Genomic DNA, 54,834 nt, shown 5'->3' with positions numbered 1-54,834 from the left:
AAGCCAGGCCAGGCAGGGCAGGAGCACGAGCGGTGGCACAAGGATAATATAGGTGAGTAGATCGATGCCGAACAGTTGCAGGAGTATCGGGCGTAACGGCTCGTCCTTGGGCATGGCCAGCACGGCGCGCACGGCGGCCCCGGGCAGCAGGCCGTACAGGCCGGTGTCGGGCCAGGCGTCGCAGACGAACCAATAGACGGCCTTGTAGAACGTCGCGCCGCAGGCCCCGCCGATCCAGCCGACGGCCAGGAGGCCGCACAGGAAGGCGACGGTTTTTTCCAGGGGGTGGCGGCTGCGCATGGGCTATCCTTGCCCCCCGTCCGGCGGGGGTGGCGCAAGGCTCATGCAAAAAAGGTGCAAAACCGGAGGGAGGGTCAGTCGGCGGGGTCCGCCGGGTCGGCCGGCGGCACGGCGCCCGGGAGCTTGCCGGCGGCGTTGACCAGGACCCGGTCGAGTTCGCGCTGGACCACCGGTTTGGACAGGTAGTCGTCCAGGCCGGCCGTGAGGAACCGCTCCCGGTCGCCGGCCATGGCGTGGGCGGTGACGGCGGCGATGGTGGTCGCGGCCCGGTCGGGGTGGGGCAGGGCGCGGATGGCCTTGGCCGCCTCCAGGCCGCCCATGTCCGGCATCTGGATGTCCATGAGCACCAGGTCGAAGGGGGCGCGGACCACGGCGTCCACGGCTTCCTGGCCGTTGGCGGCGGTGACGACGATGTGGCCGCGCCGCAGGAGCCATTTTTCGATGATGTCGCGGTGGACGCGGTTGTCGTCGGCCAAAAGCACGCGCAACGGCGGCAGGGTGGGAATCACGGGCGCGGCCTCGACGGCCGGTTCCGGCGGATAGGCTTCCAGGGCGAAGCGGGCCGTGAAGTTGAAGACCGAGCCTTGGCCGGGAACGCTTTCCAGGTCGATGGCGCCGCCCATGAGCGCCACCAGGCGCTTGGTGATGGCCAGGCCGAGGCCCGTGCCGCCGAAACGGCGGGTGTAGGACCCGTCGGCCTGGGTGAAGGGTTCGAAAATGCGGGCGGCGTCCTCGGCCTGGATGCCGATGCCGGTGTCGCTGACGGAGAAAAGCAGTTCCTGGCTGGCGTTGTCATGCGCCGCCTCGGGCGGCAGGCAGGTCTCGACGCACTGGACGCCGATGACGATGCCGCCGTGCTCCGTGAACTTGACGGCGTTGCCGACCAAGTTGACCAGCACCTGGCGCAGCCGGTCGGCGTCGCCCAGCAGCAAGTCCGGCACGTCCGCGGCCACGTCCACGGACAGCCCCAGGCCCTTTTCCTTGGCCAGCACGGCAAGCCCGGCCTCCACCGAGGCCAGGATGCCGCGCAGCCCGAAGGGTTCCCGGGAAAGCTCCAGCCGGTCGGCCTCGATCTTGGAAAAGTCCAGGATGTCGTTGATGATCCCCAAAAGCGAGGCGGCCGAATCCTCGATGTCCTTGAGAAAACCCTGCTGGGTGTCGTCGAGGGCCGTGGCGGCCAGGATCTGGGCCATGCCGAGGATGCCGTTTAGGGGGGTGTGGATCTCGTGGCTCATGTTGGCCAGAAAGGCCGATTTGGCCTGGCTGGCTGCCTCGGCCGCCTCCTTGGCCAGGGCCATGGCCGCTTCGGCATCGCGCCGTTCGGTCACTTCCCGGATGAGCTCCTGGTTCATGCGGTTGAGCGTCCTGGTGCGCTCGCGCACCATGTCCTCCAGGCGCTCGTTGACGCGGGCCAACTGCTCGTGGGCGGCGTGCCGGTCGGTGACGTCCTCGATGATGCCCGCCACCCGGTAGACCACACCCGAATCGTCGGCGACCGGAAAATAGCGGGCCTGGACCCAGCGCAGCGACCCGTCGGGCCGGACCACGCGGTATTCCGGGAAGAACCCGGCGAGGAGGGGCCGGCCGATCAGGCCGGTCATATAATCCAGGATGCGGCCGCGGTCCTCGGTGTGGACGGCGTCGAGCCAGGACTGGGGGGCTTCGTACAGGGTCTTGGTGGACCGGCCCCAGAGGCGTTCGTAGGCGGGGCTGATGTAGAAGATGCGCTTCCAGTCCGGGGAGCCGAGCCAGAACACCTCGTCGATGGCTTCGGCCAGTTGACGGAATTTCTTTTCGCTTTCCCGGATCGCCCGTTCGGCCATCTTGCGTTCGGTGATGTCGCGCACCACGGCGATGATCCGCTCCTGGCCGGCCAGCAGGCCGCGGCGCAGGTTGATCTCGGTCCAGAACAGCCGGCCGGCCTTGTCCCGGCACAGCCATTCGAACAGTTGCGGCTGGCCGGCCTGGGCCAGGCGGACCTTTTGCCGGGCCTCCTCGGGCCCGTAGGGCGGGTAGCCGGCGCTGAGGTCCCCGGGCGTGAGAGCGTGTAGTTGGGGGAGGCTGTAGCCGAAAAGGGCTACGGCCTGTTCGTTGGCTTCGAGATAGGCGCCCGTTTCGGTGTCGTAGAGGAAAATGGCGTCGCTGGCGGCGTTGAAGATCGAGCGATAGGCGGCCTCGTTGGCGCGCAGGGTTTGCATGGCCGCGGCCATGTCCGTGACGTCGTGGCCACAGGCGACGACCAGGGCCGGCTCGGTGTCCCCGCCCGGCAGGGCGGCCGCCTGCCAGGTCAGGCGGCGAAGGCCGTTTGGCGTGACGAGGTCGTGCGCGCCAAGGCCCGCCCCGGCGCCGTCCGACAGGGCTTGCAGTTCCTGGCGCACCTTGGGCCGGGCCTCGGGGGAGACGGCCAGTTCGAGCCAGTCCCGGCCCAGGCACAGATCCCGGGTTTGGCCGAGCAGGGCCAGGCCGCGGTCGCTTATGGCCACAAGCCGCCCGTCGCGCCCCAGGACAACGGCGACCTCGCCGGCCGTCTCCCAGAAAACGCCGAACAGGAGCCCGACGTGGTCGGCCAGGGCCGGGGGAAGGGGCACGGGGGCATGGGATGGCATATGCATGGGGATGGCTCGGATAGGGAGGGTTACTCCTGTATGGCCTTTTTCCCAGGCCGGGGCAAGGGGGGCGGGCGGTTGCCGGCCGGGCCGGCCGTGACTATGTTGGGGGGGCAAACGCATGGCGTTTGAGGAGGTTTACCCATGGATCGAAGGCATTTTCTGCTGGCCGCCGGCATGGTTGCCGCCGGCCTGGCCGTGCCGGCGGCCGGCCTGGCCCAAGGCGCCGCCGCGCTTCCCGCACCGGCCCTGCCCGGGGCCAAGACGCTGGAGGAGGCGTTGCGGTTGCGCCAGACCCGGCGGGACATCGATCCCCGCCCCTTGCCCGGCGACGTCCTGTCCGGGCTTTTGTGGGCGGCAGGCGGCGTCAACCGGCCCGAGGCGGGCAAGCACACCGCGCCCACGGCGCAAAATCGCCAGGAGATCGCCATCTATGTGGCCAAGGCCGACGGCCTGTTCCTGTACGAGCCCAAGGACCATGCCCTGACCAGGCTCGCCGACGCCGACATCCGGGCGGCCACGGGCAAGCAGGCCCTGGCGGCGACGGTGCCGGTCAACCTCGTCTACGTGGCCGACATGGGCAAGGTGGCCGGCTCCACGGCCGAGGAGAAGCTCTTCTACGCCGGGGCCGACACCGGTTTCGTCAGCCAGAACGTCTACCTCTACTGCGCCGCCATGGGGCTGGCCACGGTGGTGCGGGCCAGCATCGACACGGCCGCCTTGGCCAAGGCCATGGGCCTGCCGGAGGGCAAGCGCGTCACCCTGGCCCAGAGCGTGGGCTATCCCAAGGCCTAACATCACGATTGTCTTGTGCATGGTGTTCGTGAACGTCGCATGGCCATAAAATGCCTGTTGTTGTGTGTCGTTTGATCCCATGAAAAAAGCGGCAGATTCGTGAAAAAAATCACAAATCTGCCGCGACAAGTAATCCCCCCGGCCGAACCCGGCGTGATAAATCAGGCAAAAGCCCTTTCTTGTTGACAGTGCCTGGTCAAAATCGATACCCACCGGCTAAGCCAGAGCCACAACGATCGTCCGCAGGCGCTTCGCCCGGGCGCAAAGGCCGCTGTGCGGGTTAATACCCGGGCAACGGCCAAAAGGAGCCACCATGGAAACCCTGTCGTACCAGGACATGCAGCGCGTCCTCATGGACGAACTGCGGCTGATGCACTACCCCATCGCGGTCAAATACTTCTTCGACCAGGCCGAACTCGACGCCTTCAAGGCCAAGGGCGGCTACTACCTGCCGGCCAAGGCCCTGACCTTCTGCCAGGGCGAACTCGGTGCCCGCATGGAAGGCCTGACGGTGCTGATGGGCAAGGAACAGCTCGGCTGCGGCAACGCCAAATGCGTGTTCGGCTGGAAGGACATCGACGAGGCCGAGATCAAGGGCCACCTCAAGTACGTGCGCGACCTGGCCCAGGCCGAGCGGTTCGTGCGCAGCAAGCCGCGCCTGACAAAGGAACTGCTGGCCGTGGTGGTCTCGCCCCTGGCCGACGCCCCCTTCGCCCCGGACGTGGTGCATTTCTACTGCGACAACATGCAGGCCTACCACCTGGTGGTGGACTGGATGGCCGCCCGGGACATCCACCCCTTGCGGCCCAACATGACCATGAACTCGGCCGCCTGCGCCGGCAACGTCCAGGCTTTCAACACCGGCGAGGCCAATGTTTTCCTGGCCTGCAGCGGCAGCTACAACGCCGGCAAGACCGAGCGCGGCGAAATCAACGTGGCCATCCCCGGCCCGGACATGCCCCTGGTCGTGGCGCGCCTGCTGGAGCGCAAGGAGGCCACGGGCGGCGCGTCGGTGACCCGGGCCGGCCATCCCTTCCCGGGCGCGGACATCTGCAAGAACTGCCCGCTGATCGTGTTCAAGAAGGTCGAGGCGCCGGCGGCCGCCGACTGAGCGCAGAAGGCCCCGGTCGGCGGCCGCCGGCGTGTTAAAAGCACTGGTGGTCACCGACTGGGCGCAACAGGCGACGCCTATGACGGGCGGCCCTTCGGGGCCGCCTTTTGCGTGGCCCCGGTCAGATGCGGGCGCGCACGATGGCGCCGAGGCCCGTGTCCAGCATGTGGGTGGTGATGGCCCGGGGCGTGTCGTCCGGGACGTTGCTGCCCATGCTCGGCCCCAGGCGCGCCGCCGCGAAATGCCGCACGGCCAGGGAGGCCAGCATGGCGTCGGTGGAACTGTGGCCAGTGGCGGCCATGGCGGCGGTCCGCTCCCATATCCGATCCGAAAAGATCATGGCGCCCCCCGGGTGTCTGTACGGAAATAACGCCGCCCGTGCCGGCGGGCAAGGACTTTGCCGAGATGTCGGCGGTGTGGGCAACTTCCGTAACCGACGCTCGCGGCAGGAGCAATCCGTGTAACCGACGGGGGGCCGAAGGCCGGCCCTGGCGGCGAAACGGCGCCTGGTCGGCAGGGCCGGCCCGCTTGCCATCAGCCCATTTGCCACAGGCCGTACGCGGCCAGGCCGGCAAGCGAGGCGTGGCACGCTTCTGGCAAAACCCTCGGCGTTGGCTCGACGCGACACCGGGAGGTGTACCATGAAACGTCTGCTTGTCCTCATGACCCTGTGCCTGGCCGTGCTGGTCACGGCCGGGTCGGCCCAGGCGCTCACCGTGGCCGGGCCGGGCTTCGCCGTGAGCCTGCCCGTCTACGCCACGGTGGGGCCGCCGCCCGTGTACGTGGAACCGGCCTACGTGCCACCGCCGGTGATCTATGCGCCGCCGCCGGTCTACGTGGGCCCGGCCTACGTGCCGCCGCCGGTGTGGGTCGGCCCTCGGGTGTATGGCCCGCCGGTGCGGCCCGTGGCCGTGGGGCCTATGGTGGCCCCGCGCCCGCCGCTGGCGCCCATGCCCATGGGGCCGATGCCGGGGGTTGGCCCGGTCCCCATGGGGCCGCGCCCCCGGTAGGGGCGAACCGGCATCCGTAGCCGGCCGGAGCCGACCGACCGGAGGGGCCGGGGGCGAGGTCGGGGAACCGGCCGGACGGAAAGGCCGCGCCTGGACAGTGTCCGGGCGCGGCCTGTTTGTCGTGGCGGGCGGTCGCCACCGTCCGGCGGCGTGTGGGCCGGCAACGGGGCGCCCGGGCGCGGCCTGTTTGACCTGGCGATGGGGCAGGTCAGGGGATGAGCCAGGTGTTGATGAAATCCCGGGCCTTGTCCGGGTCCACCGCCGTGTCGCCAAGGGCCAGGCGGGAGGCGTTGGCCACGAGCACGTCGCGGTAGGGCTGGGGGTTGCCGAGCAGCGGGGCCAGGCCGGCGGTGCGCAGCAGTTCGCGGGCCAGGAAGGCTTCGCCCCAGACATTGGGGTGGATGCCCTCCGGCGTCAGGGCCGACACCCCGAAGGCGTCGGCCAGGGCGGCCCGGAAGGCGTCCATGCGCCGGCGCATGTCGAGGAAGACGAGCGTCCCCTTGTTGTCCTTGTCGGCGGCCAATTGGGCGGCCGCATCGCGCAGGGCCTGGTTGTGGCTACGCCTGCCGCCCGTGGTCGGGCTGGGGAAGGCTGCCTCGAAGCGGAAGCCGTCGGGCGGGATGCCCATGACCGGCTCCTCGGGGATGTCGTCGAACATGTCGAACAAGATGAGCGTCACGGCCGCCCCATGCAGCGCGGCCCGGCCCAGGGCCAGCCAGTTGGCCTCGTAGGCGTCGGGGTTTTGCCCGTTGTAGCCCGCGTCCTCCATGATCACCACGTCGCCGTCGCGGATGACGCCGGTATCGAACAGCTTGGCGATTTCGTTGACCCGTGCGGTCACGTCCTTGGGAAAGGGCAGGCCGAGCCCCCCGGCGTAGGCGGCCACCAGCTTGGCCGACGGGATGGTCAGGCCGTGGTTTACGGCCGTCTGCAGACCCGAAGCGGCGAACAGGCTGTTCATGGCCGTGCCCAGGGAGTGCATGCACCACAGGGGGTCGTTGACCTTGTCCCCGGGGACGTTGGCCTGGCGCATCTTCTCGGCCATGGCCGAGACCATGTACTGGGTGTCGTCCTTTTTGGCCCGAAGCTTGGAGAAATCCACCTGTTCCAGGGAGCACATCATGGCCACGGAATCGCCGAAGATGAACACCACCCGATCGTAGGCGGCCCGGTTGGCCGCGATTTGCTCGAAGGCCAGGTCCGGCAGGAATTCCGGGGGCAGCGCCTGGGCCCGGGCGGGCAGGGCGCTCCAGAGCAGGCAGCCCAGGGCACAGGCGCAAAGCAGGAACAGGCCGTTCCAGCCGTGTCCCGGCTTGGTCTGAAAGCAGGAAGCCATCGTTACCGCAACCTTTTTTTGAAGAAGTTGTGCAGGGTCATGTCCAGCCGGCCGAAGCCGTAGCCGAGCACGAGGACGAGGGCCAGGCCGCCGAGGGCCGTGGCGTTGTCCAGGCGCCAGCCGAAGGTGTAGACGGCGATGGAAAAAAAGGCCGACAGGATGGTGGCGTGGATAAGGTAGTAGGCATAGGCGTAGTCGCCGAAGTCGGAGATGGTTTCGAGGAGGGGATGGCGCCATTTGTCCTCGAGTTTGACCACGCAGTAGAGGCTGACCGCCGTGCACAGGCTCCAGGGCAGGATCTCGCCCATGTCCTTGATCAGCCCGGGGGGCCTGTTCCAGGAGGTGGCCAGGCAGATGGCGGCGCTGAGGCAAATCAGCGCGACGGAGATGCTCCAATGCCAGGTCGGCGTTTTCTTTTGCAGATGGTAGACCAGGGCGCCGGTGATGAAGTAGAGGCCGAAGTTGGACAGCAACACGGTGCGCCAAGTTGTGAAGATATAGGCGCCCCGCATGTCGAGGGCGTAATAGGCGAAAAAGATGGCCGCCGCCCACACGAACAGGAACGGCACGAAATAGCGCCGCAACCTGGGCAGGGCGAAAGGCGCGATGACGATGTAGTAGGCGATTTCGTAAATGAGCGTCCATTCGACGCGCAGCGGCAGGTCGGCCGGGCCCAGGGGCAGCAGCGAGGCGGCGGCGAACAGGTGGGTGGAGGGCGCCTTGTGCCACAAGAACCAGTTGACGGCCACGGCGATGGCCACGCCGCAAAAATAGGTGGGATAGACGCGCAGCAGGCGCCTGGGCAGGAAGTTGCGGTAGCCGATGTCGATGAGAAAGGCCATGATGAAGCCGGAGATGGTGAAAAAGGGCAGGGCGGCGGCCATGAAGGCGGAAGGGATGGTATGAAAGACCGTGCCCCCCTGCTGGCCGTAGATGCTGAGGTAGGCCTGGACATGGAGGTAGAGCACCTCGGCCATGAAGAGCAGGCGAAGAAACTGGATGGAATAATAGCGCATCGGCGTCCGTATGCTCCTGGTTTGAAGGTACAGGGGAGGGCATGACGCCGGGAATGCTTGGCCGACGTGGGTTATCTTGCTTTCTAAAAGACTTTGCCCGGCAGGTCCACACGATTATACCGCGTCCCGGTGACCGTCAGACGCCGTCCGCCCGGGCCCGGGCCTCGCGGGCCGCCTCGGCCTTGCCCTGGGCGTCACAGGCCCTGGCCAGCTCCCGCCAGAATTCGGCCCGTTCCGGGCGCAGCGCCGCCGCCTGCCGGGCCATGGCCTCGGCGATGGCCGGGTCCTGGCCCTCCTCCAGGTACAGGCGGGCCATGAGGTGCAGCGAAAAGGCGTCCCGGTGATCGTGGAGCAGGGCCTGGTGCAGGTGTTCCCGGGCCTCGTCCAGGCGGCCCCGGGCAAAGGCCAGCCGGGCCAGGTGGCGCAGGGTGAGCCTGGGGCCGTCCTGGCAGTCCATGGCCCGGCGGTAGTACTTGCGGGCCGTTTCGAAGCGCCGGTCCTCCTCGGCCATGCGCCCCAGGCGCAACAGGCTGTAGACGTGGCCCGGGTCGGCCCGCAGGCATTTCTGGAAGGCGCCCCGGGCGTCCTTGGTTTCCGACAGGCGGCGGCAGACGCAACCCAGGTTGTACAGGGCCATGGTGTTTTTGGGGTCGCCCCCGATGACCCGGACGAATTCCGACCGGGCCGCCTCCAGCCGGCCCAGCCGGGCCAGGCAGATGCCCAGCGAATTGCGGGCCAGGCTGTTGGCGTCGTCGAGGAGCAGGGCCTGCTTGTATTCCTCCATGGCGGCGTAGACGTCGCCCATGGCGAAGAGCCGGTCGCCGCTGACGGTCAGGGACAGGGAATCGAACACGGCCAGTTTGGGGCCCTTGGGCAGAAGCAGGGCGTGGTCCAGGGCCTTGCGGCAGTTTTCCGGCACATCGGCCCGGGAGTAGTCCAGGCAGGGGTAGCCGGCCAGGCCGATGGCCGGCGGCGCGCCCAGGCGGTCGGTCAGCGCGGCCAGGGCGCCCTCGGCCGCCTGGCGCAGGCTTTCGGCCTGGCGCCCGGGCTGGTAGAAGACGAGCTTGGTGGCGCTGAAGCGCCCGCCCAGGGCGTCCTGGCCGAAATGGGCCCGGCAGGCGGCGGCCGCCTCGGCCATGTCCGCCTCGGCCGGCCGGCCCTGGCGGCGTTCGGCGGTGCCGTCGGGCAGCAGCACGAGCACCAGGGCATGGGCGGGGTGCTTTTCCCGGTCGGCCGCGACCAGGCGCAGGAAATCGCGGTGTTCGTAGAGCCCGGACACCTTGTCGCGCCGGGGCGGGGCGGCGGCCGCGCCGTCCGGGGCCGTTTCGTCCCCGGACTGGCTGGCCAGCAGCAGCCGGTCGCCGGGCTCAATGGGCATGTGCGGGTCGGAGAGCTGGAGCAGTTCGGCGAAGGCCATGTCCTCGGCCACATCCATGAGCACGATCTCGCCCTTGATGACGGTTGGCGAGCGGCCCGACAGCCGTTCGCCGTCGGACTTGCGGATGTCGCGGGGGCGTTCGTTGCGCGGCGACCAGACCAGGAAGCGCTGGCCGGGCTCGGCGTCGGCGAAACGGCCCAGGCTCACCGACAGCCGCGACAGGGGCAGCCGTTCCAGGACCACGCCGCCCTCGGCCAGGATGCGGTGGTAGGCCATGGCCTGGTCGCGGCCCAGGTCCTTGGCCACGGCCAGGGCCTTTTTGGCCTTGCGCAGCAGGATGCGGGCCTGCTCGGCCGGCGGGGCCACGAACTGGCCGCCGCGCATGTCCTGGGGATAGGCGGCGCAGCCGGCGCTGGCCGTTAGGCGAAAGGATTCGCCCGTGGCCGCGACGGGAAAGGTCAGGCGCGAAAGCTCGCCCACGAAAGTCTCGGCCGTCTCCCGGCAGCGGGCGGCCGAGGCCCCGGGCAGGAAAAAGCCGAACAGGTCGTCGTGCAGCCGGGCGGCCAGGCCCTGCTGGGGGCATAGCCGGCCGAAAAGCGCCCCGACCTCGGCCAAAACGGCCTCGGCGGCCAAAAACCCGTGCTGCCCCGACACCCGGCTGAAATAGTCGAGGTCGACCACGGCCAGGCCGAAGCCGCCGCGCGGCCCGGCAAGCCCCGGATCGACCAGGCTGGACGAGCCGGGCAGGATGCGGTCCTGGACCAGCTCGATTTCGTGGGAAAGGGCTCGGATGAGCTCCTCGCCCCGGGCCAGGCCCGAGAGCGGGTCGGTGACCACGGCCCGGGACAGCCGGGCCAGGGCCAGGGCCAGGGCGGCGACCCGCGGCAAAAGCGGCAGCAGCGTGCGCGGCGCGGTCACGCTCGCCCCCCGGGCCACGAACACGCCCAGCAGCCGGCCGCCCTCGGCCAGCGGAATGAGCACCTTGCGCTCGGCCGGCAGGTGGACCGCCTGGGAGAAATCCTCGCCGAAGCCCGCGGCGGCGGGGTCGTCCGCGGCCCGGGGGAAGTAGAGGCTGTGTGTCTTGAAGCCGATGAAACGGGAAAAGACTTCCCGCAGGAACTGTTCAGCGGCAATGAGGTCGCCTTGGGCCAGGGGTGGCCCGGCCTGGGAAGCTGGCGCGATTGTTGGCTGCATGGGGCTTTCATGTACCGTTGACCCGGCGGGAAAACAAGCGCAAGCGGCCTGGGCGGCGACAGGGGCTTGACACCGCCCGCCCAGAAGCGGCACCCCATCGGGCAAGCCCCCACGCCTGGGTATGCAAGGAAGGACGGACATGGACATCAAGACGTTTCCCCTCGGCCCCCTGGAGACCAACTGCTACCTGGCCACCGCCGGCGGCTTGGCCATTGCGGTGGATGTCGGCGGCGACCCCGCCGCGGTTGCGGCGTTTGTGACCGAAAACAAACTTTCCCTGGAAGCGGTGCTGCTCACCCACCTGCACTGTGACCATCTCTACGGCGTGGGTGAGCTGGCCCGCGCCTTCGGTGCGACGGTTTTCGCCGGGGCGGCCGACGCCTTCCTGCTCGAAACGGAGCTCGGCCGGGGCGGGTTCATGGGCCTGCCCCTGGTGCCCCCGTTTGCCTACGAGACCCTCGGCCCGGGCGAGCTGACCTTCCTGGGCCAGCCCTGCCGGGTCCTGGCCACGCCGGGGCATTCCCCGGGCAGCCTGTCCTATTATTTCCCCCAGGCCGGGGCGGTCTTCGTCGGGGACCTGCTTTTCTACCGCTCCATCGGCCGCACGGACTTCGACGGCGGCGACTACGACACCCTCATGCGCTCCGTGCGCGAGGCCATCTTCACCCTGCCGCCGGCCACGGTCGTCTACAGCGGCCATGGCCCGGCCACCACCGTCGGCGACGAGCGGCGCCACAACCCGTTTTTTTCGGAGTTCGCCCGGTGACCCGGCCCGGTGAGGCGGTCGTTTTCCTGTGCGGCCCCCGGGCCGGGGGCAATTCCGACACGGCCGGCCTGGCCTTTGCCCGGGGCCTGGACGCGGCGGGGATTGCCGTGCGCCTGGTGCGGCTGCGTGAGGCGTCGGTCGCCCCGTGCCGGGGCTGCGGGGCCTGCGCCGGGCCGGGGCACCGCTGCCCGCTCGACCGCGACGGCGACGCGGCCGAGGCGCTCTTCGACGCCATCGCGGCGGCCTCCATCGCGGCCTTTGCCGCGCCCATCTATTTCTACCACCTGCCGGCGCTGTTTAAGGCCTTCATCGACCGGGCCCAGCGCCGCTACGCCGTGGCCGGCGAGGGCGTGCCCGTGGCCCCGGGGCCGGCCCATGCCCTGCTCGTGGCCGGCCGTCCCCGGGGGGAGCGGCTCTTCGAAGGGGCGCTATTGACGCTCAAGTATTTCCTGCGCCCCCTGGGCCGCGCCCTCGGGCCGTCCTGGCTGGGGCGGGGCCTGGACGCGCCGGGCGACCTGGCCGGCGACGCCGCCGCCTTGGCCGCCATCGCCGCCCTGGCCGGCGAGGCCGCCCGTGGCCCGCGCCCCTGACGGCCGACTGACCCGGCTGGCCCGGCTGGCCCGGTTCCTCGGCCGGCGGCTGCTGTCGCTGTGCGACCGGTGCCAGGCCTGCTCGGGGCTTTTGCCCGACCAGGGCCATCCCCATCCCATCTGCCCGGGCTGCGCCGTGGGCCTGGCCCCGCGCCTGGGCGGCTATTGCCCCCGGTGCGGCGGGCTCGGCCTCGAGGCGGCCGCAACGCCGGTCGTATGCCCGGACTGCCTGCGCCAGGGCCGGTCCTGGGACGGCTTCGCTTTTCACGGGCCCTACGAGGGGCTGCTGCGGGAGATGGTGCTGGCGTTTAAGTTCCACGGCGGCATCGCCAAGGGGCGGCTTCTGGCCGGGCTTTTGGCCGACGCCTACCTGCGGGCGGCGGCGCGCCAGGGCGAGGGGGCCATGGACCCGGCCGGGCCGGATATCCTCGTGCCCGTGCCGCTGCACCCCCGGCGCCTGGCCTGGCGGGGCTTCAACCAGAGCCTGGAGCTCTCCCGGGGCCTGGCGTCCCGGCTGGGGCGGCCCATCGTTTCGAGCGCCCTGGCCCGCATCCGCGACACCACCCCCCAAAGCAGCCTGCCCGGGGCCAAGCGCCAGGCCAACATCGCCGGGGCCTTCGCCGCCGTCCCCGCCATCGTCGGCGGCCGGGCGGTGCTTTTGGTCGACGACGTCATGACCACCGGGGCCACGGTGGACACCGCCGCCCGGGCCTTGCGCTTCGCCGGGGCGGCCCGGGTGGATGTGGTCGTGGTGGCGCGTTGAGGCCGGCTGGAAAAAATCGGAAAAAGCCGTATACGGGGGGCAGGAACAGGCAACAAGGAGGGCGCCGATGGGTGTTACGCCGGGCACGGCCGCGGCCGATCCGCTGTGGTACAAGGACGCGGTCATCTACGAGGTGCACGTCAAGGCCTTCATGGACGGCAACGGCGACGGGATAGGCGATTTCGCCGGCCTGACGTCCAAGCTCGACTACCTGGCCGACCTCGGCGTGGACACGCTGTGGCTGTTGCCCTTCTACCCCTCGCCCCTTCGCGACGACGGCTACGACATCGCCGACTATTACGGCATCCACCCCGACTACGGCACCCTCAGGGATTTCAAGGAATTCCTGCGCCAGGCCCACGACCGCGGCCTGCGGGTCATCACCGAGCTGGTGGTCAACCACACTTCCGACGCCCACCCCTGGTTCGCCCGCTCCCGGGCCGCCGCCCCGGGCACGCCCTGGCGCGACTATTACGTCTGGAGCGACAGCCCGGACAAGTACGGCCAGGCCCGCATCATCTTCAAGGATTTCGAGCGGTCCAACTGGACCTACGACCACGCGGCCAAGGCCTACTACTGGCACCGCTTCTACGCTCACCAGCCCGACCTCAACTACGACAACCCGCGCGTGCGCCGCGAGATCATGCGGGTCATGGATTTTTGGCTGGCGCTCGGCGTGGACGGCCTGCGCCTGGACGCGGTGCCCTACCTCTACGAGCGCGACGGCACCAACTGCGAGAACCTGCCCGAGACCCACGCCTTCCTCAAGGCGCTGCGGGCCCATGTGGACGCCCGATTCCCCAACCGCCTGCTGCTGGCCGAGGCCAACCAGTGGCCCGAGGACGCCGTGGCCTATTTCGGCGACGGCGACGAATGCCACATGGCCTACCATTTCCCGCTGATGCCGCGCATCTTCATGGCCCTGATGCTGGAGGACCGGTTTCCCGTCCTCGACATCATGGACCAGACCCCGGCCATTCCGCCGAACTGCCAGTGGGCCATGTTTTTGCGCAACCACGACGAGCTGACCCTGGAAATGGTCTCCGACGAGGAGCGCGACTTCATGTACCGGGCCTATGCCAAGGACCGCGAAGCCCGCATCAATTTGGGCATCCGCCGCCGCCTGGCGCCGCTTTTGCAGGGCAGCCGCCGCCGCATGGAACTGATCAACTGCATCCTCTTTTCCTTTCCCGGCACGCCGATCATCTACTACGGCGACGAGATCGGCATGGGCGACCACTTCCGCCTCGGCGACCGCGACGGCGTGCGCACGCCCATGCAGTGGAGCCCGGACAAAAACGCCGGCTTTTCGAAGGCCAATCCCCAGCGCCTCTACCTGCCCGTGGTCATCGATCCCCAGTACCACTACGAGGCCGTCAACGTGGAGAACCAGGAGGGCAACCTGTTCTCCTTCCTGTGGTGGATGCGCCGGATGATCGCCCTGCGCCGCCGGCTGCCGGCCCTGGGCCGGGGCGACCTGCGCTTCGTCGGCCTTGATAGCGGCAAGGTCCTGGCCTTCACCCGCGCCTACGCAGGCGAGACCATCCTCGTCGTGGTCAACCTGTCGCGGTTTTCCCAGGTGGTCCGCCTGGATCTGGCCGAACATATCGGCGCGGTGCCGGTGGACGTGGTCTCGGGCACGCGGTTTCCGGCCGTGGCCGAGGCGTCCTATGTGCTGCCGCTGGGGCAGCACGACTACTACTGGCTGCGCCTGGAGCGCGAGTCGGCCCAGGGTGCGCTGGCCGCGCCGGCGCTGCCCGAAGTGCGTTTCGCCCAGGAGCTGCGGGCCGAGCTGCACCAGGCGGCGCGCAAGCGCTTGGCCGAGGAGCTCCTGCCCGCCCATGCCCGGCGGGTGGGCCTGGCCGGCCTGCCGTTGCCGGGCACCCTGCGCCTGACCATCCTCGACACCGTCCCGGTGGGGCCGCGCGGCCTGTTGGCCTGGCTGCTGCTGGTGGAGGTCCATGGCGGCAGCGGCGATTCCAGGCTGCTGCCGGTGGTCCTGGCCCTGGCCACGGGAGAGGTGGCCGCCCGGGTCGTGCGGGACGAGCCTTCCGCCGTGGTGGCCCGGGTCGTGCACGGCGGGCGCGAGGGCGTGCTGGTGAGCGGCTTCGCCCTGGCGGCCCTGCGCGACTGGTGGCCCCGGGCCCTGGAGGCGGGCAAGCGGCTGCGCGGCCGCAAGGGCACCCTGGCCCTGGCGCCCGAACCCGGCCCTTCCCCGGACGTCTGCGACCAAGGCGCCGGCCTGGAGGCGGCCATGTTCGAGGACATCCACAGCAATGTCATCATGACCTACGGTTCCCGGCTTTTTTTCAAGTTCTACGCCGGCCTGGACAGCGGCCTCCATCCCGAGGCCGAGCTGTTGCGCCATCTGCGCGGCCCGGGCGGCTTTTCCCACGTGCCACGCCTGGCCGGGCTGGTCGAATACCGGCCCAGAGGCCGGGGCGAGCCTACGGTCGTGGCCACGGCCCAGGAATATATCGTGGGCGGCCGCGATGCCCGGGCCTTCACCCTGGAACACCTGGAGCGCTATTTCGAGCAGCGCCGGGCCGTGACCGACCCGGCCGGGGAAGATGGCGGCCCCCTGGCCCGGGAACGCGACCTGGCCCGGTCCCTGGCCGGCATGGCCGACGGCTTCTACCTGGAAATGGCCCGGCTGCTCGGCCGGCGCACCGCCGAGATGCACCTGGCCCTGGCCACGGGGACGGGGGCGCTTGCGCCGGAAGCCTTCACCAGGCTCTACCAGCGCTCGGTCTACCAATCCATCCGTAACGCCGTGCGCCGGGCCACGGCCGCGCTGTCCCGGCGCCTGGCCGGGCTGCCCGAGCCGCTTGTCCCCGATGCCGCCGCCCTGGTCGCCGCCGAACGCCAGTCCCTGGAGGCGCTGTCCGGGCTGCTCGGCGGGGCGGTGGCCACGGTGCGCATCCGCATCCACGGCGACTACCGCCTGGAGCAGCTCCTTTTTACGGGCAAGGACTTCGTCATCGTGGATTTCGAGGGCGACCCGGGGCGCACGCTCGGCGAACGCCGCCTCAAACGCTGCGCCCTGCGCGACGTGGCCGGCATGTTCTACTCGTTTTACGCCGTGTGCGAGGAGGGGCTGGGGCGGTTCATGGGCGCCCATCCCGAGGATGCCGGGCGGCTGGGCGACTGGGCCTTTCCCTGGGCCGAGGCCGCCTCACGGGCCTTTTTCGGGGCCTACGCCACGCAGATGGGCGATTCGCCGGTGCTGCCGCCCCGGCGCGACCGGCTGCTGCTGCTCAAGTGCTTCCTGCTGGAGCGGGCCTACGACGCCTTGGGCACGGCCCTGGAACGCGGGCCGGAGCGCATCGGCGCGCCGCTGTCCTGCATCCGGCTGGTGCTGGCCCTCAAGTAGGCCCGTGGCCTGGTCAGGCGTCCGGGGACAGGGGCAGGTGAACCCAGAAGGTGGTCCCTTCCCCGGGCGCGGAGCGGAAATCCACCGTGCCGCCCAGGTAGCGCTCGGTGAGAAGCTTGATGCTGTAGGTGCCGAGCCCCCGGCCCACGCCCTTGGTGGAAAACGAGCGGTTGAAGATGCGCATGCGCACGCTGCGCGGGATGACGGCCTCGTTTCGGACCCAGAAGCGCACGGACGCCGTGGCGGCGTCGCAGCCCAGTGCCACCACGCCCCCCGGGCCAGTGGCTTCCAGGGCGTTCTTGACCATGTTGCCGAGGACCCGGCGCAGCAGGACCGGGTCGGAGGTCACCAGCACGTCCTGGCAGTCGTTGACGACATCGATGCGCTTGCCCCGGGCCTGTTCGGCGTTTTGGAAGGTGGCCTCCACCAACTCCAAAATGTCGTTGGTGGACAGGGGCACGAAATTGGTTTCCAGCTCGTTGGTCTCGGCGGCCAGCAACTGTTTCTGGTAGGTGATCTCGTCGGTCAGCTGGACCATGGCCTTGTGGATGAGCTGGGCGTCGGGGCGCAGGTCGCCGGGGACCTCCTCGGCCAGGAATTCCATGAGCCCTTGCAGGCCGCCCACGGTGTTGAGCATGTCGTGGAAGAAGATGCGCTCCAGGGCGCGGCGACGCTTTTCGTGGCTGACGTCGGTGATGGAAAAGATGAGGAACCGCTCGTTGTCCAGGAGAAAAGGGGAGGAGGACACCCGCAGGTCGAGGGCCTCGACCTTGCCGTCGTGATCGCGGTTGATGTTGCATTCCTGGATGTTGTCCCGGCCGGCCAGCCCGAGCAGGATGGAGCGTACCGCGCCGCAGTGGGCGCAGAATTCGCCCGTGCCGCAACCGCCTGGCGCCGTGGTCGCGTGCACGCACCGGAAGGCCTCGCCCGGGCGCTTGCCCAGGGCGTCACGGATGTCGGCCACGCCGATGACGTCGGCGAACTTGCGATTGCCGAAGACCACTTGGCGGCAGCGGTTGAGCACCATGGAAATCACCGGGATGGAATTTAACACCACCGGGATCTCGTGTTCGGACAGGATCGCGTAGTGCTGTTCGATTTCGAGGCTCGGGGCCCGTTCGGCCGGAGCGAAGCAGGTTTGGTCTGGGGCGGCGGACATGCGGGTACTCCTGGCTGTGACCTGTACCCCCCCTTTTTAAGGAGTCCGGAGGCAAAGTAAAGCGCCATGGGGCCGGCCCGGCCCGCGGCCGTGACGCCTTGGCCCTTGAATTCCGCGGCCGGTTCTGATCTTTTGCCCTGGTGGCGATCACCCGATTGATTCTCACCGACTTCATGGCCCATGCCCGGACGACCCTCGACCTGTCGCCCGGGCTGACCGTCCTCACCGGCCCCAACAACACCGGCAAGTCCGCCGTGGTCGAGGCCCTGCGCTGCCTGGCCGAAAACCCCGTGCCGCGCCACGTCATCCGTCACGGCGCCGCCGAGGCCCGGGTCACGGCCGAACTCGACGACGGCACCGTCGTCACCTGGGTGCGCCGGCCCAAATACGCCCTCTACGAACTGACGCGCCCCGGCGCCGACGCACCCGAAACCTTCGCCAAGTTCGGACGTACGCCGCCCGAGGAAATCACCCGGATACTCGGGCTTGCCAGCGTGCCCATCGAGGGCGGCCTGCCGGTGGACGTGCACATCGGCAACCAGCGCGAGCCGGTCTTTTTGCTCGACAAGCCCGGCTCGGCCCTGTCGGGGTTTTTCGCCGCCGCAACCGAAGCGGCCCACCTGATCGCCATGCAAAACCTGCTGACGGATCGGATCAGGAAGGCGACAACCGAAAAAAAACGCCAGGAAAAACGCCTGGCCGAGCTTGGCCGGACCCTGGACCGCCTGGCCCCCCTGCCGGAGCTGGACCTGCGCCTGGAGCGGGCGGCGGCCATGGAAGCCGACCTCGAGGCCGCGGACCGGCGCCTCGCCGCCCTGGCCGGCCATCTGGCCGAGGCGGCGGCCGGCCGGCGGCGCCGGGAGGCGCTCCTGCGGGCCGGCCAGGCCCTCGCCGGGCTGGCCGCGCCGCCAAGGCTCGCCGACACGGCCCCCCTGGCCGCCAGCCTGGCCCAGGGGGGCTCGCTTGCCCGGCGAAGGGCCGTGGCCGGGGCCAGGCAGGCGGCGCTTGCGCCCTTGGCCGCGCCGCCCGGGTTGGCCGATACCGCGTCCCTTGGCCGGCGCGCGGCCGATATCCGGCGCCTGGCCGGGGCCAAGGCCGTGGCCGGGGCGCGGCGCCTGGCCCTGGCCGCACTGGCCGCGCCGCCCCAGCCGGCCGACACGGACCGCCTGGCCCTGGCCGCCGACCGGCTTGCGGCGGCCCGGGCGGCAACCGGGCGCCTGGCCGCCAGAAGCGCCGCCCTGGCTCCCCTGGCCGCGCCGCCGCCGCTGCCCGATACCCTGCCCCTGGCCGGGCTGCTGGCGGCCATGAGCGCCGCCAGGGAAGCCGTGGACACGGCCGCCGCCGGGCTCGCCCGGCGCGGGGAGGCCCTGGCCGCCCTTTCCGCGCGCATCGCCGCGCGCCTGGGCGAGCTGGGTTCGTGCCCGCTGTGCGGGGGCGCGCTCTCGGCCGAGGCGTTTCTCGGCGGGGCACACGGCCACGGCGCCGGCGACGGGGGCCGGCCGTGAGCCACCCACGCACCAGGCGGCAGATGGGCGACGGAGACGGCCACGGCGCCGGTGACGGAGGCCGGCCGTGAGCCTGCCACGCCTCGAGGCCGACGGGCTGCTGCTTGTGCCCGATCCCCACGTGGCCGCCACGCCGCCCATGCAGCGCCTCGATTCCTACATGGGCGACGTGCTGGCCAAGCTGGCCGCCTGCCTGGAGCGGGCCGCCGCGACGCGCCTGGTGCCGGTGATCCTCGGCGACCTCTTCCACTGGCCGCGCGAGAACCCCAACGCCCTGATCGTGGCGCTCATCGAGCTGTTTGGCCCCCACCGCCCCTTCGTCCTGGTCGGCAACCACGACAAGTACCAGGCCCGCTTTACCGCCGACACGTCCCTGGCCGTGCTGCGCGCCGCCGGCGTGGTCACGGTGCTCGACGAACCGGGGCTTTTCGCCCGGTTGACCACGCCCACGGGCACGGCCGTCCTTGGCGCCTCGCCCGACGGCGCGCCCCTGCCGGCGGCGGTGGACAAGGCCCCGGGCGAGGCGAGTGTCTGGCTGACCCACCACAACGTGGGCTTTCCCGATTTTTTAGACAAGCACGTCAAGATCCGCGAGATCCCGGGCCTGGACTGGGTGATCAACGGCCACATCCACCGGCCCCAGCCGACCGTCGCGGCCGGCGCCACCCGCTGGGCCAACCCGGGCAACATCACGCGGCTCAAGTTCAGCCGCCGGGCCATGGAGCGCATCCCCGCCGCCGCCGTCTGGCGGCCCGGGGCGGCCGACCTGGAATACTGGCCCATTCCCCACCGGCCCTTCGCGGAAGTCTTTCCGGACCAGGACTTCCCGCCCGAGGAGGCCCAGGCCGCGGCCGAGCCGTCGCGCTTCCTGGAGGGACTGGCCAGGCTGGCCTGGCGGCGCACCCGCGAGGGGGCCGGGCTCGGGGAATTCCTGCGGGCCAACCTCAACCCCGAAAGCCCGGAGACGGCCGTCATCTGGGAGCTCTACCGGGAGGTCACCCATGCCGCCGACAAATAACCGCCCCCAGCCCCAAGCGGCCGACGCCGGCCCCCAGCGCGAACTGGAGGGGCTCAAGGCCGAATACGAACGCCTGCGCGACGACAAGGTCCGGGCCGAGCAGGACCTGGCCAACCTGGCCCGCCAACTGGCCGACCTGGAGGCCCGGGCCAGGGCCGAGTACGGCACGGCCGACCCGGCCGAGCTGGCGGCCCTGCTCACCCGCCTGCGCGAGGAAAACGTGCGGCTTGTGGCTGAGTATCGCGAACACATCCAGGGCGTGCGCCGCGACCTGGAAGCCGTGGAACGCGAATTCGAAGGGTAACGCGGGCGCAGCACAGGAAAAGGGAAACGGCCTCCCCCGGCCGGGAAGTCCAGGAGGGGGTGACCCCCTCCTGGCCGCCGGAGGCTTCCCCCCAAGGTATTGTTATGGAACAGTCCCCACTCCCCGATTGGCAGGAAACAGCGCGGGCGCGCCGGGACCTGACGCGGCGCCTGGACCGGCTTTCGGGCGTGGCCGAGGGCCAGGTGCGCGAATTTCTGGCCTGCCGCGAGGCCGTGGGCGCGGTTTCGGGCTTTTTGGACATGGCCCCGCGCGTGGCCGCCCGACTCGAGGAGCTGACCCGCGAACTGTTCGGCGCCGTCCTCGACGAGGTCGAGACGGATTTGAGCCACGCCGTGCGCGAGATCCTCGGCCAGGACCGCAGGGTCGTCTCGCGCCGGGAGGTCAAGGGCAACCGGCTTTTCATCGAATTCGAGATGGAGCAGGACGGCCGCACCGAGGACATCCTGACCGGCCAGGGCGGGTCGGTGTGCAACATCCTGTCCGTGGGCTTGCGCCTGATCGCCCTGAGCCAGCTCGACCCGGCCAGCCACCGGCCGTTTCTGGTCCTCGACGAGCAGGACTGCTGGCTCAAGCCCGACCTGGTGCCCGGCTTCGTGCGCCTGATCGCCGACATCGCCGACCGCCTAAGCCTGCAGGTGCTCTACATCAGCCACCACCCGGTGGACCACTTCGCCGACCGGGCCAGGCGGGTCTATGCCCTGCGCCCGGGGCGCGAGGACGGGCCGCGCCTGGAGCTCCTGTGCGAGCGCCCGGCCGGCGCAATCGACCTGCCCGGCTTCACCGCAAGCGCCGTCACCGAGCCGGGCGGCGACTAGCCTTCCCCGAGCGCAACCGCGGCCGTGGCGGAAACAGTTGCCGCCACAGCCCCCGGCCGGTGGAAGGCGTCAGGCCCGGTATCAACCGCAGCCGCAGCCGAGGCAGTTGCAGCCGCCGCAGCCCAGGCAGCTTTGGGGCGCGGCCTGGACGGCGTCGCGGTAGGCGCTAAGCGCCCCGGCCGGGGCGGCCCGGCCCAGGGCGAACAGTCCGGCGGCCAGGGCCAAGGCCAGCAGGCACAAGGGAAGGCTGATTTTCATGGCCGGTCTTCCTTACAGGTTTTGCACCAGGAAATGCAGGATCATGCGCCGGGTGATCTCGCCCACCAGCACGCCGTTGGGGTCGATGACCGGCAGGGCGGTGACGCCCTTTTCCACGATCAGTTCGCTGGCCATGACAAAAAGGTCCTCGGGATGGGCGAAGGGATGGTCGCAATCCATGAGGCTGCCCACGGTGGTTTCGGAAATGGCGGCCATGTTGCGGCGCAGGGCGTCGAGGAGGTCCTCGCGGCCGTCGAGCCGGCCGGCCTTGGCCTCTTCGGTGACCGAGTGCGGCACGATGACCGACAGGAAGGTGTGGATGGTGACCACGCCGAGCAGCCGGTCGCAGTGGTCCACCACGTAGGTGTTGCGAAACACGTGGGCCATGCCGCCGTACCAGATGAGCACGTGCCCCACCGGCGCTTCCGGGCGGACCTTGATGAGCGTGGTGCGCATGATGTCGGAGATGAGCATGCCGGATCCCGTGTCCTGTGATTTGTGAAAAAAAGTACTTCCACCTTACCAAGGGCTTCGGGGGACGTAAAGGGGATCAAGGCCGCAACTGCAAGATCGTCCAAGATTTTTTTCCGCAAGCCCGGCAGCCTGGCCGAAATGCTTCGCGGAGGTCTGTCATGCCCATGGAAAACGATCCGCTGTCCCGCTTCGCCCGCTCGGTCCATATCCCGACGGGTGCCCGCGATGTCGCCGGGCTTCCCTGGAACGCCCATCCCGCCTTCGACGGCGTGGCGCTCAAGCACTTGCTGCGCGGCGAGGATACCGGCGGGGCCATCAGCTGCCACCTGGTGCGGGTCGGGCCGGGAAAGGCCCTTTTGCCCCATGTCCACGACGGCCAGTGGGAACTGCACGAGGTCGTGTCCGGCTCGGGCACGGCCACCATCGACGGGGCGGCCGTGGCCTATCGGCCGGGGGTGTCGGCCGTCATCCCCAAGGGATTGGCCCACGAAGTCACGGCCGGGGAGGAGGGGCTGGTTGTTTTTGCCAAGTTCTTCCCGGCCCTGCTATGACGGTCCGGGCGCGGCCGGCGCGCCGGGGGAGGCGTCGTGGACCAGGCGCGGCTGACGGTCATCCGCCGCCCGGAACTGCCGGGCCTTGAGGCCGTGCGCGGCCTGGGCGTGGCGGCGGGCATCGTCCGCCATGCCCACGCCCGGCTGGTGGTGGGGCTGTGCCAAAGCGGCGGGCGGCGCATCGAGGCCGCCGGCGCGCGTTGGACGGTGGGGCCGGGCGAGGGGTTCGTCATCCCGGCCGGGCTGGCCCACGCCTGCTCGCCCTTGCAGCCCGGTGGCCAGGGGTATCTGGCCCTGGCCGTGGCACCTTGCCTGCTGCCGCCCCCCGGCCCACAGGCGGCCGCGAGCCTTTTGCCCCGCGTCTGGCGCGATGCGGCCATGGCCGCGCGGCTATCCCGGCTCGTCGACGACCTGGCCGCCGGCCGGGAGGCGGTCCTGGCCGGCCTGGCCGAGCTGGCCGCAGCCCTGGGCCTGCGGGCCGGGCCGCCGCATACCTTCCATCCGGCCACGGCAGCGGCCAAGGCCGCCATCGACGCCGCCCCGCACGCGCCGTTTCGCCTGGCCGAGCTGGCCCGGGGCGCCGGGGTGGGGCCCTTTCGCCTGGAGCGGCTTTTTCGGCGCGACCTCGGCCTGCCGCCGGGCGAATACCTGCTTTCGCGCCGGGTGGCCCTGGCCGCCGCCCGCATCGGCGCGGGCGCAAGCCTGGCCGAGGCCGCCCTGGCCGCCGGCTTTTGCGACCAAAGCCACCTCACCCGCCAGTTTCGCCGCCGCATGGGCGTTTCGCCCGGGCGCTTCGGATGTGAGGGAGAAGAAGGAAAAGGGTAAGGGGGAAGCCTCCGGCGGCCAGGAGGGGGTCACCCCCTCCTGGACCTCCCGACAGGGGAAGAACTAAAAAAGCGCCAGCAGGGCCGGCAGGGCGAAGCCCAGGGCGTAGCCGGCCAGAAGGGAAGGGGAGGCAGTCAGGGCCGACGGGCGGTTTTCGCGCCGCCAGGGCAGGTACAGGGCCAGGGCTTGCCCGGCGGCATAGGCCGCAACCAGGGCGGGCAGGTAGCCGTAGAGGTTGCCGCCAACGGCCCGGTAGGCGAAAAAAATCCCGACGAGCAGGCCCGCGTCGCACATCCCCTCGGCCAGCCGGAGGCGGTCGGCCGCGTCGGCCCCTTGCCGTTCGGCCCAGGCGCGCAAGGCCAGGCCGGCCGCGAGGACCGGACCCACGGACCACAGGACCGCCGCGAGCCCGGCCGCCAGGCCGGCCGCCGATCCTGCGGGCGCGGTCGGGACCGCCTCGACCGGGCAGCTCCAGGCAAAGGCGGCCAGCCGTTCGTCCACGATCCCGGACAAGGGCAGGGGCACCAGCAAGACGAACGCCAAAAGCGACAGCCACGTCTCCATGCGCCGCCCGTCGGGCGCGCCGGCGGCGCACAGCACCCCGGCCACGCAGCAACCCAGGGCGGCGTCCAGGGCGGCGTTGGCCGGCGACAGCTTGGGGATGGCCACGCCTTGGACGAACAGCGCGCCCAGGGCGGCGCCGGCCGTGGCGACCACGGCCAGGGGCAGGCGGGGCGGCGCCGGCAACCGGGCGGCGGCCTCGGTGGTCAAGGCCAAAAGCGTTCCGGCCACGAGCCCCAGGGGCAGGAAGGCCACCAGGGCCGAGCCGGCGACCAGGGCCGGGCCGGCGACGGGGAGCGGCCCGGGCGGGGCCAGAAACGGCCGCACCGCGCGCAGGGCCAGAAGCGACAGCGGCAACACCAGGGCCAGCAGGCCCAGGACCGGGGCGAGCAGGTCGGCCGGATGCCAGGTGTGGCCGAGCCGGCGGCGCAGGCGGGCACCGCCGGCCATGGCCAGGGGCAGCACGGCCAGGGCCGCGGCCAGGGCCGGTTCGTTGCCGCAAAAGGAGAGCAGCAGGTCGCGGGCGAGCAGGCAGGCCAAGGCCGTGCCGCAAAAGCCGAGGGCCAGGGCGGCGGGGGTGGGGCGTCCCGTGAGGCTGGGGGAGTCGTTCATAAAAAAAGCTTGCAGAAGCGGGCGAAAAGGTTGGTGGCCTCTTCCACGGCCTCGGGCGCGGCGGCGCTGCGGTTGGCGGCGGCGCGGGCGGTGAAGATGGCCCGGACACGGTCGATGATCTCGGGGTGGCGGGCCAGTACCATGCGGAAGCCCTCGCGGTCCACCTCCAGGCAGCGGGTGGGTTCCACGGCCCGCACATCGGCCTGGCGGGGTTCGCCGGTAAGGAGCGCCATTTCGCCGAAGATCTGGCCTGGGGCCAGCCTGGCCACTTCGTTGCCGCCGATGACCACGGCCACAAGGCCGGACAGGATGAAGCTCATGGTGGAGCCGGCCTCGCCCGTGGCCATGATGGCCTGGCCCGGCGAGAACTGGCGCACCACCGAGGCCCGGGTCAGCATGTCCATGTCGGCCTCGGTCATGCCGGACAGCAGTTCCACGTCGGACAGGGCGGCCAGGCCTTCGGGCCGGGTACGGTCGGGGTCGGGGGTGTCCATGACAACCCGGCGCGTCGGGGCCGGGATGTCGATGCCGCGCTCCAGGAACTGGTACCACACGGCCGAGAGCACGGCGTCGGCGGCGGCCAGGCGGCCGTTGAAGGCGCCGATGTAGTAGACCACGGCATAGACGACCCGGTCGGCCTGGATTTCCTGCACCCGGGCCACGGGGGCCGGGGTTTTGAGCACGCCGTCGGCCCGGGTCAGGGCCGTCTGGATGGCCGATTTGACCTTGACCGGCGGCGCGTCCAGGGGGGCGGGCACGGCCAGGATCTGGCGCAGGTGGGAGGCCGGGCGGTCGTAGTTGACCAGCCGGTCCTTGGCCACGGCGTTGTTGGGCAAAAGGACTTCGTTGTTGTCGAGGGTGACGACCTTGGTATAGCGCCAGGTGACCTCCGTCACCTTGCCCTCGACGTCGCCGGCGCGTATCCAGTCGCCTTCCTGGAAGGGTTTTTCCACCTGGAGCAGCAGCCCGGAAAAGAGGCTGCCGATGGTGTCCTGCATGGACAGGCCGATGACGGCCGTGAGGATGGCCGACGAGGTCAGGATGGAGCCGAGCTGGATGTCGGTCAGCTGGCGCAGGCCCCAGCCGACCAGCACGGCCAGGGCGCAGAACTTGAGCAGGTCCTGGAGGATGTGGCGGCCGGGTTTGCCCGGCGAGCGGGCCGGGGTCAGTTTGAAGAACAGGTAGTCCACGGCCTGGCAGGCGGCCAGGAAGGTCATGGCCAGGCCGGCGATGGTCAGGGCCGTGTCGGCCTTCTCGGCCAGGGCGTCGGGCAGGGCGCTCTGCACCAGCCACAGCAGGGCCAGGCCGGCCAGCCAGCGCAGCAGCCCGGCCAGGGGGCGGCTGATCAGCCCCCGGCGGCGCAGCAGCGACAGCACGGCCGCCAGGCACAGAAAGAGGGCGACGCTGCCGACGAGGCGGCCGCCCAGGTCGAGGGTCTGCCGGCCCATGTCGGCCAGGGTGTCGGTTGGGGGGAAAAGGCCTGGAAACAAGGCGATGGGCTCCTTGGTGTGTTTGTCTGTCCTACGTTGCGGCAAGGGTTGCGTCAACGCGGGGAAGGAAAGGGGGTTTTGACGGTGTCCAAGAAGAAGTCGCAGCCGCGTCCCGACCCGGCGAGCCTGGGGCTGCCGCCCGTCGGCGTCGAGAGCCATGCCCATCTGGACATGGGGGAATACGACGCGGAAACGGTGGACGCGGTCCTGGACCGGGCCTTGGCGGCCGGCGTGGCCGCCGTGGGCAACGTGTTCCTGGGGCCGGCGGCCTACGTGGCGCGGCGGGAACAGTTCGCCGGGCGGCCGGAGGTGTTTTTTCTTTTGGGTGTCCACCCCTGCGACGCGGCAACAGCCGGGCCTGGGGAGCTGGCGGCCATGGATGCGGCCTTCGCGGCCGATGCCCGCCTGCGGGCCGTGGGCGAGATCGGGCTCGACTACTACTGGAACCCGGAGACGGCCGAGAAGCAAAAGCGGCTTTTCCGGGAGCAGTTGGCCCTGGCCCGGGGGCTTGGCCTGCCGGCGGTCATCCACAGCCGGGCGGCCGAGGCCGACACGTTGGCCGTTTTGGACGACATGGGGTTTCGCGACCGGCCGCTGGTGTGGCACTGTTTCGGCGGCGACGCCACGCTTGCCGGGGAAATCCTGTCGCGGGGCTGGCACCTGTCGCTGCCCGGGCCGGTGACGTACCCCAAGAACGTGGCGCTGGCCGAGGCGGTTGCGTCGATGGACCTGTCGCGGGTGCTTCTGGAGACGGACGCGCCGTATCTGGCGCCCGAGCCCTGGCGGGGCAAGCGCAACGAGCCGGCCTTCCTGGCCTTCACCTGCCTGCGCGTGGCCGCGCTGACCGGCCGCGACCCGGCCGACGTCTGGCGGCTGACGGGCGACAACGCCAGGCGATTGTTCGGGTTGTAGGCGCGCCGGCCGGTTGCCCAAAAGCCCGGCCGAGGATAGTATCGCGCGGCAAACCGCAATCCCGGGAGACGCTGCCCATGGCCCTACACATCACCACCCACGGCGATATCGACCAGATCGTCGTCTCGTCGCTGTCGCGCGAATTCGTCCGCAAAATCTACCGCCACTGCTGGGGCAAGAACAACACCCCCTATTTCGCCGGCAACTGCTTCCGGGGCGTGCTCTACTTCGACGAGCGCCTGGCCGGCAAATACGCCGAGGACCTGGGGCTTTCCTGGAACGGCTGGCTGTCCATCCCCAAATTCCACCACCGCACCGGCGCCAGCTACGAACACGGCCTGACCCTGACCGTGGACGCGGGCGACGGGCCGGTCACCGTGGCCGCGGCGGGCCTCGAGGTCGAGGAGAAACGGCCGCGCCTGGGCGATTTCCTGGGTCGCATCGGCCAGGGCGAGGTGCTGTGCCTGCTCGGCTCCGTGGACAAGGGCGAGATGGCCTTCTCCCTGCCGGATTGCACCGGCCCCTTCGACCCGGAGAAACTTTCGGTGCGCGTGGAGCGCTTCAGCGACCTGTACTGCGAGGAAGCCATCGTCACGGGCCTGGCCTACGACGGCCGCATCCTGTCCATGGAAACCGGGCAGTCGCGGGGCAAGAGCATGATCGACCCGCTGCTCATCAGCCGCGACGGCGGGCTGCTCGACATGTACGATTTCGCCTGATCCGTGTCGCGCCGCCGCCTTTCTTGACGCGAAACCGCCTGACGGCTATAGGCTGTCAGAAGGCGGCGTCCCCTCTCGGTTCGCGCCGCGCAACCGCATCGGAGGCCCGCGTGAAAACCGTCCTGGTCGTTGACGACGACCCGAGCATCCGGGCGCTGATCCGCCTGTACCTGGAAGGCGCGGGCTACGGCGTGCGCGAGGCCGGGGACGGACGGCAGGCCATGCGGCAACTGGCCGACCAACCCCCCGACCTCGTGGTCCTCGACATCTTCATGCCGGAAATGGACGGCCTGGAGGTGCTCCAGCAACTGCGGGAGCAGTGCCGGTCCTGCAAGGTCATGGCGATTTCCGGCGGCTCGGCCAAGATCGGCATGGACCTGCTCGGCCACGCCACCATCTTCGGCGCCGACGCCGTGCTGGAAAAGCCCTTCGACGCCGAGACCCTGCTGGTCAAGGCCGCCGCCCTCATCGGCGGGCCCGGGACCTGATCGCCGGGGCGTGCGTGGTGTCCCTTGAAAAGGGATCATTCTCCGGCGGCGCCCTTGAAAAGCCCCGCTCCCCTTCGGGGACGCGACACTAGGGAGAGGCCTTCCGGGCTTCGTCGAGCATAGCGACCGCCCGGTCGAGGGCTGTGCGGGCGGCGGCCGGGTCGTCGTCCTCGCCGGCCCGCTCCATGTCCAGGGCCGCCTGGCCCAGGGCGTTGAATCCGTAGGACAGGGCCGAGCCCTTGAGCTTGTGCCCTTGCCGTCGCATCCCTTCCATATCGCCGCGATCCAGGGCCCGGCGCGCCTCGTCCAGGGTGCCGGTGGCGGTGGCGAAAAAAACCGGGAACAGCGGGCGCAGCAATTCGATTTCCGGCGCCAGGGGGGCGATGGGGGGCGCGGCCTGGCTTGGCGCCGCCGCCTGGCCGAGATAGCGGGCCACGGCCGCCAGGACGGCGCTCTTGCGCACGGGCTTGACCAGGAAATCCGTGCACCCGGCCGCCTCGCAACGCGCCCGGAATTCGTCCAGGGCATGGGCCGTCAGGACCAGGATGGGCACGGGCGGACTGCCGGCGCGCCGTTCCTGTTCCAGTTCCCGGATGGCCCGGGTGGCCCCGTAGCCGTCGAGCAGCGGCATCTCCAGATCCATGAACACCAGGTCGTAGGGAGCGGCCCTGAACTTGTCCACGGCCTCGCGGCCGTTGAGGGCCACGTCCACGCTATAGGGCTCACCCCCCAGGAACAACTGCATGAGGAAGAGGTTGTCGCTGTTGTCGTCCACAAGGAGAATGCGGGGCAAGGGGGCTGGGGGGGACATGGGCGTGCCACCGATTTTGGGGTTGCGGGCGCGGATGTCCAAACCGCGGACCGGGGCATTGCATAATGGAAATTAGTCGAGCCACTCCGTCTTGGCAATAGGAAAAAGGGCAGGGCGCCAGCATATCCGGGCCTCGGGGCAAACGGCGGCAAAGTCGCGCACAAACGCCTCCACCGCCGCGGCCGCCTGCGGCGCGTACAACAGCCGCACCACGGCGGCGAAACGGTCCACCACCGTGGGCAGGGCCAGATTGTCGCGCGCCTCGAGCAGGAAGGTGAGCAAGGCCACCTGGCGCGACGGCAGGCGCAGGTAAAGCCGCTGCGAGGCCGCGGGCGGCCGGTAGGGCGGCTGGCGGCGCGGGCGTCTCACAGCGTCTGGCAGCCGTCTTCGGTAATCAGCGCCATATGCTCCCAGCGGGCGCCGCCCCATTCGGGGTAGTACAGCCCCGGCTCCACCGTGACCACCATGCCCGGGGCCAGGCTGCCGTCCGAGGACGGGTTGAGGCTTGGCCCCTCGTGGGTCTCGAGGCCAATGCCGTGGCCCAGGGAGTGGGTGAAGCGTTCGGCCACGCCCTCGCGCAAAAAGACCTCCCGGGCCAGGCCGTAGGCCTCGCGGAAGGTCAGCCCCGGGCGCAGGGCCGACAGGGCGGCCGCCTGGGCGCGGCGGACCCGGTCGAGGAGCTGGCGGAAACGGTCCGGGGGATTGTTGCCCACCCACACCGTGCGGGTCTGGTCCGAACAGTAGTCGTCGCGCCGGCCGCCCACGTCCACGAGCACCAGGCAGCCGTCGGTGATGACGGTCTGGCCGGGGATGGCATGGGGCAGGGCGGCGTTGGCGTTCACGGCCACGATGGGGGAAAAGGCCAGTTCGCTGGCCCCGAGTTCGCGAAAAAGCTTTTCGATCTCCCAGGCGGCCTGCGCCTCGGTGCGGCCGGGCACGAGCACCTCGGGCAGGCGGTCCATGACGGCGTGGTTGACGGCGGCCGAGCAGCGCAGCCGGGCGACCTCGTCGGCGTCCTTGAGCAGGCGCAGCGGTTCCACGGCCTGGTGCACCGGGACCATGGCGATGTGCTCGGCCAGCCGGCCGTGGGTGTCGAAGGGCAGGGACGACGGCTCGAAGCCCAGGCGGGTGATGCCCCGGTCCTTGAGGAAGTCGGCGATGGAGGCGTAGCGCCCGGCGCCGTAGATGCACAGGTCCTTGGCCGGCCACAGGCGCAGGGCGGCGTCGCGGTAGCGGGCGTCGGTAAAAAGGGCGTCGCGGCCGCCCGCGTCCACGACCAGGTAGCCGGCGGTCTCGTTGCACTGGGGATCGTGCAGTTCGAAGCCGCTTAAGTAGAACCGGTTGGCGGCGTGGGAGACGAGCAGGGCCCGGTGGCCCGATTCCAGAAGCCGTTGGCGCAGCTTGTCGCGTCTGGCCGCGTACACGGCCGTATCCGTCGTCGCAGTCACGATGGTTCGCGCTCCTTTTCGGATGGCGGGGAAAACCCCTGACCGGCCTGAGTCGCAGATCGGGCCGACGCCGTCAACCGGTGCGTCGGCCGGCGCGTCGGCCGGGAAACGGCCGGTGGCGTCAACTCGGGTGTCGGCCGGCGTGGCCGACGGGCCCCAACTCCGGCAGGCCCCAACCCCGGCGCGCGCCAGGGGACCCCCGCGCCGGGCGGCTACAGGCCGTAGACCGTTTCCGGCGCTCCCGTGGCCAGGTGCTCGGCCCACTCCACGCCCTGCATGAAGGAATGGTCCATGTTGCCGACCTCGTACTTCCAGCCGCCGAAGCGGCCCCGCGAAAAGACCCCCCGGGCCTCGAGGGCCGGCTGGATGGCCTCCAGGGCGGCGTCGCGTTCCAGGCAGGGGATGGGGTAGGCGTAATCCACGCGCATTTCCCAGGTGGAGACGAGGTTTTCCCGGTCCTCGGGCCCGATGAGGGTGGTGGCGACCAGGCCATCGACGGTGCGGGGGATGAGATTGTCGAGGTCCTCGGGCTTGTAGGCCGAATAGCTGGTCTCGGTCATAAGCGCGCGCTTGCGCGGCCGGGGTCCGTCGGGGTCCGGGGTGTTGTTGTAGGAATAGTTGTGGAAATTGGTCACCCGGTAGAACGGGCAGTTGGATTCGGGGAAATACATCCAGCAGCGCGGGTCGGGCGGCGCCCCGGCGAAGCCCAGGCCGTGGATGGCCGAACCGTTGTGCTTGAGCCGGCCGGCCGCCGCGACCATGGCCGGCGTGGGATCGGTAAGGACGTCGCGCACCAGGATGTCCAGGGGCATGGTGGACAGGACGTGTTCGTAGGCGATGGTGTCGCCGTCGGCGGTGCGCACGGTTTTGGCCGCCGCGTCCAGGCGGGCGACGGGGGCGGCCAGGCGGACCCGGTCGGCGAAGCGCCCGGCCAGGCGGCGGTAGATCTCGCCCGTGCCGCCGCGCAGCGGAAAACTGAAAGTGTTGTTGGGCCCCCAGGCCACGTCGTCGCGGCCGAGGATGATGTTCTTGATGACCCGGGCGGCGTCCACCACCGAGACGCGTTCGCCGATCCAGCGATGCGACATCATTTCGCCCGGGTGGGCCCAGACCTTGAAGTTGTAGGGCACCATGAACAGCCGGGCGATGCCCGGGCCGAAGACCCGGTCGACCCATTCCCGGAAATGGGCCGGGGGCGCCTTGTCGGTGCCGGCGGCGAAGGCGCGGCCGGCTTCGAGCAGCCCTTCCACGCATTCCCAGGCCAGTTCGGGTGGCAGGCGCCGGATGTTGTTCTGGAAGGGGTAGGGCACGAAGGTCTCGGCCACCCGGATCCAGGATTCGCGTTCGTGGCGCAGGACGTCGTCGCCAAGCAGGGTGTCGAGTAACCGGTCGAAGGCCGGATAATGGGAGAAGACTACATGGCCGCCCACGTCCCAGGTGAAGCCGGCGGTATCGGTGAAGCTGGCGGACAGGCCGCCGACGTAGGGGTGGCGTTCGAGGATAAGGAAATCGTGTTCACCGCGTTCGGCCAGCCGCCAGGCGGCGCCGAGTCCGGTGGGGCCGGCGCCGATGATCAGGTATTTGACGCGCATGGGTTTCTCCTCAAGGTTTCGGGGCAGATAGCAGAAAGTGGTCGCGGAGGAAAGGCACAACTGCCTGGCGGGCAATCGTCGGCCGGCGCGGCGGCACGGAAAGGGGAAACGCCCCGCTCCGGGGCGATGCGGCCTGCGGGCGTCGCCAAGCGGCGGGCGCACCCGAAAAGAAAAATTTCGCCACGATCGGGAAGGCGGTCCCGGACCAGGGCGTCGTTGGGCGGCGGCAGCCGCCGCTGGCGGGATCCCGGGGCCGTTGCACGGACAGCGGCCCCGGGAGGCGAAAGAGTGTGCCGGGCTTACCAGGCCGGGCGGCGGGGCGGACGCGGGGCGCGGGGCTTGGCCTCGTTGACCTTGAGGCTGCGGCCCTCGAACTCGGCGCCGTCCAGCGCGCGGATGGCCTCGTCGGCGGCGGCGTCGTCATCCATCTCCACGAACCCGAAGCCGCGCGGTTTGCCAGTCTCGCGGTCGGAGATCAGTTTGACGGATTGGACTTCGCCGTAGCGGGCGAACAGGTCGCGGACGCTTTCCTCGGTGGTGCGGAAGGGCAGGTTGCCAACGTAAATGTTCTTGGACATGAGACACGGACTCCCAAACGGTTGACGTCAATGCGAACGCGAAGCGTGTACGGAGGTCCGTCGTCAAACAAACCGCCGGTTACGCTCCTTCCCAGGACGATTCCATCGGCGCGATGGCCGGAATGGCCCGATAGTCGGAGTGCATCCGTCGGTTCTGGCTGCGAGGCGGTAGCAAACGGTCGGCGCGCACTCTCTTTTGACTCCCCAAGCGAGTCGTTCGCGCAAGGCCGCGTCAGGCCGCAGGAGCGGCTGGCGCGGGAGCGTTACGACTTGAGATCAAGATGAAAAAAAGTATCGAATTGCAATAGGCCTGGCAAGGGGAAAATGTTCATTTCCCTTGTTTGTTCTTGAAATGCTTGTCTGTTTTTCCATCAATCCTTCTATTGACGTCGCGCTGGCGCGGCCTTTGGGCTTGGGGGTGAAATCGGCGGCCTTTTCTGATAGGAACGGCTCGGTTGCCTGGAGACGGCCGACACGGAGGGGAGCAATGGCTGAGACGTATGAAGCCGAGCGGTTTAGTGCATACGATATCACCCGGTACTGTCATTTCCCACCCCGCCATCGTCGCGACGACACGAGCCGCGAGGCCGCGAAATCCCTTCTGTCGATCCTGCCCGTCACATCCGTGACATCGGTCGGGCGCCATAGCCGATGCAAGATGTGTAGGAAGTATGGATATATATTTATTATTGATTATTTATTATCGTGTGCTATGCATTGGGCAAAAGGAGGGATGGTCATGGAAGCCAAGCGGATGCGACTTTTGGGTCTTTGCGTCTTGGTCCTGATGCTCTCGGCGGGCTGCACGAAAGTGAACAAGGTGACGCCGATCCAGCAGCTGGAAAAGGGCAAGGTCGGCCTCATTTATGCCTTGCCCAAAACGGAACTCGTCGTGGAAGTGCCGATCACCGTGACAATTAAAAATGGAGCATTACAAAAGGCTAGTTATTCCATTGCCAATGATAAATTGCATGCCATCGAATATGATTGCGTAAAATTTTTTAAAAAAACAGCGTATCCTATAACAACGGAGTTGAGAGTGGGCGAGATGAAATTGTCTCTCCAGGCTGCTCCGGATGGAGATAATGTTTTCAGCATTGATCCGAATTCCTCATTATTGAAGGATTCCAAAAAGAATTTGAATTTCAATGAACAGCACATGCTTGTTTCCGGGAGCTTCTCTTCCAAAAATAATACGCTGCAATTTGTTGTTAAATCCATCACGGCCTTGGCCAAGATCATCCCCGCCGCGTTTGGCTTACCGGTCGGGGCGGAGGCAGTGTCACCGCTTGCCGCGCTCACCACGTTGGAGGCTGCTCCCGTCCGCCAGCCCAAGGAGGAAATGGCCGCGGAAAAGGAAAAGTTGCGGAATGTAGCCTGTCAAGCACTGTTCAATAAAATGATGCAACAGATTGATGACGCACAGAAGCGCTACAATGAGGCGACGTTGAAGAGAGAAGATTTCGTCTTTGGTCGCAATGTTGGCGGCGTTGACAGGAATCTAGATGTATACAAAGCAAGGGTTGCGGAAGGAGATAAGGTAATCAAGGAGTTAAAATCATCGACTAATTTAAATGAAACAGTTGTTCTGACTTTCAAGAAGATATTCACGGCTGAAGAGCTTGGAGATATTTCGCCAAATGCAGTAAAGAGCATTGTCCTGTTTGAGCTTCGAGACGACAAATTGTATACGAAATACCAGGATGCCTTCGCGGATAAAGAAGCGTCAAAATTTCTGGATAAGGTTGAGGAGCGGGATGTGAAAAATCCTAGGCGTGTGGTTTTGATGCTGCAACAGTTGCCGAACGATCCAGCCCTTGCCGTCAAGGAAGCGCTAACCGATCCGCCCAAGGGGGTGCAGGGGCTTTACTACCGCATGCCGGCGCTGGTTCATGCTTGGTTCGATAATGCGGGCGTGAAGACGCAGCCACAAACCATTTCCGTCGCCCAATGGGGTCCCATATTGGCCTTGCCGTCGCGCATGGGGTCCTCGGATGCAGCAGTCACGTTCGAGTTTTTCGCCGATACCGGGGCCCTGAAGAGCATCGGCACGGAAACCAAGTCCCTCGACATGAGTCAAGTCGAAGCGGTGGGTACGGCAGGTTCGGCCCTGATCCAGGCCGTTTACAGTAGCACAGATCCGAACAATGAGTTGCGTAGGGAGAAAGAGCGGCTTTCCCTCGAAAAAGACATCAAGGACCTTCGCTCGGCCATACAACCGACATCCCAGTAGGCTTTGCTGTTTCGCCGGACGGCCGGAGGCCGTCCGGCGAAACAGCCTGATTTTCTACCGAAATACCACTGTCTTGTTGCCGAAAACGATCACCCGGTCCTCCAGGTGCCACTGGACGGCCCGGGCCAGCACCGTGCGCTCCAGGTCGCTACCCGTGGCCTTGAGGTCGGCCACGGAAAAACGGTGGGTGACCCGGGCCGTGTCCTGCTCGATGATCGGGCCGGCGTCGAGTTCGGCCGTGACGTAGTGGGCCGTGGCCCCGATGAGCTTGACCCCCTTGTCGTGGGCCTGGCGGTAGGGGTCGGCCCCGACGAAGGCCGGCAGAAACGAATGGTGGATGTTGATGACCCGGTGCTCGTAGGGCCGCAGGAACTCCGCCGAAAGTATCCGCATGTAGCGGGCCAGCACCAGCAGGTCCGTGTCCTCGCCCAAAAGCTCCGCCATCCTGGCCTCGGCCTCGGCCATGCCGGCGTCGCCGACGGGCACGCAGGTAAACGGCACGCCGAAGCTTTCCACGCTGCCGCGCAGATCCTCGTGGTTGCTGATGACCCGGGCGATCTCGCAGGGCAGCTCGCCCCGGGCGTGGCGCCACAGAAGCTCCATCAGGCAATGGTCGTGGCGCGAGGCCAAAAACACCGCCCGCTTGGGCACGTCGGTGTAGCCGAGGCGCCAGTCCATGGAAAACCGCGCCCCCACCACCTCGCCGAAGGCCGTCTCGAAGGCCGCCCGCGACATGTCCATGTACGGCGTGTAAAACTCCAGGCGCATGAAAAACGTCCCGCCCTCCGGGTCCGTGGAATGCTGGTCCAGGTCGATGATGTTGGCCCCATGGGCGTGGAGGAACCCCGTGACCGAGGCCACGATGCCGGGTTTGTCCGGGCAGGTGATGCGCAAACGGGCGAAATGGCTCATACGGAACATGTCCTTTGCTGGATTGCCGCCGGGCGGTGCCGGGGAAAAGCCCATAACGCAGAACGGTTTTGGAGGCCAGCCGGGTTTCGCCAAAGATTATTCGGACAATATTGTCATTTTCCGCAAATTCGTTTAGAAACAGCCAACCAAAACGGGCACGCCCCCGCTTCGAGCGCGCCCGGGCCGAAGGGAAGCCCAACCATGCAAAAAATTTCCCAGCGAGGAAGTCCTATGATCATCGGTATCCCCAAGGAAATCAAAACCCTGGAAAATCGCGTCGCCATGACCCCCGGAGCCGTGGCCACCCTGGTCCGGCGCGGGCACGACGTCCTGGTCGAGGCCGGGGCCGGGTTGGGTTCGGGGCTGGCCGACGAGCAGTACGCCAAGGCCGGGGCCACACTCGTGGACGCCGCCGCGGCCTGGGGCGCCCAGATGGTCATCAAGGTCAAGGAGCCCATCGCCTGCGAGTACAAATACCTGCGCAAGGACCTGCTGCTTTTCACCTACCTGCACCTGGCCGCCGACCGGGCCCTGACCGACGCGCTGCTGGCCTCGGGCACCACGGGCGTGGCCTACGAGACCGTGCAGTTGCCTGACGGCGCCCTGCCGCTTTTGATCCCCATGAGCGAGGTCGCCGGCCGCATGGCTCCCCAGGTCGGCGCCCACGCCCTGGAAAAATCCCAGGGCGGCCGCGGCATTTTGCTCGGCGGCGTGCCCGGCGTGCCCCAGGCCTCGGTGGTGGTGGTCGGCGCCGGCGTGGTCGGGTCCAACGCCTGCAAACTGGCTGTCGGCATGGGCGCCCAGGTGACGGTCCTCGACATCAATCACGCCCGGCTCCAGTACCTCGACGACATCTACCAGGGCCGCGTGGTCACCATGTCCAGCAACGAGGCCAACGTCCGCAAGGCCGTGACCTACGCCGACCTGCTCATCGGCGCCGTGCTCATCCCCGGCGCCAAGGCCCCGCACCTGGTCACCCGGGACATGCTGCCCACCATGAAGGAAGGCTCGGTCATCGTGGACGTGGCCGTGGACCAGGGCGGCTGCGTGGAAACCATCAAGGCCACCACCCACGCCGACCCGACCTACGTCATCGACGGCGTGGTCCACTACGGCGTGGCCAACATGCCCGGCGCCGTGCCCCGCACCTCGACCTACGCCCTGTGCAACCAGACCCTGCCCTATGCCATCAAGCTCGCGGCCAAGGGCATCGGCGCCCTGCGCGAGGACAGCGCCCTGGCGCTTGGCCTCAACACCCATGCCGGCATGCTGACCTTCGCCGGCGTGGCCGAGGCCTTCGACCTGCCGCTGACGCCGGTGGAGGCGGCCCTGGCCTAGGGCCGTGCCCGAGCACGGGGGCGTTGGGTTCCAGGGGGCAACCGCACGGGAGAATGGTTGTTTTGGTAACAATATCCCCTGTATGGGACGGGGCGCGGCAGGCGCCCCGTTACCCGGCCGGGAGGGGAAAAACGTGTCTTCTCCCGGTGTTATTTCACAAATATGTGTCAAATGGGGGAGCGGGGGATTCCCATCCCGGCCGAGATCATGTATGGCCACAGGAACTTATCGTTGTCCGTAAGTCCTTGAAATCGACTGTAAACAGGAGGCGTTCATGAAAAGGTCCTGGCTCATTGCCCTTTTTCTCGTCCTCGGGATGGCCGCGCCGGCCCGCGCCGCGGACACCATCAAACTGGGTTTCAACATCCCCATGACCGGCGACATCCCGGACGTCGGCGAATCGTCGAAAAACGCCGCCGAGATGCTCAAGAAAAAGATCAACGACGCCGGCGGCATCGAAGTCGGCGGCAAGAAGTACCTGGTGGAATTCGTCTACGAGGACAACGAGTCCAAGGCCGAATCCGCCCTGTCCGCCGCCCGCAAGCTCATCACCCAGGACAACGTCCTGGGCATGGTCGGCCCCCAGTCCAGCAAGCAGGCCGTTCCGGCCGGCGAAGCCGCCAATGACCTCAAGGCCCCGATGATGGCCCCCTGGTCCACCAACCCCAACACCACCAAAAACCGCCCCTACGTCTTCCGCGGCTGCTTCCTGGACACCTTCCAGGGCCCCACCGCCGCCAAGTTCGCCTCCGAGGAATTCAAGGCCAAAAAGGCCGCGGTCCTCTACGACATCGCCTCCGACTACCCCAAGGGCCTGGCCGAGGACTTCAAGGCCGCCTTTGAAAAGATCAACGGCCCCGGCTCCGTGGTCGCCTTCGAGACCTTCACCACCAAGGACGTGGACTTCTCGGCCCAGCTGACCAATATCGCCAAGTCCGGCGCCGACGTGCTGTTCGTGCCCCAGTACTACAACGAGGTGCCGCTGATCGTGAAGCAGGCCAAGTCGCTGGGATTTAACAAGCCCGTGCTCGGCAGCGACTCCTGGGGTTCCGGCGACCTGATGGGCCTTTGCGGCGACGACTGCAAGGGCTTTTTCTTCGTCACCCACTACGCCGCCGCCGGCGCCAAGGGCAAGACCAAGGAATTCATCGACGAGTACACCAAGCTCTACAAGAAGACCCCCGACGACGTCGCCGCCCTGACCTGGGACGGCGCCAACCTGATGCTCGCCGCCGTCCAGTCCATGCCCGCCATCAGCGGCGACATGGCCAAGGACCGCGAGGCCCTCATGAAGGCCATGGCCGGCATCAAGAAGTTCGAGGGCATCACCGGCGACATGTCCTACCCGGCCACGGGCGACCATGACCCGATCAAGTGCGCCGTGGTGGTGAAAATCGACGACGCCGGCAAGTTCGCCTTCTACAAGTCCGTTTGCCCGTAGCCCCGGACCGGCATCCGCCGGCCGCCGGCGCGTCCGGGACGCCGCCCTCGGGGGCGCGTCCCGGACGCCATGAAGCAACATTTCGGCCGGCTGGCGACTTCGCCCGCCGGACAGGCCACAACTCGCGCCAAGGGGGTCTCCGTTGCTGCAAAGCCTCTTGCAAAACCTGCTCAATGCCCTGCAGTGGGGAAGTTTCTATTCCCTGATCGCCCTTGGCTACTGCCTGGTCTACGGCGTGCTGCTGCTGATTAACTTCGCCCACGGCGACATCTTCATGGTCGGGGCCTACATCGCCTTTTTCGTGTCCATGCTGTTCCTCGGCAAGTTCGGCGGCATCCCCGGCCTGCCCGGCTGGCTGGTGCTGGCCCTGGCCGTGCCCCTGACCATGCTGCTGACCGCCGTGGTCGGCGTGACCCTGGAACGCGTGGCCTACCGGCCCCTGCGGCGCAAGGGCGTCAACCGCCTCTACGTCGTCATCACGGCGCTGATGTGCGGGCTGATCCTGGAAAACGGCAACCTGGCCCTGCTCGGCGCCAGCCGCAAAAGCTTCCCCACGCTCATCCCGACCACCGTCTACACCTTTTTCGGCGTCACCGTGACCAACATCAAGCTGATGGTCATCGGCGTGGCCATCCTGTCCTTTCTGCTCCTGCACTTCATCGTCACCCGCACGAAGATCGGCATGGCCATGCGGGCCATCTCCTACGACCGTTTCGCCGTGCCGCTGATGGGCATTCCGGCCGACACGGTCATCGTCTTCACCTTCGTGCTGGGCTCGGGCTTCGCCGGGCTGGCCGGGCTTTTTTTTGCCATGACCTATCCGGTGCTCGACCCCTACATGGGGGCGCTCATTGGCTGGAAGGCCTTCATCGCGGCCGTGGTCGGCGGCATAGGCTCCATTGCCGGGGCCTTTGCCGGCGGGTTTCTGCTTGGGTTCGTGGAGATCATGGTGGTGGCCTTTTTCCCCTCCACCTTCCGCGACCTCATCGCCTTTTCCATTTTGCTGCTCATCCTGTCCATCCGACCGACCGGCCTTTTCGGCGTGGCCCGTCGGACCAAAATCTAGGACCAGCCAGGGAGACCCGCCATGAAGCGCCTGACCGTCCCCGCCCTGCTGGCCGTCGTTTTTGCCGTGCTGGTCTGGGCCTCCAAATCCGGAACCATGAACATCTACTGGCAGTCGGTGGTCATGTTCATGGGCGTCAACATCATCCTGTCCTCGAGCCTCAATATCATCAACGGCAACATGGGCGAATTCTCCTGCGGCCACGCCGGCTTCATGGCCGTGGGCGCCTATGTCTCCTCGGTGTTGTCCGTGGCCCTTTTCGCCAAGTCGGCCGCCTTCGGCGAGCCGCTGCTGGGGCCGCAGATGGCCGTGTGGCTGTTCCCGGTGGTGCTGCTGGTCGGCTCCCTGGCCGCCTCCCTGGTGGGGCTGCTCGTTGCCATCCCGTCGTTTAAGACCCGGGGCGACTACCTGGCCATTATCACCATCGCCGCCGCCTACATCGTCAAGTCCACCATCGAGAACATCGGCATCATCGGCGGGGCCAGGGGGTTCATGGGCATGTCCGCGGTCATGAATTCCATGAACGACACGGCCAGCCTGCCCTGGATCATGATCTGGGTCATCGTCGGCACCATCTTCGCCGTCTGGCTCATCCGGCGCTTCATCTACTCCACCTTCGGCAAGGGCGTAGACGCCATCTGCCAGGACGAGATCGCGGCCGAGATCATGAGCGTCAACACCGACCGGGTCAAACTGGTGGCCTTCATGGTCTCCTGCGGCCTGGCCGGGCTGGCCGGCGGGCTTTTCGCCCACATCCTCGGCTACGTGAACCCGGGGTCGTTTACCATCCTCAAATCCACCGAAATCATGGTCATGGTCTATCTCGGCGGCATGGGCTCGCTGTCCGGCTCCGTGATCTCGGCCATCCTCGTCACGCTGCTGATGGAGGCGTTGCGGCCCCTGCAGATCATCAAGTGGGTGGCCATTCCGCTGCTGCTGGTCCTTCTCATGCAGTTTCGCCCCGAAGGCATCATGGGCCGGCGGGAACTGGCGGATGTGTTTCCGGGATTGCGCAAATTCTACACGTTCAAGGGGTAGGCCGTGGCGCTTTTGGAAGTGAGTGAAATGACGCAGTACTTCGGCGGGCTGTGCGCCGTGTCGGAGTTTTCCGTCGCCCTGGAGACCGGGCAGCTGGTGGCCCTTATCGGCCCCAACGGCGCGGGCAAGACCACGGTCTTCAACCTCGTCAGCGGCTTTTACAAGCCCACGCGCGGCGAGATCCTCTTCAAGGGCCAGTCCATCAAGGGGCTTAAGCCCCACCAGGTCACGGCCCGGGGCATCGCCCGCACCTTTCAGAACATCCGGCTGTGGTTCGAGATGACCGTGCTGGATAATATCCGCATCGCCCAGCACCATGCCCTGGGCTACGGCCTGCTCGACTGCTTCCTGCGCACCCCGCGCTACATGCGGGCCGAGCGCGACATCGAGGACCATGCCATGGAGGTCCTCACCCGCCTGGGGCTGCGGGAGGTCGCCCACGAATACCCGAAAAACCTGCCCTACGGCGTGCAGCGGCTGGTCGAGATCGCCCGGGCGCTGTCCATCAAGCCTTCCCTGCTCATGCTCGACGAGCCCGCCGCCGGGCTCAACTCCGCCGACGTGGAGGGGCTCATCAAGCTCATCGCCGACATCCACAAGGATTTCGGCCTGGCCATCTGGATGATCGAGCACCAGATGGACGTGGTCATGAGCCTGTGTGAGTGGATCAAGGTCATCGATTTCGGGGCCACCATCGCCGAAGGCACGCCCGAGGCCATCCAGAACAACCCCGAGGTCATCAAAGCCTACCTGGGAGACGATACAATCTGATGCTGCTCTCCGTTGAAAACCTCCGGGTCAAGTACGGCAATATCGAGGCCCTGCACGGCATCTCCTTCCATGTGAACAAGGGGGAGATCGTCACGCTCATTGGGGCCAACGGCGCGGGCAAGACCACCACGCTGCTCTCCATCATGCGTCTGCCGCCCCCCGAAGCCCCCAAGGTGGTGGAGGGCGACATCAAGTACGACGGGAAGTCCATTCTCGGCATGGAGCCTCACGACGTGGTCCGCAAGCTCCACATGGACCTCTCGCCCGAGGGCCGCCGTATCTTCGGCAACCTCACGGTCATGGAGAACCTGGTGATGGCCACCTACGCCCGCACCGACGGCGAGGAGGCCGTGGGCCGGGACCTCGACCGGGTGCTGTCGCTTTTTCCGCGCCTGTCCGAGCGGCGCAAGCAGCGCAGCGAATCGCTCTCCGGCGGCGAGCAGCAGATGCTGGCCGTGGGCCGGGCGATCATGACCGGCTGCGACTTCATCCTGCTCGACGAGCCGAGCATGGGCCTGGCGCCGCTTTTGATGTATGAAATGTTCCGCACGCTCAAAAAGCTCAACGAACTGGGGCTGACCATCCTGCTCATCGAGCAGAACGCCAAAGTGGCCCTATCGTTCGCCCACCGGGGCTACGTCCTCGATACCGGCGAGATCAAGACCTCGGGCACGGCCGAGGAACTGCGGCGCGACCCCGAGGTGAAAAAGGCCTACCTCGGCGGGTAGTGTTGTGCCCCTTAAAAAATACGAAAGTATTTTTTAAGAAAAAAAGTCATGCCGCAGTGTCTCCCGCGAGAATGGAGAGGACCTCTGCGAAGGCGGGGCACGAGGCGCGACTGGCGGCCATTTCCAGGCCCGGACCGGCGGCAGTCGGCCCGGGCCTGTTTTTTTTGTCTTGGCCCATGACTTGCTTGTAACCAGTCGCCGGCCGTCGCGTCGGCAGTTTCTTCCATGATTCGGCACGCCTCTTGCCACTCTCCACGCGGGGAACGCCACGCCAGGCAATAAATTCCCGCTCAAAGGAGATGGACATGAGCGTATCTTCGATAAGCCAGTCCTCCAGCGACTATTGGCTCCAGCAACTGCTTGCCAGTTACGGGCAGTCCTCGTCCACCGACAGCCAGTCGTCCATCCTGAGTCTCCTGTCGCAGGGAAGCGACGCCTCCGACGCCACGTCGGCAACTTCTTCCGGGTCCTCGTCGTCCTCGTCGAGCTCCGTCGGGAGTTTCAACGACATCCTCACCGCCCTCCTGTCCGGCAACGGCTCCCTGTCCTACGACATGGAAACGGGTATGCTCACCAGCGGCAGCCAGGGCGAGGCCGAGGACATGCCCCCGCCGCCGCCCATGGACGGCGCCCAGGGTGGATCGGGCGGGCAGGGCGGCGAACTGACCCGCACCGAAAGCACCACCACCAACGACGACGGCTCGACCACCACCACCGCCACCCTGACCGATGCCTCCGGCAACCAGGTGGGCACGGAACAAACCGTCGAAAACACCGACGGCTCCTACACTACCACCATCACCATGACCGACCCGTCGGGCAAGACCTCCACCCGGACCATCACCGGGGAAAACACCGACGACGGGTTCAAGGAAACCGAAACCCTCACCGACGCCGACGGCAATATCCTGGAGACCGGCACCACCCTGACCGCCTCGGACGGCAGCGTCAGCACCACCATGACCCGAAACGGCCCCGACGGCGGTTCGATGACCGAAAGCGCCAGCTACGACGCCGCGGGCAACCTGCTTGCCTCCAGCACGTCGACGACCGCGCCCACCACCACGGCCGCCTCCGCCTCGGATACCGCGTCGAGCACCACGACCACTTCGAGCAGCACCGACAGCACGACGTCCAGTGCCTCGTCGTCTGCCTCCGCCTCGGGCTCGTCCGGATCGTCCGGGTCGTCGGACAGCAGCGGCAACACCACCACCGTGACCATGAGCTTCACGTCCGAGGGCATCGAGGAAACCACCACCGTGACGGACGCCGACGGCAACCTCGTCAGCCAGTCCACCAAGGAGATTCCCTTTTCCTCCACGGCAAAGGGCAGCACGTTCGGTTCGTCCCTGACCGAGGGCCAGGGGCTGTCCGACCTGATCGGGCAGTACGCCGCCAACCGCTACGGGACGAACCGCTATGCCGCCCAGCAGCAGCAGGGGCTGTTCGACCTGACCGCGCAGCAAAGCGGCTTGTCTGTGGACGCGTAAACGGAAGCGTTTTCGGCCGGCGATGGCCGCGACACGAAGGGCGGTTCCCATTGGGCCGCCTTTTGTGTTTGCAGGGGGCGGAAAATTTTGCCGACCGGCAGCCGCCGGGGTGGAGCGGCCGTGGAACCCGGCCACCTTGCCCGACAACCCCAAACCCGTTTGCCGCTGAGGCGGGGCTGTCGTACAAGGAGGGAAGGTAGTCGAGCGGGGAGGGCGGCGGTGCGCAACAAATTTCTCGGGACCGGCGAGCCGGGCTGGCATCCGGTGCGCAAGGTCCTGGTGGTTCTGTCGGGCCTGCGTTTCGCCGTGCTCTACGACGCGAGCGTGGCCTGGAAGGTGGCGGTCTCGGTGGCGGTGCTGGCCATTTTCGCCTGGGCCGGCCATTGGCGGGATTTTCTCATTGTGCTCGTGGCCACGGGGCAAATGCTGGCCGTGGAGCTCGTCAATTCCGCCATCGAGGGCGTGTGCGACTTCCTGGTCGCCCACGAGGACAAGCGCATCAGGGCCATCAAGGACATGGCCGCCGCCGGGGCGGGCATCGGCATCGCCTTCTGGCTGCTGGTGATCGTCTGGGAGGGGGGCTACCTGGTGGACGCCTGGCCCGGGCCCTGAGCCGTCGCGCCGGGCACTCGCCCGGAGCGGCCGTACTGGTGAGGCGGCCATGGCCGGGCCGGGGGGCAAGTGTGCCGCCCGGGTAGGCTGACCGCTTGCGCGAGGCAGCCCTGGCCTGCCGGACCGGCAGCCCTGGTGGGCCGGGGCGTACGCATCCTTCCGCCCGGAGGCCGCTTTCGCGAAGCCGCCCAGGCTGGGCCGAGGCGTCAGCGGTGGGGTGCCGGGAAGGATGTGGTGGGGCGCCGGGACGGGTACGCCGGGAAGCGTGGGGTGGGGCGCCGGGCGGCCGAGCGGTAGCGGCGGCCGGGTTAGAATTTGCCCTTGGCCCGGGAGACGGCGGCCTTGAGTTCGGTCAGGGCGGCCTCGACGCCGTCGCGCAGTTCGGTCAGGGCGTCACCGCCGCCTTTGCGCAGCAGCGTCAGTTTGTAGCGGGCCTTGTCGTATTTTTCGAGCATGTGCTCGAGTTCGCCGGCCCAGCGGTCGAAAAAGTCGGGCCCTTGTTCCCGGGCCGCCTCGCGGGCGGATTCGATCTTGGCCTTGTATTTGGCCAGCTGCTCTTCCAGGTCGACGCCGAAAGGCTTTTTTTCGTCCATGGTTTCCCCCTGTCCGCGTCGGCAATATTGTCTAACATACCGGAATGGTGGTGGGAAGGCAAGCCGTTTCGGGGACGGCCCTCCCGGGGCGGGAGGCGCAAAACGCCGCTTGCATGCCCTTTCGCAGTTTGATAAACGGCAATGAGGCAAGAGTCCGGCCGGGTATCTTTCCTGGGGAGGAAAAGACGCCCGGCCTCTGGTCAAAAACCGAAGGCGACTTATGTCTTAACCCAGGCGGGCTGATGCGGCGGTTATACCTTCGCCGCACCGAGCAGGGACGCCTCGCCGACGGACCGCAACGCTTAACGTGTAGAGAGTCAAGGAGGAAGGCCATGAACGCGCGCTTGCAGAAGATCATGGTGCTGGCATTGGCCGTGATGATCGGTTTGACGGTGTTGCCGTCCCGTTCGTTCGCCATTGGTGAGGCGGGCACCGCCTATGTGGCACCGGAGTTTGGCTTCTACGGCACAGGCCAGAAGGCGGTTGAATCGTACTTCACCTTCGGCGCCAGTGGCGGCTATTTCGTCATGGACGGCCTGTCCATCGGCCTGGAGGCCCTGGCCTATTCGTTCAACCAGCGCAAGATCGACCGTAACACGGCGGCCGGGAATTTCCTGTACACCGCGGTCAGCAACGACGGCTATTCCCAGAATCCCTGGGCTTTCGGCGCCAATGCGCTGATCCGCTACTATCCGGTGCGCACCGACAAGGCGGCTTTCTACATCGGTACCGGTATCGGCGGCCTGTTCTCCGGCGACCGCGTCCCGTACTATTCCGACGGTCACCGCGGCAACTACTCCAACCCGACCCTGCCCGTGGACATCGGCTTCACCGTGGCCTTCTCGCCGAGCGTGTCCTTCGAGCTGGCCGGCCGCTATCAGCGGATCGGCTTCGACCAGGCCGGCCTCGACGGTTGGGGTGGTCATGCCGGGCTGCGCATCACTTTCTAGGCTGACAAACCCGGACAAGTAGGGTAACTAGTCAAGCCCTCCCGCCCGTGTCGGGCGGGAGGGCTCGTTTTTTTCGCTGGCAGGCCCATTGCCGCTTGACACGGGGCGGCGGGGGGTCTATATGCCTCTGTCTTTGCCATACACTACGATTTCTATTGAACGGAGACGGCTATGCCCACGATCAATCAACTTATCCGCAAGGAGCGGGCCAAGGTGGCCAAGCGCCGCAAGACGCCTGCCCTGCAAGCCTGCCCGCAGCGCCGGGGTGTGTGCACCCGCGTGTACACCACCACGCCCAAAAAGCCGAACTCGGCTTTGCGCAAGGTCGCCCGCGTGCGCCTGACCAACGGCATCGAGGTGACCTCGTACATCCCGGGCGAAGGCCACAACCTGCAGGAACACTCGGTGGTGATGATCCGGGGCGGCCGCGTCAAGGACCTTCCCGGTGTGCGTTACCACATCATCCGCGGCACGCTCGATACCGCCGGCGTGTCCGATCGCCGCCAGGGCCGTTCCAAGTACGGCGCCAAGCGGCCCAAGTAATTCCGGTCAAAGGAGAAGACGCGTATGCCGCGCAAAGGTTCCGTATCCAAACGCTCGGTGCTGCCCGATCCCAAGTATGGCAGCCATCTGGTGATGAAGTTCATCAACCGGCTCATGTACGACGGCAAGAAGGGCGTGGCTGAAGGCCTTTTCTACAAGGCCGTGGACGTGCTGGCCGAAAAGTCCGGCGAAGATCCCTTGAAGGCCTTCGAGAAAGCCGTGGCCAATGTCAAGCCGCACATGGAAGTCAAGCCCCGGCGCGTGGGCGGCGCCACCTATCAGGTGCCCATGGAAGTGCGGCCCGAGCGGCAGTTGACCCTGGCCCTGCGCTGGCTCGTCAGCAACGCCCGCAACCGCGGCGAGAAGGGAATGGCGGAGAAGCTGTCGGGCGAACTGCTCGATGCCTATCACAATCGCGGCGGGGCCGTGAAAAAGAAAGAGGATACGCACCGCATGGCCGACGCCAACAAGGCGTTTGCCCATTACCGGTGGTAGTCGCACAAGGATAGCGTCGTGTCTAAGACTGTACCCATTGAGCGGCAACGCAATATCGGCATCATGGCTCACATCGATGCCGGGAAGACGACCACCACCGAACGTATTCTCTATTACACCGGGGTGTCGCACAAGATAGGCGAAGTCCATGATGGCCAGGCCACCATGGACTGGATGGTCCAGGAACAGGAGCGCGGCATCACCATCACCTCCGCCGCCACCACCTGCTTTTGGCGTGACCACCGCATCAACATCATCGACACGCCCGGCCACGTGGATTTTACCATCGAGGTGGAACGTTCCCTGCGTGTTCTCGACGGGGCGGTCGCCGTGTTCGACGCCGTCTCGGGCGTCGAGCCCCAGTCCGAAACGGTCTGGCGCCAGGCCGAGCGCTACCGCGTTCCCCGCATGAGCTTCGTCAACAAGATGGACCGCATCGGCGCGGACTTCTTCCGTTGCGTGGACATGATCCGTGACCGCCTCGGCGCCAAGCCCGTGCCCCTGCAGATCCCCATCGGCTCCGAAGAGAACTTCGAGGGCGTGGTGGACATGATCCGGGGCAAGGCCGTCTATTTCGACACCGAGTCCATGGGCAAGGAGTATGTCTACAAGGACATCCCCGCCGACCTCCTGGACCGCTACGAAGAGCTGCGCCTGCACATGGTCGAGGCCATCGCCGAGGAAGACGAGACGCTGATGGAGAAGTACCTCGGCGGCGAGGAACTCACCCCCGAGGAGCTCGTGGCCGGCATCCGCAAGGCCACCATCAGCCTGGCCATCTGCCCGGTGCTGTGCGGCTCGGCCTTCAAGAACAAGGGTGTGCAGCCCCTGCTCGACGCCGTGGTCGATTTCCTGCCTTCGCCCGTCGACATCCCGGCCATGCAGGGCCACGATCCCGACGACGCGGAAAAGGTCATCGAGTGCCCGTGCGACCCCAAGCTGCCCCTGGCCGCCCTGGCGTTCAAGCTCATGAGCGACCCGTTCATCGGCCACCTGACCTTTCTGCGCATCTACTCCGGCCGCATCGAGTCCGGCATGACCGTGCTCAATGCCAACACCGGCAAGAAGGAGCGCATCGGCCGCCTGCTCAAGATGCACGCCAACAAGCGTGAAGAGATAAAAGACGCCGAGGCCGGCGACATCGTGGCCGCCGTGGGCATGAAGATCACGTCCACCGGCGACACGCTGTGCGCGGAAAACCGCCCCGTGGCCCTGGAGTCGCTGACCATCCCCGAGCCCGTCATCGAGGTGGCCATCGAACCCAAGACCAAGGCCGACCGCGACGCCCTGTCCCAGGCGCTCGGCAAGCTGGCCAAGGAGGACCCCTCCTTCCGCGTCAAGTCCGACGAGGAATCCGGCCAGACGCTGATCGCCGGCATGGGCGAGCTGCACCTGGAGATCATCGTCGACCGGCTCATGCGCGAGTTCGGCGTCAATGCCAACGTGGGCGCCCCCCAGGTCGCCTACCGCGAGACCATCACCAAGGGCATCAAGAACGATCTGCGCTACGTCAAGCAGACCGGCGGTCGCGGCCAGTACGGCCACGTGGTGCTGGAGATCGAGCCCAAGGACGATGGCGGCTACGAATTCATCAACGGCATCGTGGGTGGCGTCATCCCCAAGGAATACATCCCGGCCGTGGACAAAGGTATCCAGAACGCCATGAAGGGCGGGGTGATCGCCGGCTTCCCGCTGGTCGACATCCGGGCCAAGCTGGTCTTCGGCTCCTACCACGAAGTCGACTCCTCGGAGCAGGCGTTTTTCATTTGCGCCTCCCAGTGCTTCAAGGAAGCCGTGCAGAAGGCCGGACCGGTGCTGCTCGAGCCCATCATGGCCGTGGAAGTGGTCACGCCGGAAGAGTACATGGGCGACGTCATGGGTGACTTAAACGGTCGCCGCGGCCGCATCGCCAAGATGGATTCCCGAGCCGGGGCGCAGATCATCACCGCCCACGTGCCCCTTTCCTCCATGTTCGGCTACGCCACGGACCTGCGCTCCAAGTCGCAGGGCCGGGCCACCTTCAGCATGCAGTTCGATCACTACGAGAAGGTCCCGACGGCCCTGGCCGACGAGATCATGAAGAAGAAATAACGCCCGCGCGAAACCGGGCGAGGTGAAAACAAAACGACCCGCGCAGGCGGCGCTTAGGGGGACGACATGGGTAAGGCGAAATTCGAGCGGAAAAAGCCGCACGTCAACATCGGTACCATCGGCCACATCGACCACGGCAAGACCACGCTGACCGCGGCCATCACGCGTCTGGCCAGCATGAAGGGCTTTGGCGAGTACATTCCCTTCGACCAGATCGACAAGGCTCCGGAAGAAAAAGAGCGCGGCATCACCATTGCCACGGCCCACGTGGAATACGAGACCGACAAGCGCCACTACGCCCACGTCGACTGCCCCGGCCACGCCGACTACATCAAGAACATGATCACCGGCGCCGCCCAGATGGACGGCGGCATCCTGGTCGTGGCCGCCACCGACGGCCCCATGCCCCAGACCCGTGAGCACATCCTGCTCGCCCGTCAGGTCGGCGTGCCCCAGCTGGTCGTGTTCATGAACAAGGTCGACCTGGTCGACGACCCCGAGCTGCTGGAACTGGTCGAGCTGGAAGTGCGCGAGCTGCTCTCCAAGTACGGCTTTCCCGGCGATGACATCCCGGTCATCAAGGGCTCGGCGCTCAAGGCCCTGGAAGCCGGCGACATCAAGAGCGACGACGCCGCCCCGATCTTCGAGCTGCTCGACGCCTGCGATTCGTTCATCCCCGAGCCCAAGCGCGACATCGACAAGCCGTTCCTGATGCCCATCGAGGACGTCTTCTCCATCTCCGGCCGCGGCACCGTCGTGACCGGCCGTGTCGAGCGCGGCATCATCACCGTGGGCGACGAAGTGGCGATCATCGGCATCAAGGACACGGTCAAGACCACCTGCACCGGCGTCGAGATGTTCCGCAAGATCCTGGACCAGGGCCAGGCCGGCGACAACGTCGGGGTGCTGCTGCGCGGCGTCAAGCGCGACGAGGTCGAGCGCGGCCAGGTGCTGGCCAAGCCGGGCTCCATCACGCCGCACCGCAAGTTCAAGGCCGAGGTCTACGTCCTCAACAAGGAAGAGGGCGGCCGTCACACGCCGTTTTTCTCCGGTTACCGTCCCCAATTCTATTTCCGCACGACCGACATCACGGGCGTGGTCACCCTGGCCGAGGGCGTCGAGATGGTCATGCCCGGGGATAACGCCACCTTCAACGTGGAACTGATCGCGCCCATCGCCATGGAAAAGGGCCTGCGCTTCGCCATCCGCGAAGGCGGCCGGACCGTCGGCGCCGGCGTCGTGTCGGAAATCGTGGAGTAAATATCATGGTTTCCATGCAAAACGATCGCATTCGCATCAAACTCAAGGCGTACGACTACCGCATCCTGGACAAGGCGGTGGCCGAAATCGTGGATACCGCGCGCAACACTGGCGCCGGCGTGGCCGGGCCCATCCCGTTGCCCACGGACATCCACAAGGTTACGGTCAACCGCTCGGTTCACGTGGACAAGAAGTCCCGGGAACAGTTCGAGATGCGGGTTCACAAACGGCTTCTGGACATTATGGAGCCCACGCAGCAGACGGTGGACGCGCTCGGCAAGCTGAGCCTGCCCGCCGGCGTCGACGTGGAAATCAAGCTCTAAGGAAGGTCGGCATGGCTGCCACGCTTGGAATACTTGGCCGTAAACTGGGCATGACCCGGGTTTTCGGCGACGACGGATCCATTATCCCGGTCACGGTCATCGAGGCCGGCCCCTGTCCCGTCACCCAGGTGAAAACCGAGGACAAAGACGGGTATAACGCCATGCAGATCGGGTTCGATCAGATCCCGGAACGCAAGGTCAACAAGCCCGAGAAGGGCCACCTGGACAAGGCCGGCCGCGGCTACTACCGGGTGCTGCGCGAGATCCGCCTGGACGGCCCCTCGGCCTTCGAGCAGGGCATGGACGTGACCGTGGACATCTTCGCCCCGGGCGAGACCGTCAAGGTCACCGGCACCTCCATCGGCAAGGGCTTCGCCGGCGTCATGAAGCGCTGGAACTTCGCGGGCCTCAAAAAGACCCACGGTACGGAAAAAGCCCACCGCTCCGGCGGCTCCATCGGTAACAACACCGAGCCGGGCAAGGTCATGAAGGGCAAGAAGATGGCCGGCCACATGGGCGCGCGCACCGTGACCGTCATGGGCATCGAGGTCGTCGACGTCCGCCCGGAAATGAACCTGATCCTGGTCAAGGGACAGGTGCCCGGTCCGCGCAACAGCGTGGTCGTGGTGCGCAAGCAGGGATAACGGGTATAGCCATGGCAAACGTAAAACTCTACGACCAGGGGAACACCGAGATCGGCAGCGTCGATCTGGCCCCCGAGGTCTTCGAAGTCGAGGTCCAGCCCGAACTGCTGCACCTGGTGGTGCGGGCCCAGCTCGCCGCCAAGCGCGCCGGTACGCACAGCGTCAAGACCCGGGCCTTCGTCAGCGGCGGCGGCAAGAAGCCCTGGCGCCAGAAGGGCACCGGCCGCGCCCGCGCCGGTTCCACCCGCTCGCCCCTGTGGCGCGGCGGCGCCATCGTCCACGGGCCCGAGCCCCGCGACTACACCTTCAAGGTCAACCGCAAGGTGCGTCAGCTGGCCCTGCGCATGGCCCTTTCGGCCAAGCTCGGCGACGCCTCCCTGGTCCTGGTGGACGGCCTGTCCGTGCCCGAGGTCAAGACCAAGCACATGGTCAAGGTGACCGCGGATTTCGGCCTGAAAAAAGCCTTGATTGTTCTGCCCGCTTCGGATAACAATCTCGAGCTTTCCGCCAGGAACATTCCCGGCATCAAGGTTGTCCGGGAAGACATGCTCAACGTGTACGACGTCCTGCGCCACGACCACCTGGTCCTGGTCAAGGACGCGGCCCTGAAGATCCAGGAGAGGCTCGGTCATGGAGTACGCTAACATACTGCTGCGGCCCCTGGTTTCCGAAAAGGCCACCATGGTCAAGGAAGCCGCCAACCAGGTGGTTTTTTTCGTCCACCCCGAGGCGAACAAGATCGAGATCGCCAAGGCCGTGGAAAAGGCGTTTTCGGTGAAGGTCGCCGGCGTCCGGGTGGTCAAGCGCCGCCCCCTGGCCCGCTCGCGCATGGGCAAGGTGACGGGACGCATTCCGGGCTACAAGAAAGCCTACGTGACCCTGGCGCAGGGTGATAAAATAGAGTTCTTCGAAGGGGTCTAGTCATGTCCATCCGCAAGCTCAAGCCCACGTCGGCCGGCCGCCGGTTCCAGACGGTCTCCACCTTCGAGGAGATCACCCGGACCGAGCCCGAGAAGTCCCTCGTCGAAGGGCTTCCCCGCGCTTCCGGCCGCAACTGCTATGGCCGGATCACCTCGCGGCGGCGGGGCGGCGGCAACAAGCGCCTGTACCGCATCATCGACTTCAAGCGCGACAAGTTCAACGTCCCGGCCAAGGTCTTCTCCGTGGAGTATGACCCCAACCGTAGCGCCCGAATCGCGCTTTTGCATTACGCCGATGGTGAGAAACGTTACATTCTGGCGCCGGTTGGCATTACCGTCGGCGACATGATCACCGCCGGCGAGACCGCGGACATCAAGCCCGGCAACGCCCTGCCGCTGAAAAAGATCCCGGTCGGTACCCTGCTGCACAACATCGAGCTGGCCCCGGGCAAGGGCGGCCAGATCTGCCGCGCCGCCGGGACCTACGCCCAGCTCGTGGCCAAGGAGGGCAAGTATGCCCTGCTGCGGCTGCCCTCGGGCGAGGTGCGCAACATCCTGGCGACCTGCCTGGCCACCATCGGCCAGGTCGGCAACGTGATGCACGAGAACATTTCCATCGGCAAGGCCGGCCGCAACCGTTGGCTGGGCGCGCGCCCCAAAGTCCGTGGCGTGGCCATGAACCCCGTCGACCACCCCCTCGGCGGTGGCGAGGGCAAGAGCTCCGGCGGCCGTCACCCGGTCACCCCGTGGGGCAAGCCGACCAAGGGCTACAAGACCCGCAACAAGAAAAAGCCCTCGTCCAAGCTCATCGTCAAGCGGCGCGGACAAAAGTAAGGGGAAACGCCTATGCCTCGTTCGCTGAAAAAAGGCCCGTTTGTCGACGGCCACCTGGAGAAGAAGGTCGCCTACGCCGTGGAGAACAAGGATCGTCGGGTGATCAAGACCTGGTCGCGCCGGTCCATGATCCTGCCGGAGATGGTCGGACTGACCTTTGCCGTGCACAACGGCAAGAAGTTCATTCCGGTGTTCGTTTCCGAGAACATGGTCGGCCACAAGCTTGGCGAGTTCGCGCCCACGCGGACCTTCCACGGCCATGCCGCGGACAAGAAAAGCAAAGTGAAAAAGTAGCAGCCGGGGATCGTTCCCGGCCGGGATAAAGCCATGGAAGCCAAAGCCAGAGCCAAATTCATCCGCGTGTCGCCGCAAAAGGCCCGTCTCGTCGCCGCCAATATTCTTGGCCGGCCCGTGGAAGAGGCCATGAACATACTGAAGTTCACGCCCAAAAAGTCCGCCAAGCTTATCGGCAAAGTGCTGCACTCGGCCGTGGCCAATGCCGAGCAGATTTCGGGCGTCGACATCGACAACCTCACGGTCAAGCAGGTGATCGTCAATCCGGGGCCGACCTGGAAGCGCATCATGACGCGCTCCATGGGCCGGGCCTTCCGGATCGTCAAGCGCACGAGCCATATCACCGTCGTCGTGGCCGAGAACTAGGAGCGACACAATGGGCCAGAAAGTACATCCCTACGGGTTCCGGCTCGGGTACAACAAGAATTGGCTGTCCCGCTGGTTTTCCAAGAAGGATTATCCCGCGTTCGTTTTCGAGGACAACAAGATTCGCAAGTTCGTCAAAAAGAACCTGTACCACGCCGGCATTTCCAAGATCGAGATCGAGCGCGCCGGAGGCAAGATCCGCCTGATCATCCACACCGCCCGGCCGGGCATCGTCATCGGCCGCAAGGGCACGGAGATCGAAAAGGTGCGCGGCGACCTCAAACAGCGCTTCGGCCGCGAATTCACGGTCGAGGTCAACGAGATCCGTCGTCCCGAGATCGATTCCCAGCTGGTGGCCGAGAACATCGCCCTGCAGCTGGAGCGCCGCGTGGCCTTCCGCCGGGCCATGAAGCGCACGGTCGGGCTTTCCCGTAAGTTCGGGGCCGAGGGCATCAAGGTCTCCTGCGCCGGCCGGTTGGCCGGGGCGGAAATCGCCCGCTCCGAATGGTACCGCGACGGCCGCGTGCCGCTGCAGACCCTTCGCGCCGACATCGACTACGGCTATGCCATCGCCAAGACCACCTACGGGGTCATCGGCGTGAAGGTCTGGATTTTCAAAGGCGAAATTCTGGATCATGAGGTGGAAGCGTAATGTTGGCCCCGAAAAAAACCAAATTCCGCAAGATGCAGAAGGGCCGCCTGCGCGGTCCGGCCACCCGGGGCGCCTCCATCGACTTCGGTGAGGTCGGCATCAAGGCCCTGGAGCACGGCAAGCTGTCCAGCCAGCAGATCGAGGCCGCTCGTGTCGCCATCATGCGCCACATCAAGCGCGGCGGCAAGGTCTGGATCCGCATCTTCCCGGACCGCGTCCGGACGGAAAAGCCCGCCGAAGTCCGGCAGGGCAAGGGCAAGGGCGCCCCGGTCGGCTGGTTCGCCGCCGTCAAACCCGGACGCGTCCTGTACGAGATCAAGGGCGTGGACATGGAAACGGCCAAGGAAGCCTTGACCCGCGCCATGCACAAGCTGCCGATCAAGACCAAGATCGTGGCCAAGGAGGGCGTCTAGCCATGAAGACCGCCGAACTGCGCGAGCTCGACGCCGAAGGCTTGACCAAAAAGCTTGGCGAGACCCGCGAGGAACTCTTCAAGCTGCGTTTCCAGCACGCCACGGCGCAGCTGGAAAAAACCCACCGTCTGCGTCAGGTCCGCAAGGACATCGCCCGCATCCTGACGGTGCAAAACGAAAAAAAGCGTCAAGCCTAACCGGGGTTCGCCATGGAAGAACAAAAGAGCAATCGCCGGCAGTTGACCGGCGTAGTGGTGTCGGACAAGGCCGACAAGACCATCGTGGTCATGGTCGAAACCTTGGTCAAGCACCCGCTGTATAAGAAGTACATTCGTCGCCGCAAGAAATTCATGGCCCACGATCCGCAAAACGACTGCGGTCTCGGCGATACGGTCAGCATCATCGAGCACCGTCCGCTGTCCGCCCGCAAGCGCTGGCACCTCGTGAA

General features: G+C 67.2%; 59 protein-coding genes (2 of these 59 cut by a window edge). 41 read left to right on the top strand and 18 right to left on the bottom strand.

Going from position 1 to position 54,834, the window contains the following annotated elements; all coding sequences use genetic code 11:
* Together ACP59X_RS17505 and ACP59X_RS17500 are read right to left on the bottom strand one after the other, a co-directional pair.
* Positions 1-300, bottom strand: the 5' portion of a protein-coding gene (locus tag ACP59X_RS17505) for a hypothetical protein (protein WP_428560834.1). It extends 135 nt beyond the left edge of the window; 300 of the gene's 435 nt are visible here — the first part of the coding sequence; the start codon lies at positions 298-300; its stop codon lies off the left edge, out of view.
* A gap of 74 nt (positions 301-374) precedes the next feature.
* Positions 375-2,912 carry a PAS domain S-box protein gene (locus ACP59X_RS17500; protein ID WP_428560832.1) on the bottom strand — a complete coding sequence of 846 codons (2,538 nt, stop codon included), beginning with the start codon at positions 2,910-2,912 and terminating at the stop codon, positions 375-377.
* 138 nt (positions 2,913-3,050) lie between these two features.
* On the opposite strand from ACP59X_RS17500, the gene ACP59X_RS17495 reads away from it, so the two are divergent.
* Entirely contained in the window at positions 3,051-3,701 is a 651-nt protein-coding gene (locus tag ACP59X_RS17495) for a SagB/ThcOx family dehydrogenase (protein ID WP_428560830.1), read from the top strand.
* A 313-nt stretch (positions 3,702-4,014) separates the two neighbouring features.
* On the top strand, positions 4,015-4,812 hold the full coding sequence (locus tag ACP59X_RS17490; RefSeq protein ID WP_428560828.1) for a DUF169 domain-containing protein: 798 nt from the start codon (positions 4,015-4,017) through the stop codon (positions 4,810-4,812).
* Between the two features lie 121 nt (positions 4,813-4,933).
* On the opposite strand, the gene ACP59X_RS17485 is transcribed toward ACP59X_RS17490, so the two are convergent.
* Entirely contained in the window at positions 4,934-5,152 is a 219-nt protein-coding gene (locus ACP59X_RS17485) for a hypothetical protein (RefSeq protein ID WP_428560826.1), read from the bottom strand.
* A gap of 301 nt (positions 5,153-5,453) precedes the next feature.
* On the opposite strand from ACP59X_RS17485, the gene ACP59X_RS17480 reads away from it, so the two are divergent.
* Positions 5,454-5,822 carry a hypothetical protein gene (locus tag ACP59X_RS17480; protein ID WP_428560823.1) on the top strand — a complete coding sequence of 123 codons (369 nt, stop codon included), beginning with the start codon at positions 5,454-5,456 and terminating at the stop codon, positions 5,820-5,822.
* Between the two features lie 208 nt (positions 5,823-6,030).
* Here ACP59X_RS17480 and ACP59X_RS17475 read toward each other — a convergent pair whose 3' ends face one another.
* The 3 genes from ACP59X_RS17475 to ACP59X_RS17465 form a co-directional block, all read right to left on the bottom strand.
* Positions 6,031-7,158 carry a hypothetical protein gene (locus tag ACP59X_RS17475; RefSeq protein ID WP_428560820.1) on the bottom strand — a complete coding sequence of 376 codons (1,128 nt, stop codon included), beginning with the start codon at positions 7,156-7,158 and terminating at the stop codon, positions 6,031-6,033.
* A gap of 2 nt (positions 7,159-7,160) precedes the next feature.
* A complete protein-coding gene (locus tag ACP59X_RS17470) occupies positions 7,161-8,174 on the bottom strand; it encodes an acyltransferase family protein (RefSeq protein WP_428560818.1) in 1,014 nt (337 codons plus the stop codon).
* A gap of 136 nt (positions 8,175-8,310) precedes the next feature.
* A complete protein-coding gene (locus ACP59X_RS17465) occupies positions 8,311-10,746 on the bottom strand; it encodes a diguanylate cyclase domain-containing protein (protein ID WP_428560815.1) in 2,436 nt (811 codons plus the stop codon).
* A 139-nt stretch (positions 10,747-10,885) separates the two neighbouring features.
* Here ACP59X_RS17465 and ACP59X_RS17460 point away from each other — a divergent pair, with 139 nt between their 5' ends.
* The 4 genes from ACP59X_RS17460 to treS all read left to right on the top strand — a co-directional run bounded on the left by ACP59X_RS17460 (position 10,886) and on the right by treS (position 16,238).
* Positions 10,886-11,512 (top strand): MBL fold metallo-hydrolase, encoded by a 627-nt coding sequence (locus ACP59X_RS17460; protein ID WP_428560813.1) that lies wholly within the window; start codon positions 10,886-10,888, stop codon positions 11,510-11,512.
* The gene (locus ACP59X_RS17455; RefSeq protein WP_428560811.1) at positions 11,509-12,102 is read left to right on the top strand and encodes a flavodoxin family protein; all 594 of its coding nucleotides are present in this window, start codon (positions 11,509-11,511) and stop codon (positions 12,100-12,102) included. The genes ACP59X_RS17460 and ACP59X_RS17455 overlap by 4 nt, the downstream gene beginning before the upstream one ends.
* Positions 12,086-12,865: a ComF family protein gene (locus ACP59X_RS17450; RefSeq protein ID WP_428560808.1), complete on the top strand. Its 780-nt coding sequence runs from the start codon at positions 12,086-12,088 to the stop codon at positions 12,863-12,865. Before ACP59X_RS17455 ends, ACP59X_RS17450 begins: the two co-directional genes overlap by 17 nt.
* Positions 12,866-12,932: 67 nt before the next feature.
* The gene (treS, locus tag ACP59X_RS17445) at positions 12,933-16,238 is read left to right on the top strand and encodes a maltose alpha-D-glucosyltransferase (protein ID WP_428560806.1); all 3,306 of its coding nucleotides are present in this window, start codon (positions 12,933-12,935) and stop codon (positions 16,236-16,238) included.
* 13 nt (positions 16,239-16,251) lie between these two features.
* Here treS and ACP59X_RS17440 read toward each other — a convergent pair whose 3' ends face one another.
* Complete coding sequence (locus ACP59X_RS17440) at positions 16,252-17,397, bottom strand: sensor histidine kinase (protein ID WP_428560804.1); 1,146 nt, start codon at positions 17,395-17,397, stop codon at positions 16,252-16,254.
* Between the two features lie 155 nt (positions 17,398-17,552).
* Between ACP59X_RS17440 and ACP59X_RS17435 the strand changes: the two genes are divergently transcribed.
* The 4 genes from ACP59X_RS17435 to ACP59X_RS17420 all read left to right on the top strand — a co-directional run bounded on the left by ACP59X_RS17435 (position 17,553) and on the right by ACP59X_RS17420 (position 21,060).
* Positions 17,553-18,902 (top strand): AAA family ATPase, encoded by a 1,350-nt coding sequence (locus ACP59X_RS17435; RefSeq protein WP_428560801.1) that lies wholly within the window; start codon positions 17,553-17,555, stop codon positions 18,900-18,902.
* Between the two features lie 67 nt (positions 18,903-18,969).
* A complete protein-coding gene (locus ACP59X_RS17430) occupies positions 18,970-19,920 on the top strand; it encodes a metallophosphoesterase (protein ID WP_428560798.1) in 951 nt (316 codons plus the stop codon).
* Entirely contained in the window at positions 19,904-20,224 is a 321-nt protein-coding gene (locus ACP59X_RS17425; RefSeq protein WP_428560796.1) for a hypothetical protein, read from the top strand. Before ACP59X_RS17430 ends, ACP59X_RS17425 begins: the two co-directional genes overlap by 17 nt.
* A 104-nt stretch (positions 20,225-20,328) precedes the next feature.
* Positions 20,329-21,060, top strand: coding sequence for a hypothetical protein (locus tag ACP59X_RS17420; RefSeq protein ID WP_428560794.1), 732 nt, complete (start codon positions 20,329-20,331; stop codon positions 21,058-21,060).
* Between the two features lie 81 nt (positions 21,061-21,141).
* Here ACP59X_RS17420 and ACP59X_RS17415 read toward each other — a convergent pair whose 3' ends face one another.
* Complete coding sequence (locus ACP59X_RS17415; protein ID WP_428560792.1) at positions 21,142-21,318, bottom strand: hypothetical protein; 177 nt, start codon at positions 21,316-21,318, stop codon at positions 21,142-21,144.
* A 12-nt stretch (positions 21,319-21,330) separates the two neighbouring features.
* Positions 21,331-21,792 (bottom strand): CBS domain-containing protein, encoded by a 462-nt coding sequence (locus ACP59X_RS17410; protein ID WP_428560790.1) that lies wholly within the window; start codon positions 21,790-21,792, stop codon positions 21,331-21,333.
* A 158-nt stretch (positions 21,793-21,950) separates the two neighbouring features.
* Between ACP59X_RS17410 and ACP59X_RS17405 the strand changes: the two genes are divergently transcribed.
* Together ACP59X_RS17405 and ACP59X_RS17400 are read left to right on the top strand one after the other, a co-directional pair.
* On the top strand, positions 21,951-22,343 hold the full coding sequence (locus ACP59X_RS17405) for a cupin domain-containing protein (protein ID WP_428560788.1): 393 nt from the start codon (positions 21,951-21,953) through the stop codon (positions 22,341-22,343).
* A 36-nt stretch (positions 22,344-22,379) separates the two neighbouring features.
* The gene (locus ACP59X_RS17400) at positions 22,380-23,168 is read left to right on the top strand and encodes a helix-turn-helix domain-containing protein (protein ID WP_428560786.1); all 789 of its coding nucleotides are present in this window, start codon (positions 22,380-22,382) and stop codon (positions 23,166-23,168) included.
* A 63-nt stretch (positions 23,169-23,231) separates the two neighbouring features.
* Here the strand turns inward: ACP59X_RS17400 and ACP59X_RS17395 are convergent, their stop codons facing one another.
* A complete protein-coding gene (locus tag ACP59X_RS17395) occupies positions 23,232-24,341 on the bottom strand; it encodes a hypothetical protein (protein ID WP_428560784.1) in 1,110 nt (369 codons plus the stop codon).
* Entirely contained in the window at positions 24,338-25,831 is a 1,494-nt protein-coding gene (locus ACP59X_RS17390) for a cyclic nucleotide-binding domain-containing protein (RefSeq protein WP_428560782.1), read from the bottom strand. The genes ACP59X_RS17395 and ACP59X_RS17390 overlap by 4 nt, the downstream gene beginning before the upstream one ends.
* 84 nt (positions 25,832-25,915) lie before the next feature.
* Between ACP59X_RS17390 and ACP59X_RS17385 the strand changes: the two genes are divergently transcribed.
* The 3 genes from ACP59X_RS17385 (at position 25,916) to ACP59X_RS17375 (ending at position 27,950) form a co-directional block, all read left to right on the top strand.
* Positions 25,916-26,743, top strand: a complete 828-nt coding sequence (locus ACP59X_RS17385) for a TatD family hydrolase (RefSeq protein WP_428560780.1) — start codon at positions 25,916-25,918, stop codon at positions 26,741-26,743.
* Positions 26,744-26,820: 77 nt separating this feature from the next.
* Entirely contained in the window at positions 26,821-27,462 is a 642-nt protein-coding gene (locus ACP59X_RS17380; RefSeq protein ID WP_428560778.1) for a hypothetical protein, read from the top strand.
* 110 nt (positions 27,463-27,572) lie between these two features.
* Positions 27,573-27,950, top strand: coding sequence for a response regulator transcription factor (locus tag ACP59X_RS17375; RefSeq protein ID WP_428560776.1), 378 nt, complete (start codon positions 27,573-27,575; stop codon positions 27,948-27,950).
* A gap of 88 nt (positions 27,951-28,038) precedes the next feature.
* Here ACP59X_RS17375 and ACP59X_RS17370 read toward each other — a convergent pair whose 3' ends face one another.
* The 5 genes from ACP59X_RS17370 to ACP59X_RS17350 all read right to left on the bottom strand — a co-directional run bounded on the left by ACP59X_RS17370 (position 28,039) and on the right by ACP59X_RS17350 (position 32,379).
* Positions 28,039-28,761 (bottom strand): response regulator, encoded by a 723-nt coding sequence (locus tag ACP59X_RS17370; RefSeq protein ID WP_428560774.1) that lies wholly within the window; start codon positions 28,759-28,761, stop codon positions 28,039-28,041.
* A gap of 72 nt (positions 28,762-28,833) precedes the next feature.
* A complete protein-coding gene (locus ACP59X_RS17365; RefSeq protein WP_428560772.1) occupies positions 28,834-29,130 on the bottom strand; it encodes a DUF4911 domain-containing protein in 297 nt (98 codons plus the stop codon).
* On the bottom strand, positions 29,127-30,209 hold the full coding sequence (locus tag ACP59X_RS17360) for a M24 family metallopeptidase (RefSeq protein ID WP_428560770.1): 1,083 nt from the start codon (positions 30,207-30,209) through the stop codon (positions 29,127-29,129). The genes ACP59X_RS17365 and ACP59X_RS17360 overlap by 4 nt, the downstream gene beginning before the upstream one ends.
* Positions 30,210-30,421: 212 nt before the next feature.
* Positions 30,422-31,801 carry a protoporphyrinogen/coproporphyrinogen oxidase gene (locus tag ACP59X_RS17355; RefSeq protein WP_428560768.1) on the bottom strand — a complete coding sequence of 460 codons (1,380 nt, stop codon included), beginning with the start codon at positions 31,799-31,801 and terminating at the stop codon, positions 30,422-30,424.
* Between the two features lie 299 nt (positions 31,802-32,100).
* Entirely contained in the window at positions 32,101-32,379 is a 279-nt protein-coding gene (locus ACP59X_RS17350; protein ID WP_323428645.1) for an RNA recognition motif domain-containing protein, read from the bottom strand.
* Positions 32,380-33,118: 739 nt separating this feature from the next.
* On the opposite strand from ACP59X_RS17350, the gene ACP59X_RS17345 reads away from it, so the two are divergent.
* Positions 33,119-34,612 carry a hypothetical protein gene (locus tag ACP59X_RS17345; RefSeq protein ID WP_428560766.1) on the top strand — a complete coding sequence of 498 codons (1,494 nt, stop codon included), beginning with the start codon at positions 33,119-33,121 and terminating at the stop codon, positions 34,610-34,612.
* Positions 34,613-34,666: 54 nt separating this feature from the next.
* Here ACP59X_RS17345 and purU read toward each other — a convergent pair whose 3' ends face one another.
* A complete protein-coding gene (purU, locus tag ACP59X_RS17340) occupies positions 34,667-35,524 on the bottom strand; it encodes a formyltetrahydrofolate deformylase (RefSeq protein ID WP_428560764.1) in 858 nt (285 codons plus the stop codon).
* Positions 35,525-35,755: 231 nt separating this feature from the next.
* Here purU and ald point away from each other — a divergent pair, with 231 nt between their 5' ends.
* From ald to ACP59X_RS17300, 8 genes are all read left to right on the top strand, one after another.
* Positions 35,756-36,862 (top strand): alanine dehydrogenase, encoded by a 1,107-nt coding sequence (gene ald / locus ACP59X_RS17335; RefSeq protein WP_428560762.1) that lies wholly within the window; start codon positions 35,756-35,758, stop codon positions 36,860-36,862.
* A gap of 274 nt (positions 36,863-37,136) precedes the next feature.
* The gene (locus ACP59X_RS17330; protein WP_428560760.1) at positions 37,137-38,303 is read left to right on the top strand and encodes an ABC transporter substrate-binding protein; all 1,167 of its coding nucleotides are present in this window, start codon (positions 37,137-37,139) and stop codon (positions 38,301-38,303) included.
* 142 nt (positions 38,304-38,445) lie between these two features.
* Positions 38,446-39,369: a branched-chain amino acid ABC transporter permease gene (locus ACP59X_RS17325; protein WP_428560757.1), complete on the top strand. Its 924-nt coding sequence runs from the start codon at positions 38,446-38,448 to the stop codon at positions 39,367-39,369.
* 21 nt (positions 39,370-39,390) lie between these two features.
* On the top strand, positions 39,391-40,407 hold the full coding sequence (locus tag ACP59X_RS17320) for a branched-chain amino acid ABC transporter permease (RefSeq protein ID WP_428560754.1): 1,017 nt from the start codon (positions 39,391-39,393) through the stop codon (positions 40,405-40,407).
* A gap of 3 nt (positions 40,408-40,410) precedes the next feature.
* Positions 40,411-41,178: an ABC transporter ATP-binding protein gene (locus ACP59X_RS17315; protein ID WP_428560751.1), complete on the top strand. Its 768-nt coding sequence runs from the start codon at positions 40,411-40,413 to the stop codon at positions 41,176-41,178.
* Positions 41,178-41,906 carry an ABC transporter ATP-binding protein gene (locus ACP59X_RS17310; protein ID WP_428560748.1) on the top strand — a complete coding sequence of 243 codons (729 nt, stop codon included), beginning with the start codon at positions 41,178-41,180 and terminating at the stop codon, positions 41,904-41,906. The genes ACP59X_RS17315 and ACP59X_RS17310 overlap by 1 nt, the downstream gene beginning before the upstream one ends.
* 305 nt (positions 41,907-42,211) lie before the next feature.
* Positions 42,212-43,396, top strand: a complete 1,185-nt coding sequence (locus tag ACP59X_RS17305) for a hypothetical protein (protein WP_428560746.1) — start codon at positions 42,212-42,214, stop codon at positions 43,394-43,396.
* A 219-nt stretch (positions 43,397-43,615) separates the two neighbouring features.
* Positions 43,616-44,008, top strand: coding sequence for a diacylglycerol kinase (locus ACP59X_RS17300; RefSeq protein ID WP_428560743.1), 393 nt, complete (start codon positions 43,616-43,618; stop codon positions 44,006-44,008).
* Between the two features lie 308 nt (positions 44,009-44,316).
* Here the strand turns inward: ACP59X_RS17300 and ACP59X_RS17295 are convergent, their stop codons facing one another.
* Positions 44,317-44,601, bottom strand: coding sequence for a sll1863 family stress response protein (locus ACP59X_RS17295; protein WP_428560741.1), 285 nt, complete (start codon positions 44,599-44,601; stop codon positions 44,317-44,319).
* Positions 44,602-44,933: 332 nt separating this feature from the next.
* Between ACP59X_RS17295 and ACP59X_RS17290 the strand changes: the two genes are divergently transcribed.
* The 16 genes from ACP59X_RS17290 to rpsQ all read left to right on the top strand — a co-directional run.
* On the top strand, positions 44,934-45,551 hold the full coding sequence (locus ACP59X_RS17290; protein WP_428560738.1) for a hypothetical protein: 618 nt from the start codon (positions 44,934-44,936) through the stop codon (positions 45,549-45,551).
* Between the two features lie 171 nt (positions 45,552-45,722).
* A complete protein-coding gene (gene rpsL, locus ACP59X_RS17285) occupies positions 45,723-46,094 on the top strand; it encodes a 30S ribosomal protein S12 (protein WP_300155079.1) in 372 nt (123 codons plus the stop codon).
* Positions 46,095-46,118: 24 nt separating this feature from the next.
* Positions 46,119-46,589 (top strand): 30S ribosomal protein S7, encoded by a 471-nt coding sequence (rpsG, locus tag ACP59X_RS17280; protein ID WP_428560735.1) that lies wholly within the window; start codon positions 46,119-46,121, stop codon positions 46,587-46,589.
* Between the two features lie 18 nt (positions 46,590-46,607).
* Positions 46,608-48,680 (top strand): elongation factor G, encoded by a 2,073-nt coding sequence (fusA, locus tag ACP59X_RS17275; protein WP_428560732.1) that lies wholly within the window; start codon positions 46,608-46,610, stop codon positions 48,678-48,680.
* Positions 48,681-48,746: 66 nt separating this feature from the next.
* Positions 48,747-49,940 (top strand): elongation factor Tu, encoded by a 1,194-nt coding sequence (gene tuf / locus ACP59X_RS17270; protein ID WP_428560057.1) that lies wholly within the window; start codon positions 48,747-48,749, stop codon positions 49,938-49,940.
* 5 nt (positions 49,941-49,945) lie between these two features.
* A complete protein-coding gene (gene rpsJ / locus ACP59X_RS17265) occupies positions 49,946-50,263 on the top strand; it encodes a 30S ribosomal protein S10 (RefSeq protein ID WP_006920465.1) in 318 nt (105 codons plus the stop codon).
* A gap of 11 nt (positions 50,264-50,274) precedes the next feature.
* Positions 50,275-50,907 (top strand): 50S ribosomal protein L3, encoded by a 633-nt coding sequence (rplC, locus tag ACP59X_RS17260; protein WP_428560728.1) that lies wholly within the window; start codon positions 50,275-50,277, stop codon positions 50,905-50,907.
* 11 nt (positions 50,908-50,918) lie between these two features.
* Positions 50,919-51,551, top strand: coding sequence for a 50S ribosomal protein L4 (rplD, locus tag ACP59X_RS17255; protein WP_428560726.1), 633 nt, complete (start codon positions 50,919-50,921; stop codon positions 51,549-51,551).
* Positions 51,538-51,828: a 50S ribosomal protein L23 gene (gene rplW / locus ACP59X_RS17250; RefSeq protein WP_428560724.1), complete on the top strand. Its 291-nt coding sequence runs from the start codon at positions 51,538-51,540 to the stop codon at positions 51,826-51,828. The genes rplD and rplW overlap by 14 nt, the downstream gene beginning before the upstream one ends.
* A gap of 2 nt (positions 51,829-51,830) precedes the next feature.
* Positions 51,831-52,661 (top strand): 50S ribosomal protein L2, encoded by an 831-nt coding sequence (gene rplB, locus ACP59X_RS17245; RefSeq protein WP_428560722.1) that lies wholly within the window; start codon positions 51,831-51,833, stop codon positions 52,659-52,661.
* A gap of 12 nt (positions 52,662-52,673) precedes the next feature.
* The gene (rpsS, locus tag ACP59X_RS17240; protein WP_005993028.1) at positions 52,674-52,955 is read left to right on the top strand and encodes a 30S ribosomal protein S19; all 282 of its coding nucleotides are present in this window, start codon (positions 52,674-52,676) and stop codon (positions 52,953-52,955) included.
* A gap of 33 nt (positions 52,956-52,988) precedes the next feature.
* Positions 52,989-53,321 (top strand): 50S ribosomal protein L22, encoded by a 333-nt coding sequence (gene rplV, locus ACP59X_RS17235; RefSeq protein WP_300158033.1) that lies wholly within the window; start codon positions 52,989-52,991, stop codon positions 53,319-53,321.
* Between the two features lie 10 nt (positions 53,322-53,331).
* Entirely contained in the window at positions 53,332-53,973 is a 642-nt protein-coding gene (gene rpsC / locus ACP59X_RS17230) for a 30S ribosomal protein S3 (protein WP_005993030.1), read from the top strand.
* Positions 53,973-54,386, top strand: a complete 414-nt coding sequence (rplP, locus tag ACP59X_RS17225) for a 50S ribosomal protein L16 (protein ID WP_428560719.1) — start codon at positions 53,973-53,975, stop codon at positions 54,384-54,386. Before rpsC ends, rplP begins: the two co-directional genes overlap by 1 nt.
* A 2-nt stretch (positions 54,387-54,388) precedes the next feature.
* Complete coding sequence (gene rpmC / locus ACP59X_RS17220) at positions 54,389-54,583, top strand: 50S ribosomal protein L29 (RefSeq protein ID WP_428560717.1); 195 nt, start codon at positions 54,389-54,391, stop codon at positions 54,581-54,583.
* A 12-nt stretch (positions 54,584-54,595) separates the two neighbouring features.
* Positions 54,596-54,834, top strand: the 5' portion of a protein-coding gene (gene rpsQ / locus ACP59X_RS17215) for a 30S ribosomal protein S17 (protein ID WP_428560714.1). 22 nt of this gene lie beyond the right edge of the window; the window shows 239 of its 261 coding nt (coding positions 1-239); it begins with the start codon at positions 54,596-54,598; its stop codon lies beyond the right edge, outside the window.

Source organism: Solidesulfovibrio sp. DCME, from assembly GCF_049995385.1.
Taxonomy (GTDB): Bacteria; Desulfobacterota; Desulfovibrionia; order Desulfovibrionales; family Desulfovibrionaceae; genus Solidesulfovibrio.
The sequence above is the reverse complement of the archived record's forward strand: the minus strand, read 5'-3'. Positions and strand labels throughout refer to the sequence as shown.

What these genes read in the sequence shown, in the direction of transcription:
- ACP59X_RS17500 (WP_428560832.1), bottom strand. Translation starts at nt 2,912, where the DNA reads ATGCATATGCCATCCCATGCCCCCGTGCCCCTTCCCCCGGCCCTGGCC.
- ACP59X_RS17495 (WP_428560830.1), top strand. Translation starts at nt 3,051, where the DNA reads ATGGATCGAAGGCATTTTCTGCTGGCCGCCGGCATGGTTGCCGCCGGC.
- ACP59X_RS17490 (WP_428560828.1), top strand. Translation starts at nt 4,015, where the DNA reads ATGGAAACCCTGTCGTACCAGGACATGCAGCGCGTCCTCATGGACGAA.
- ACP59X_RS17485 (WP_428560826.1), bottom strand. Translation starts at nt 5,152, where the DNA reads ATGATCTTTTCGGATCGGATATGGGAGCGGACCGCCGCCATGGCCGCC.
- ACP59X_RS17480 (WP_428560823.1), top strand. Translation starts at nt 5,454, where the DNA reads ATGAAACGTCTGCTTGTCCTCATGACCCTGTGCCTGGCCGTGCTGGTC.
- ACP59X_RS17475 (WP_428560820.1), bottom strand. Translation starts at nt 7,158, where the DNA reads ATGGCTTCCTGCTTTCAGACCAAGCCGGGACACGGCTGGAACGGCCTG.
- ACP59X_RS17470 (WP_428560818.1), bottom strand. Translation starts at nt 8,174, where the DNA reads ATGCGCTATTATTCCATCCAGTTTCTTCGCCTGCTCTTCATGGCCGAG.
- ACP59X_RS17465 (WP_428560815.1), bottom strand. Translation starts at nt 10,746, where the DNA reads ATGCAGCCAACAATCGCGCCAGCTTCCCAGGCCGGGCCACCCCTGGCC.
- ACP59X_RS17460 (WP_428560813.1), top strand. Translation starts at nt 10,886, where the DNA reads ATGGACATCAAGACGTTTCCCCTCGGCCCCCTGGAGACCAACTGCTAC.
- treS (WP_428560806.1), top strand. Translation starts at nt 12,933, where the DNA reads ATGGGTGTTACGCCGGGCACGGCCGCGGCCGATCCGCTGTGGTACAAG.
- ACP59X_RS17440 (WP_428560804.1), bottom strand. Translation starts at nt 17,397, where the DNA reads ATGTCCGCCGCCCCAGACCAAACCTGCTTCGCTCCGGCCGAACGGGCC.
- ACP59X_RS17425 (WP_428560796.1), top strand. Translation starts at nt 19,904, where the DNA reads ATGCCGCCGACAAATAACCGCCCCCAGCCCCAAGCGGCCGACGCCGGC.
- ACP59X_RS17420 (WP_428560794.1), top strand. Translation starts at nt 20,329, where the DNA reads ATGGAACAGTCCCCACTCCCCGATTGGCAGGAAACAGCGCGGGCGCGC.
- ACP59X_RS17415 (WP_428560792.1), bottom strand. Translation starts at nt 21,318, where the DNA reads ATGAAAATCAGCCTTCCCTTGTGCCTGCTGGCCTTGGCCCTGGCCGCC.
- ACP59X_RS17410 (WP_428560790.1), bottom strand. Translation starts at nt 21,792, where the DNA reads ATGCTCATCTCCGACATCATGCGCACCACGCTCATCAAGGTCCGCCCG.
- ACP59X_RS17405 (WP_428560788.1), top strand. Translation starts at nt 21,951, where the DNA reads ATGCCCATGGAAAACGATCCGCTGTCCCGCTTCGCCCGCTCGGTCCAT.
- ACP59X_RS17395 (WP_428560784.1), bottom strand. Translation starts at nt 24,341, where the DNA reads ATGAACGACTCCCCCAGCCTCACGGGACGCCCCACCCCCGCCGCCCTG.
- ACP59X_RS17380 (WP_428560778.1), top strand. Translation starts at nt 26,821, where the DNA reads ATGGCCCTACACATCACCACCCACGGCGATATCGACCAGATCGTCGTC.
- ACP59X_RS17370 (WP_428560774.1), bottom strand. Translation starts at nt 28,761, where the DNA reads ATGTCCCCCCCAGCCCCCTTGCCCCGCATTCTCCTTGTGGACGACAAC.
- ACP59X_RS17355 (WP_428560768.1), bottom strand. Translation starts at nt 31,801, where the DNA reads ATGCGCGTCAAATACCTGATCATCGGCGCCGGCCCCACCGGACTCGGC.
- ACP59X_RS17350 (WP_323428645.1), bottom strand. Translation starts at nt 32,379, where the DNA reads ATGTCCAAGAACATTTACGTTGGCAACCTGCCCTTCCGCACCACCGAG.
- ACP59X_RS17345 (WP_428560766.1), top strand. Translation starts at nt 33,119, where the DNA reads ATGGAAGCCAAGCGGATGCGACTTTTGGGTCTTTGCGTCTTGGTCCTG.
- purU (WP_428560764.1), bottom strand. Translation starts at nt 35,524, where the DNA reads ATGAGCCATTTCGCCCGTTTGCGCATCACCTGCCCGGACAAACCCGGC.
- ald (WP_428560762.1), top strand. Translation starts at nt 35,756, where the DNA reads ATGATCATCGGTATCCCCAAGGAAATCAAAACCCTGGAAAATCGCGTC.
- ACP59X_RS17330 (WP_428560760.1), top strand. Translation starts at nt 37,137, where the DNA reads ATGAAAAGGTCCTGGCTCATTGCCCTTTTTCTCGTCCTCGGGATGGCC.
- ACP59X_RS17320 (WP_428560754.1), top strand. Translation starts at nt 39,391, where the DNA reads ATGAAGCGCCTGACCGTCCCCGCCCTGCTGGCCGTCGTTTTTGCCGTG.
- ACP59X_RS17310 (WP_428560748.1), top strand. Translation starts at nt 41,178, where the DNA reads ATGCTGCTCTCCGTTGAAAACCTCCGGGTCAAGTACGGCAATATCGAG.
- ACP59X_RS17305 (WP_428560746.1), top strand. Translation starts at nt 42,212, where the DNA reads ATGAGCGTATCTTCGATAAGCCAGTCCTCCAGCGACTATTGGCTCCAG.
- ACP59X_RS17295 (WP_428560741.1), bottom strand. Translation starts at nt 44,601, where the DNA reads ATGGACGAAAAAAAGCCTTTCGGCGTCGACCTGGAAGAGCAGCTGGCC.
- ACP59X_RS17290 (WP_428560738.1), top strand. Translation starts at nt 44,934, where the DNA reads ATGAACGCGCGCTTGCAGAAGATCATGGTGCTGGCATTGGCCGTGATG.
- rpsL (WP_300155079.1), top strand. Translation starts at nt 45,723, where the DNA reads ATGCCCACGATCAATCAACTTATCCGCAAGGAGCGGGCCAAGGTGGCC.
- rpsG (WP_428560735.1), top strand. Translation starts at nt 46,119, where the DNA reads ATGCCGCGCAAAGGTTCCGTATCCAAACGCTCGGTGCTGCCCGATCCC.
- tuf (WP_428560057.1), top strand. Translation starts at nt 48,747, where the DNA reads ATGGGTAAGGCGAAATTCGAGCGGAAAAAGCCGCACGTCAACATCGGT.
- rpsJ (WP_006920465.1), top strand. Translation starts at nt 49,946, where the DNA reads ATGGTTTCCATGCAAAACGATCGCATTCGCATCAAACTCAAGGCGTAC.
- rplC (WP_428560728.1), top strand. Translation starts at nt 50,275, where the DNA reads ATGGCTGCCACGCTTGGAATACTTGGCCGTAAACTGGGCATGACCCGG.
- rplD (WP_428560726.1), top strand. Translation starts at nt 50,919, where the DNA reads ATGGCAAACGTAAAACTCTACGACCAGGGGAACACCGAGATCGGCAGC.
- rplW (WP_428560724.1), top strand. Translation starts at nt 51,538, where the DNA reads ATGGAGTACGCTAACATACTGCTGCGGCCCCTGGTTTCCGAAAAGGCC.
- rplB (WP_428560722.1), top strand. Translation starts at nt 51,831, where the DNA reads ATGTCCATCCGCAAGCTCAAGCCCACGTCGGCCGGCCGCCGGTTCCAG.
- rpsS (WP_005993028.1), top strand. Translation starts at nt 52,674, where the DNA reads ATGCCTCGTTCGCTGAAAAAAGGCCCGTTTGTCGACGGCCACCTGGAG.
- rplV (WP_300158033.1), top strand. Translation starts at nt 52,989, where the DNA reads ATGGAAGCCAAAGCCAGAGCCAAATTCATCCGCGTGTCGCCGCAAAAG.
- rpsC (WP_005993030.1), top strand. Translation starts at nt 53,332, where the DNA reads ATGGGCCAGAAAGTACATCCCTACGGGTTCCGGCTCGGGTACAACAAG.
- rplP (WP_428560719.1), top strand. Translation starts at nt 53,973, where the DNA reads ATGTTGGCCCCGAAAAAAACCAAATTCCGCAAGATGCAGAAGGGCCGC.
- rpmC (WP_428560717.1), top strand. Translation starts at nt 54,389, where the DNA reads ATGAAGACCGCCGAACTGCGCGAGCTCGACGCCGAAGGCTTGACCAAA.